Raw genomic sequence first — 57,671 nt, forward strand, 5'->3', positions numbered from 1 at the left:
CCCCCGCCTCCTGAATGGCGTCCCCCCCTCCAAACAGAAATTTTTTCACCCCACCGCCACTTTTTTGTGGTATAATGGGCGTATGAATGTAAAGGAGGTTTTTTCATGAAAGTTTCAGAGAGAATTGAAAAGCTCCGTCAGTTGATGGAGGAGAAAGGCATGGATGCATACATCGTGCCAACGGCTGATTACCACCAGAGTGAATATGTTGGGGAACACTTTAAGGTAAGGGCGTTTATGACTGGTTTTACAGGGTCTGCAGGAACAGCCGTGTTCACAAAGGATGAAGCGGGAATGTGGACAGATGGAAGATATTTCATTCAGGCTTCACAGCAGATGGAAGGGACAGGTGTTATGCTTCGCAAGATGGGCGAACCGGGAGTGCCTTCTGTCGAGGAATATCTGAAAAAAACATTAGGTGAAAACTGTGTGATTGGTTTTGACGGACGCACTGTTGGAGTGGATGAAGGACAGGTTTATGCTGATATTGCGGCAGAAAAGAAGGGCAGTGTGATCTATGATTATGATCTCGTGGATGAGATCTGGGAAGACAGACCGCCGCTTTCTGAGAAACCGGCATTCCTTCTGGATGTAAAGTATGCAGGCGAGACTGTTGCTTCCAAGCTGGAACGCGTACGGGCTGCGATGAAGGAGGCAGGGGCTAATACACATATCATTACAAGTCTGGATGATACGGGCTGGCTTTTGAATGTAAGGGGAGATGATGTTGAATACTTCCCGCTGCTTCTTTCTTATACGGTTGTAAAAATGGATTCGGTTGAGCTTTATGTGGACGAGCGTAAGCTGAATGATGAAATCAAGGCGGAATTTGAGAAAAATCATGTTTGTATACATGCATACAATGATGTTTATGAGGCAGTCAAAAAGCTCGGAGCAGATGATGTGGTTATGATTGACCCGAGAAGAATGAATTATGCCCTGTATAATAACATTCCTGATAGTGTCCAGACTGTAAAACAGGAGAACCCTACCATTCTTATGAAAGCAGTCAAGAATGACGTTGAGGTTGAGAATATCAAAAAGGCACATATCAAAGACGGAGTGGCACATACGAAGTTTATGTACTGGCTGAAGAAAAATGTGGGCAAGATTGAGATGACGGAGTTAAGCGCATCTGATAAACTGGAAGAATTCCGTGCAGAGCAGGATAATTTCCTCTGGCCAAGTTTCGAACCAATCTGTGCCTATAAGGAACATGGGGCGATTGTACATTATACATCTACCCCGGAGACAAATGTTGAACTGAAGGAAGGTGCGCTGTTCCTGACAGACACCGGCGGACATTATTACGAAGGTTCAACAGACATTACGCGTACGGTTGCATTAGGTGAAGTGAGCCAGATTGAAAAAGACCACTTTACAGCCGTAGCGGTCAGCATGCTGAATCTGGCGGATGTGAAGTTCCTGTACGGGTGCTCAGGAATGAATCTGGACTATGTGGCAAGAGAACCATTCTGGAGACAGAACTTAAACTTCAACCACGGTACGGGACACGGAGTAGGCTACCTCGGAAATATCCATGAGCCGCCGACAGGTTTCCGCTGGCAGTTCCGTCCGAATGAGATCCATCCTTTCGAAGCGAACATGATCATTACTGACGAGCCGGGAATCTACATTGAAGGTTCTCACGGAATCCGTACAGAAAATGAACTTCTCGTATGCAACGGTGAAAAGAACGAATACGGACAGTTCATGTACTTCGAACCAATCACATTCGTACCGATCGATCTGGATGCGATTAATCCGGACCTGATGTCAGTAAAAGAGAAACAACTCTTAAATGATTATCATAAGAAGGTATACGAATTGATTGCACCACACCTGACAGAGGAAGAGCAGGAGTGGCTGAAAGAATATACAAGAGAAATCTAAGGGACGGGTCAGACAGATCCGGACCTGATATTAAAGGACACGAGGGCTGTGCCGCATTTTCCGTAAGGAAATGCAGCACAGCCCTGTTCTTGTTCAGCATTACTATTGACGGCCACAGGCCATGTATAAGCGGTCTGGCCTCTTTTTGCGTAATAGCGCCTTGCAAACAAATTGAGGGTATTGTATAATCAGAATGATGTTGGGGTCAAAGGGTATTTTGAACCGGGAAGAGGAATGAATGTGAGTGGAAATAAAGTAAACACGAATGAGAGCGGCACGAACGAACTGCTGCTTCGAATTGAAGAGAAATATAAAAAACTTAGCAAGGGGCAGAAGCGTCTCGCCAATTATGTCTGTGAAAATTATGATAAAGCGGTTTTCCTGACGGCCGCAAAGCTGGGGGAAATTGTCGGTGTCAGTGAGTCCACAGTGGTGCGTTTTGCAACTCAGCTGGGTTACAAGGGATATCCGGGATTCCAGAAGGCTTTGGAGGAACTGGTCCGTAATAAGCTGAATTCAATCCAGAGAATGGAAGTGACATATGGGCGAATCAGCCAGTCTGAGATACTGGCAACTGTCCTGCAGTCCGATATAGATAAGATCAAGCTGACACTCGCAGGGATTGACCAGAAGGTCTTTGAACTTGCCATTGACACCATTCTGAATGCAAAGAGGATCTATGTGATCGGGATCAGAAGCTGTGCGCCGCTGGCGGCATTTTTAAGCTTTTACCTGAATCTGATTTGTGAGAGTGTAACAGCAGTGAATACAAACAGCTCCAGTGAAATATTTGAGCAGTTGATCCGGATTAATGCGGATGATGTGATCATCGGCATCAGTTTTCCGCGCTATTCCATGCGTACCCTGAAAGCACTTGAGTTTGCCAGCAACCGGAAGGCCAAGGTGATTACACTGACAGACAGCGTGCATTCTCCTATGACACTGTATTCTTCCTGCAACCTGATTGCCAGAAGTGATATGGCGTCTATCGTGGATTCCCTTGTGGCACCCCTCAGTGTTGTGAATGCGCTCGTGGTGGCCCTCTGTATGAAGAAGCAGAAGGAAGTCGTCACCACGCTTGAGACACTGGAAGAGATATGGGATGAGTACCAGGTGTACAGTGGTGATGAGCTGAACCATGTCAACGATAAACTTCCTGTTGTGCCGGAAAAGTTGGAAGGGAAGACAGATGAGTAAAATACAGATTATAGGCGGCGGCGCCGCAGGAATGATGGCAGGGATATTTGCTGCAAGGAACGGGCATGAGGTCCATATATATGAAAAAAACGAAAAGCTTGGAAAGAAACTCTTTATTACGGGGAAGGGGCGCTGCAACATAACGAATGCCGGTGACATGGACACTCTTTTTGCGTCTGTGATGACAAATCCGAAGTTCCTTTACAGTGGTTTTTACAGCTTTACAAATGAACAGGCAATCAATTTTTTTGAAGAATTAGGCGTGAAAACAAAAGTTGAACGGGGGAACAGGGTATTTCCCCAGTCTGACCATTCCTCGGATGTGATCGGGGCTATGCAAAGAGAACTTAAAAGGCTGCACACACAGATCCACCTGCACTGTAATGTGAAGGAAATACGGGTAAAAGACGGCCGTTATCACAGTCTGCTTCTTTCTGACGGAAAGGAATTGGAAGGAGATGCCTGTATCGTTGCGACAGGGGGAGTCTCATATCCGGCTACGGGGTCTACCGGGGACGGCTATCGTTTTGCCAGAGAGTCAGGACACCGTGTCACAGAGCTTTTGCCTTCTCTTGTGCCGGTCGAGGCTAAAGAGGATGATGTGAAGGCTTTACAAGGTCTTTCCCTTCGCAATGTGAATGCCCGCATCTATGACGGGAAAAAGAAGATATATGAAGAATTCGGCGAAATGCTGTTTACACATTATGGCGTGAGCGGCCCGGTTATCATCAGTGCCAGCAGTGTGATAGGGAAGGTCTTAAAAAAGCGCAGCCTCAGACTTCTGATCGACTTAAAGCCGGCATTGACTTTTGAACAGCTTGATGCAAGAGTGCTGCGGGACTTTGAAGAGAACAGGAATAAGCAGTTTAAGAATGCAGTAGATAAACTCTTTCCAGCGAAATTAAAGCCGGTGATGATAGAACGCAGCGGGATTGATCCGGAGAAGAAGGTAAATGAGGTCAGCAGAGAGGAAAGGCAGCATTTTGCTGCCCTGATCAAGAACTTTGAGATCACCCTTGTGAAACTGAGAGATTTTAAAGAAGCGATTATTACCAAGGGCGGTGTGGATGTGAAGGAGATTGATCCGGGCACGATGGAATCAAGACTCGTTCCGGGACTGTATTTTATTGGCGAAGTGCTGGATCTGGATGCCCTGACAGGCGGGTTTAATCTGCAGATTGCATGGTCTACAGCATACCTTGCCGGTATTTCTGTCTAAAGCAGAAAGTACAGGATATAAGGAGGATATATAATGGGATATAATGTAGCAATAGACGGACCGGCAGGGGCCGGTAAAAGTACGATTGCAAAACTGGTTGCAAAAGAAAAAGGATATATATATGTAGATACAGGGGCGATGTACCGCGCTCTTGCGGTTCATTTTCTGGAATGCGGCATTCGTCCGGAGGATACGTTAGGGATCGTTGGAGCCTGTAAAGATGCAGATGTCAGTATTAAATATCAGGACAATGTCCAGCAGGTTTATTTAAATGGGAAGAATGTAACGTCCAGACTGAGAGAGGAAAGTGTCGGAAATATGGCATCCGTTAGTTCAGCGGTGCCTGAAGTGCGTGAAAAGCTTCTGGAACTGCAGCGGGGGCTGGCAAGATCGGAAGATGTGATTATGGACGGACGGGATATCGGGACGAATATACTTCCTGATGCGGATGTGAAGATTTATCTGACGGCCAGTGTTGCAACACGGGCAAAGAGACGTTATGATGAACTCAGGGAAAAAGGGATCGAATGTGATTATAACGAAATCGCCCGAGATATCGAGGAGCGCGACAGAAGGGATATGAGCCGTGAGACTGCCCCTCTTAAACAGGCAGAGGATGCAGTCCTTGTCGACAGTTCTGAGATGACGATTGAAGAAGTTGTAAAAGAGATTATCAAACACTGCAGGTAAATAGGTCGCAGATACGAAATAGTAACAGGCATAAAGCAAGAAAGGGAAAAGGATGGAAATCATTCGTGCAAAGACGGCGGGCTTCTGTTTTGGCGTCAGACGGGCCGTAGAAACCGTGTATAAACAGTTAGAAAAGAATGGCGGGGAAAACACCGGCATCTATACCTTTGGCCCGATTATCCACAACGAAGAGGTTGTGAAGGATATGGAGAAAAAAGGGGTCAGGGTGCTCCGGACAGAAGAACTAAAACAGCTGGAAAAAGGAACCGTAATCATCCGTTCACACGGGGTGGCGGAACAGGTTTACAGGGAGATGGAGGCAAACGGTCTGGAAATTATTGATGCAACCTGTCCTTTTGTAAAAAAAATCCATAATATTGTAAAAAAAGAGAGCGGCGAAGGAAAACACATCGTGATTATCGGGAACCCGGACCACCCTGAAGTGGAGGGAATCCGCGGCTGGGCAGGGGCTGATGTGACCGTCGTGCAGACACCTGAAGAGGCTGAAAAATTTTCCGCCGGAGAGGGAAAGAAGGTCTGTATTGTCTCCCAGACGACATTTAATTACAATAAATTTAAAGAATTAGTTGAAATTCTTTCAAAAAAGAGTTATGATGTAAGTGTTTTAAATACAATCTGCAATGCAACGAAAGAGCGTCAGACCGAAGCTCGCAGTATTGCGGAAGAGGTGGATGCTATGATAGTGATTGGTGACAAACATAGTTCCAACACCCAGAAGTTATTTGAAATATGTCAGAACGCATGTAAAGATACGTACTATATACAGACACTTGACGATTTGGATTTGAATCAATTAGGGTCAGTGGAAACAGTAGGTATTACAGCAGGGGCATCCACGCCCAACAATATAATTGAGGAGGTTCAAAATAATGTCAGAATTATCTTTTGAACAAATGTTAGACGAATCATTTAAAACAATTCACAACGGAGAGGTAGTAGATGGGACAGTCATTGACGTGAAGCCGGACGAGATTATCCTGAATATCGGATGTAAAGCGGATGGTATCATATCTAAGAGTGAGTATTCCAACGATCAGTCATTAGATCTGACAACTGTTGTAAAAGTTGGTGATCCGATGACAGTGAAGGTATTAAAGGTGAACGACGGCGAAGGCCAGATGTTGCTGACTTATAAGAGACTTGCTGCTGAAAAGGGAAATGAGAGATTAAGAGAGGCTTATGAGAACAAAGAAGTTCTGAAGGCTACAGTAACTCAGATCCTTGGTGGTGGATTATGTGCGACAGTTGAAGAAGCACGTGTATTCATTCCGGCAAGCCTTGTTTCTGATTCTTATGAGAAGGACCTGAGCAAATATGAAGGCCAGGAGATTGAATTTGTAATCAGCGAATTCAACCCGAGAAGAAACCGCGTGATCGGTGACAGAAGACAGCTTCTCGTTGCAGAGAGAGCAGAGAGACAGAAAGAGCTGTTTGCTAAGCTGCAGATTGGCGATACAATTGAAGGAACTGTTAAGAATGTAACAGACTTTGGAGCATTTATTGATCTCGGCGGTGTTGACGGACTGTTACATATCTCTGAGATGTCATGGGGAAGAGTTGAGAATCCTAAGAAAGTCTTCCAGGTTGGAGATGTGTTAAAAGTTCTTGTAAAAGACATCAATGATACAAAGGTTGCACTCAGCCTGAAGTTCCCGGAGACGAATCCGTGGGCTAATGCTACAGAGGATTTTGCAGTAGGCACAGTTATTACAGGAAAAGTTGCACGTATGACAGATTTCGGAGCATTTGTTGAGCTTGCGCCGGGAGTTGACGCACTGCTTCACGTTTCCCAGATTTCAAGGGCACATGTTGAGAAACCGTCTGATGTACTTTCTATCGGACAGGAAATTACGGCTAAGATTGTGGACCTGAATGAGGCAGATAAGAAGATCAGCCTGAGCATGAAGGCTCTGGAAGAGCCTGAGGCACAGGAGTATACAGAAGAGTAATATATGTTTTAACATCTATATGGGACTTTGAGATAGAGGCTGACAAGCCTCTATCTTTGTTTTGTGGTAAATGTTAAAAAAACGACAAGATGTATGGATTTATGTGCAATAAAATATGTGAATTTACTGGATTTTGCATACAATTTTTAGTACAATACTATTATTGCGATAAGAGAAAGGAAGGTAGTAAAGAATGGGACTTTTAACTTTTAAAGGCGGAATACATCCAAATGACGGTAAAAGTCTGGCAAAGGATCAGGCGATTGCAGAAGTACTGCCGAAAGGCGATTTGGTATATCCGCTTTCACAGCATATCGGTGCCCCTGCAAGTCCGGTTGTACAAAAGGGCGACCATGTGTTAAAAGGCCAGAAGATTGCTGAAGCTGGCGGATTTGTTTCCGCACCGGTTTATGCGTCTGTTTCAGGTACTGTCAAAGGCCTGGAAAAGCATTTCAATCCGACAGGGAGCAAAGTGGATTGTATCGTAATTGAAAACGATGGGGAATATGCAGAGATAGAGTATCCTGAAGTGAAGCCGCTTAATGAGCTTACGAAGGAAGAAGTCATCAAAATGATCGGTGATGCCGGAATTGTCGGAATGGGTGGTGCCGGATTCCCTACAAGAGTGAAGCTTTCTCCGAAAGAACCTGACAAGATTGAATATATCATAGCGAACTGTGCAGAATGCGAACCGTACATAACAGCAGACTACCGGAGGATGTTAGAGAATACAGAAGAGCTGGTAAGTGGTATGAGGGTTATATTATCCTTGTTTGAAAATGCAAAAGGTATATTCGGTGTAGAAGACAATAAAAAGGACTGTATTGAGAAATTAAAAGAGGCAGTTAAGGATGAACCGCGTATGGAGGTCAATGTGCTGCAGACGAAATATCCGCAGGGGGCTGAGCGCCAGCTGATCTACGCGGTAACGAAGCGTGCTATAAATTCTGCGATGCTTCCGGCTGATGCGGGCTGTATCGTGGATAACGTGGAGACTCTTGTGAGCATCCATCGTGCCGTGGTAGAAGGAAAACCTCTTATGGAGCGTGTCGTGACAGTCAGCGGTAATGCGGTTGCAAAGCCAGGCAACTTCAAGGCACTTTTAGGAACGAACCAGCAGGAGCTTGTTGAGGCTGCCGGCGGGTTTAAGACAGAGCCGAAGAAAGTGATTTCAGGCGGCCCGATGATGGGATTTGCAATGATGACCCTGGATACCCCGGTCACAAAGACATCTTCCTCCATCCTTGGATTTACAGAGGATGAAGTGGAGAAGGCAAAACCAGGTCCCTGCATCAACTGCGGACGGTGTGTGGAAATATGCCCGAGTAGAATTATTCCGTCCAGACTTGCGGATTATGCGGAGAGACACGATGAAGAGACCTTTACTGCACAGAACGGACTGGAGTGTGTGGAATGCGGTTCCTGCAGCTATGTCTGCCCGGCAAAAAGACCGCTGAAGCAGTCAATTGGTTCTATGCGCAAGATTGCTCTCGCGAACAGAAAGAAAAAATAACGAAAGAGGTGAATCAAAAGTGAACGAGAATTATAACATATCATCTTCACCGCATATACGAGACAAGGCAACCACAAGCAATATCATGCTGTATGTTGTGATTGCGCTTCTGCCAGCAACAATCTTTGGAATCTATAATTTCAGACACGAAAATGCATGGCTTCTGGTTGCAGTTACGACGGGAACTGCGGTGTTGACTGAGTACTTATATGAGAGGCTGATGCATAAGCCGATCACAATCAAAGATTTCAGTGCGGTTGTCACAGGACTTTTGCTGGCATTGAATCTGCCGCCGACACTCCCGTTATGGATGGGGGCGCTTGGTTCCGTATTTGCTATCATAGTGGTAAAACAGCTTTTTGGCGGCCTGGGGCAGAACTTTATGAACCCGGCACTGGGAGCGAGATGTTTCCTGCTTATTTCTTTTACGGGGCGTATGACCTACTTTGTATATGATGGTGTCACAGGCGCAACACCGCTTGCACAGCTCAAAGCGGGTGAGGCAGTGAACACAATGGATATGCTGATGGGGAATATCCGTGGTACGATTGGTGAGACTTCCGTGCTTGCAATCATGATTGGTGCCATGTTCCTTCTTCTGATGGGGATTATTGATTTAAGGATACCCGGTACATATCTTGTAACATTTGTCATTTTCATTACGATTTTCGGCGGACACGGGCTTGACCCGCAGTACATCACCGCACATCTCTGCGGAGGCGGCCTGATGCTGGGGGCATGGTTCATGGCTACGGATTATGTTACTTCGCCTATTACAAAACGAGGGCAGATTGTATATGGTGTCTGTTTAGGTCTTTTGACCGGTCTTTTCAGACTGTTCGGCGGATCGGCAGAGGGTGTGTCCTATGCGATCATCATCAGTAACCTTTTAGTACCGCTGATCGAAAAGGTTACTCTTCCAAAACCATTCGGTAAAGGAGGAGAAAAATAATGAATAAAATAGTAAAGAACACATTGATACTCACGATAATTACTCTGGTCGCAGGAACACTTCTGGGCCTCGTCTATGAAGTGACAAAAGCTCCTATCGCCAAGGCGCAGGAGAATGCAAAGCAGGAAGCGTATAAGACGGTCCTTGCAGATGCGGCTGTATTTGAAGAGTATGCGGATTTTAATGAAAATGAGGCGGCCAAAGTGTTAAAAGAAGGCGGCTATACAGGGGATGACATCACAGAAGTAGCCGTAGCAAAAGACGAGAACGGCGAAGATGTGGGATATGTTGTGACTGTAACTTCTCATGAGGGTTACGGCGGGGATATCAAGATTTCTGTCGGAATCTTAAGCGACGGTACTGTGAAGGGAATCGAGATGCTTTCGATCAGTGAAACAGCCGGACTTGGTATGAAATCCACGGAACCTGCGTTTAAGGACCAGTTCAAGGATAAGCAGGTCGAGAAGTTTTCCTATACAAAGACCGGTGAGAAGGGCGATGACAAGATTGATGCGCTCAGTGGCGCCACAATCACGACAAACGCCGTAACGAATGCGGTAGACTCTGCCCTGGTATATTTTCAGAATGTGTTAGGAGGTAGTGTCAATGAATAAGTATACGGAAAGACTGTATAACGGTCTGATCAAAGAAAACCCTACCTTCGTGCTGATGCTTGGTATGTGTCCTACACTGGCGGTTACAACGTCGGCGATCAATGGAATCGGTATGGGACTCTCAACAACAGTTGTACTTGTATTATCCAATATGCTAATATCCATGCTGAGGAAGATTATCCCGGATTCCGTCAGAATGCCTGCATTTATCGTTGTCGTGGCATCCTTTGTAACGATGGTGCAGTTCCTGCTGGAAGGATTCGTCCCGAGTCTCTATGATTCACTGGGAATCTATATCCCTTTGATCGTTGTTAACTGTATTATCCTTGGAAGGGCCGAAAGCTATGCATCTAAGAACCCTGTTTTGCCATCCATATTTGACGGAATTGGTATGGGACTTGGATTTACGGTAGGTCTCACGGCAATTGGCCTTGTAAGAGAAATTATTGGTTCAGGAAAGGCATTTAACTTCCAGATCCTGCCAACATCCTATGAACCGGTCACAATCTTTATTCTGGCGCCCGGCGCGTTCTTCGTGCTTGCAGCCTTGACTGCCCTGCAGAACAAGTTCAAGAAGAAAGCGGCAGAAAAGGGTGATCCAATCGCTGAAAAGATCGGCTGCGGATCAGGATGTGCAACATGCGGGAAGAAAGAGACCTGCGGAGGTTCAATGTTTATAGATGTGACCCCGGAATCAAAGAAAACAGCAAAAAATGAGAAGGAATAGGAGGAGAGTGTAGATGAAAGAACTACTTTTAATTGCAGTTGGCGCTGCATTCGTGAATAACGTTGTACTCAGCCAGTTCCTTGGAATCTGTCCGTTCCTCGGTGTTTCTAAAAATGTAAAGACCGCAGGCGGTATGGGCGGTGCTGTTATTTTCGTTATTACAATTGCATCATTTGTAACAAGTTTAATTTATAAATTCATCCTTGTGCCGGCAAATTTTGAATATTTACAGACGATCGTCTTCATTCTTGTTATTGCGGCGCTTGTACAGTTTGTAGAGATGTTCCTGAAAAAGGCGATGCCGCCTTTGTATAATGCGCTTGGTGTTTACCTGCCGCTGATCACAACAAACTGTGCAGTGCTCGGTGTCGCGCTGACAAATGTCCAGAAATCATACAGTATTCTGGAAGGCGTGATTAACGGGATTGCAACAGCATTTGGTTTCCTTGTGGCGATCGTGCTGATGGCAGGTATCCGTGAGAAGATAGAGCACAATGATATCACGGAATCGTTTCAGGGAACTCCGATTGTCCTTGTAACTGCGGGACTGATGGCAATTGCATTTTTCGGATTTTCAGGATTAATTTAGGAGGGAAGAAACATGAGTATATCAGGAATTTTAATAGCTGCGGCAATCGTCGGCGGAACCGGATTATTCATCGGTGTCTTCCTTGGGATATCAGGAAAGAAGTTTGCGGTAGAAGTTGACGAAAGGGAAGAGGCTATTATGGGCGTGCTCCCGGGCAACAACTGCGGCGGCTGCGGCTATGCAGGATGTTCAGGTCTGGCGGCTGCAATCGTAGAAGGAAAGGCTGAAGTTAGCGGATGCCCGGTCGGCGGTGCACCTGTTGCGGCCCGTATCGGTGAGATTATGGGAATGGCGGCAGGAGATCAGGTTCGTCAGGTTGCATTCGTGAAATGTGCCGGTACCTGTGAAAAGGCGCAGAATAAATATGAGTATTTTGGAATCGAAGACTGCACTATGGTAAATATGATGCAGGATGGCGGACCAAAAGGCTGTGACTATGGATGTCTCGGTTATGGCACCTGTGTGAAGGCGTGCCCGTTCGATGCAATCCATATTATCGAAGGAATCGCAGTTGTAGACAAGGAAAAATGTAAGGCATGTTCTAAGTGTGTTGCAGCATGTCCGAAACATCTGATTGAGCTGATCCCGTATGATCAGAAGACATTTGTACAGTGTAATTCCAACGATAAAGGAAAAGCACTGATGGATGTCTGTCTGGTTGGCTGCATCGGCTGCCGTCTCTGTGTGAAGAACTGTGAGTTCGGTGCCGTGACAGTGACAGATAACCTGGCACACATTGATCCGGAGAAATGTACGAACTGCGGCGTTTGTGCCGATAAGTGCCCGAGAAAGATTATTACACCAAGAAAGATACCGATTTCATAAGAATTATAGCGGTAATGTCATTATAAAACGCTGCATGGGAAGCTTAAGGCTTCCTGTATGCAGCGTTTTTGTTCCATAGAGAATGATTTATTAATTTACATAGTGCAGGCTGTAGTCATCTGTTACAAAGATGGCCCGTATGCCGTCCAGACTTTCAACCAGCTGGCTTCCCTGCTCAAGCCCCAGTGCAAAGCAGGCTGTACTCAGCCCGTCGCCATCCACAGACTGGTCGGAGATGATCGTTACCTGAAGCAGGTGGTTATCGAATGGATAGCCTGTTTCCGGGTCAAGAAGGTGGTGGTAGATCTTACCGCCTTTCTTAAAATAACGTTCGTAGATCCCGGAGGAGACGACAGACTGGTCATGGATGTCGACAGTTGTGATGGCCTCATTCGTTTCAGCAAAGGGTTTCTGGATGCCAATGTGAAAATCGCTGCCATCCGTCTTACTTCCTATTGTAAGCAGGTTCCCGCCCAGATCGATCTGCCCGTGTTCGATGCCTTCACTTTCCAGCCAGGCTTTCAGCTTGTCTGCGATGAATCCTTTTGCGATACCTCCAAGGTCGATCGCTGCCTTCGGATCTTTCAGGGTGACAGTATTGCCTTCGACCAGAACATTTCTGTAGTCTATATGGCTTACGGCTTCTTCAATGGCGGCTTCGTCCGGAATGCTGCCGGGATTGTTTTTGATATCCCAGAGTTCACTTAAGGGTGCAATTGTGATATCAAACCTTCCTCCTGAAAGCTGGCTATAGTACAGTCCTTTTTCAATCAGTTCGATAGTCTCGTCATCCACCTCGACAGGCTGTCCGTGTGCTGCATTGATCCTTGAAATATCGCTTGTATCAATCGTGCGGCTGAATAACTGTTCATAATCTGAGCACATTTCCTTGCAGTGATCGAGTATATCCTGACTGCCGCCCCATATTTTTATGGATATAATGGTGTCGAAATAAACACCGACTGTTTCGAGAGGTTCACTGGCGGGCGGAGTCGTGCAGCCGGTGAGTGAAAAAAGCATGGCTGCCGATACCAGGAACGGCAGCATATGTTTCGTAAATCTTTTCATAAGGTTCCTCTTTTCGTATAATACAATATCTGAATCATTATACCCATTTCAAAGGAAAATTACAATCGAACATGTGATTGTATTGTTCCTGTTCACACTACGGTGTGAACAGGAACATTGCATTCTAAAAGTCGGTGTGCTATGATAATTGCTGGAGGCTGTGATGAAGAAAAATGATTTAATATTAGTTGGAATGATTTTATGTCTGGCTGCCGCGTTCATCGGTTACCAATTCCTGAAGGGGAAGAGTGTTAACGCAGATGTTGTGGTCACCGTTGATGGAGAGCCATATGGCAGATATGCACTGTCAGCGGACCAGATAATAAAGATAGACGGTACGAATACCCTCGAGATCAGGGACGGGAAGGCCGCTATGAAGGCCGCGGACTGTCCGGACAAGCTGTGTGTGCATCAGAAGGCAATCTCCAGAGACGGTGAGAGCATCATTTGTCTGCCGAATAAAGTGGTGGTAACCATTGAAGGCGGAGAAAAGAGTGAACTTGACGGGGTTGCGAAGTAGGAGGATGACCGGTGAAAAATAGAGCAGCATATTTTGGAGTATTCACGGCCCTTGCCCTTATTTTCAGCTATGTGGAAATGCTGATTCCGATTCAGTTCGGTGTGCCGGGGATTAAACTGGGTCTGGCGAATCTCCTGATCGTGATCATGTTATATAAATGCGGGCCGAAGGAGGCACTGCTTCTGTCCGTTGTCAGAATCGTCCTGTCCGGATTTATATTTGGAAATATGTTCAGTATTATATACAGTCTGGCCGGTGGGATTTTGAGCCTGGCGGTGATGGCGTTTCTGAAGGGGCGCGGCAGTTTCAGCGTGATGGGCGTCAGTATTGCCGGCGGCGTATGCCACAATATCGGGCAGCTGGCCGTCGCAATGGCCGTTGTGGAGACATACCGGGTAGGTTACTATCTCCCGGTTCTTCTGATCGCCGGAATGCTGACCGGAATGCTGATCGGCATTGTGTCCAATGAGGTGTTGAAACGGATCAGGAATATCAATCTGTATTAAGGAGAAGGAGAGTTATGATTTCATATATTCGCGGCGAACTTGCCGCTGTAGAAAAAGAGAAAGTAATTGTAGATGTGGGGGGCGTCGGATACGGCATCTATATGCCCGGACAGGCACTTGCCGTGCTTCCACAGCCCGGCAGTGAGGTGAAGATCCATACATATCTGAATGTACGGGAGGATGCCATGCAGCTGTTTGGATTCCTGACAAGGGATGACCTGGAGATTTTTAAGCTTGTAATCGGCGTCAGCGGAATCGGTCCGAAGGGGGGATTAAGTATCTTATCGAAGCTCAGCCCGGATGATCTGAGGTATGCTGTTTTGTCCGGTGACGTCAAGGCCATCTCTGCTGCACCCGGGATCGGGAAGAAGACGGCGGAGAAGCTGATCATTGAATTAAAGGACAAGCTGGATATAGAGGATGTTTTAAACCATGCCATCGAAAGCGACAGGGCGCCGGATACGGATGTCTCAGGAGGGATTCAGTCTGAGGCAGTGCAGGCACTGGTGGCACTTGGTTATGGAAGCACCGAGAGTCTGCGTGCTGTCAGACAGGTGGAGCTGGAGAATGCTTCAGTAGAAGATGTACTGAAAGAAGCTTTAAAGAAAATGCTTTAAAGATATAGAGGGAGAGTATGGGAAAAAGAATTATCACTACGGAAAATCTGGAAGAAGACATTAAGATCGAAAGCAGTCTCAGGCCCCAGTTTCTGGAGGACTATATCGGACAGGAGAAGGCGAAGGAGACACTGAACATATATATTAAGGCCGCGAAGGAGAGGCACGAAGCATTGGACCATGTTCTTTTTTACGGCCCTCCGGGGCTTGGAAAGACAACACTTGCAGGTATTATTGCAAATGAGATGGGTGTGAATATTAAGATTACATCTGGTCCCGCAATTGAAAAACCGGGGGAAATGGCGGCTATCCTGAATAATCTTCAGGAAAGCGATGTTTTGTTCGTGGATGAGATCCACCGCCTGAACCGCCAGGTGGAAGAGGTTCTGTACCCGGCTATGGAGGATTATGCCATAGACATTATGATAGGAAAGGGCGCTACCGCCCGTTCGATCCGGCTGGACCTGCCAAAGTTTACACTGGTTGGGGCCACGACAAGGGCCGGGATGCTGACTGCGCCATTAAGGGACCGGTTTGGCGTTGTCAATCATCTGGAGTTCTATACGGAACAAGAATTAAAGACCATTATCCTGCGGTCGGCACACGTGCTCGGAGTAGAGATTGACGAGAAGGGGGCCCTGGAACTTGCAAAACGCTCCAGAGGCACGCCGAGGCTGGCAAACCGCCTGCTGAAAAGAGTCAGGGACTTCGCACAGGTCAAATATGACGGTGTGATCACGGAGGCAGTAGCCAATTACGCCCTTGATCTGCTGGATGTCGATAAATATGGTCTGGACCACATAGACAGGAACATCCTGCTGACTATGATCGAGAAGTTCCAGGGCGGGCCTGTCGGCCTGGAGACACTGGCGGCTACCATTTCAGAGGATGCAGGCACGCTTGAGGACGTCTACGAGCCTTATCTGCTGAAAAGCGGATTTATACAGCGGACCCCCCGTGGAAGAGTGGCGACGGAGATGGCATATGCCCATCTCGGCATTCCGTTTCCTTAAATAAGGAGTCCGTGCCTTTGTGGAGGAAAAGGAAATAACTTGAAAAAATGGTTGGTTTTTGTATTCATATAGTTTATAATAACAGATAAGAAACGCGAGGAGGATGCTATGAGTTCAGCTAAACATTATACGGAAGTTTTAATTGGAGGAAAGGTCTATACATTGAGCGGCTTTGAGGGTGAGGAATACCTTCAAAAAGTTTCTTCCTATCTGAACCATAAAATTACAGAATGTGCCAACAGTGAAGGATTCAGACGGCAGAGCTCTGATACCCGGAACGTACTCCTTGCCCTGAACATCGCAGATGACTACTTTAAAGCGAAGAAACAGGGTGATTCCCTTGAAAGTGATATCGAACTGAAAGACAAAGAGATGTACGACCTGAAGCACGAATTGATATCTGTTCAGATTAAGCTTGAGAATGCTGAAAAAGAACTGGCGAAGATGAAGGAAGAGAATAATGACCTGCAGATGCAGATCGTAAAATTAGAGACCGAGATGAAGAACCGCAGGAAATAGGGATAGGCTGTCTTAAGACAGCTTATTTCATCTTATGGACAACTTTGCTATGTATAGACTAAACTGGGAGGAGCAGGATTGACAAGGGGTAATCAGGATAGACGAAGAATAGAGATACTGGCGCCGGCCGGCTCTTATGAGAGCTTTCTGGCAGCCGTAAGAGCAGGGGCGGATGCGGTTTACGCAGGCGGCCCTCGTTTTGGTGCGCGGGCTTTTGCAGATAACTTTACGGAAGATATGCTTTTAAAAGCCATCGATTATGCACATTTACATGGCAGAAAGCTGTATCTGACTGTTAATACACTGCTTAAGGATGCGGAGACGGATCACTTATATGAGTATATTGCACCATTGTACCGGCAGGGGCTGGATGCAGTGATTGTTCAGGATGCAGGGGTTCTGGAATTCATGAGGACCCAGTTTCCAAAGATGGCGGTACATGCCAGCACCCAGATGACGATTACAAATGCAGAGGGCGCTCTGTTTCTGGAAGAGCAGGGGGTGGAGCGGGTTGTACCGGCAAGAGAGCTCTCTCTGGAAGAGGTCAGGGAGATTGCTGACAGGACAGGACTGGAGATCGAGTGCTTTGTACATGGGGCACTCTGCTACTGTTATTCAGGACAGTGCCTGCTAAGCAGCCTGATCGGTGGAAGAAGCGGCAACAGGGGACAGTGTGCACAGCCGTGCAGACTTCCTTTTACGACGGATAAAAAGAAAGAGCATTTACTGAGCCTGAAAGATATTTGTACACTGGAACTGATTCCAGAGCTTGTTGAGGCAGGGATCGATTCCTTTAAAATAGAGGGCAGGATGAAAAAGCCGGAATATGTGGCCTTAGTAACCTCTATGTACCGGAAATATACAGATTTATATCTGGAGGAAGGGAAAGAAGCATTTCGGGTTACGGACCAGGATAAAGAAATGCTGATGGATATTTACAACCGCGGAGGGTTCAGCACCGGATATTACAGGCAGCATAACGGGAGAGACATGTTATCCCTGAAGCGGCCGAACCATGCCGGGGTTCCTGCCGTAAGGGTGACGGGGCAGAAAGGCCGGGAAGTTTTCGGTGAGGCCCTGACGGATATCCACAAAGGTGATATACTGGAACTCGACAGTTCCAGAGACCATACGGATACAAAGAATAACTATACCTTTGGGAAGGATGCGGGCAGGGGAAGCGGTGTCTCACTTCTTGTTCCGAAGGGAAGGAAATATGCGAAGGGGATTGTATTATACCGCCTTCGTAACCAGAGCCTGCTGGATGATATTGGGGAACGTTATGGCAGAGGTGCCGTTTGGGAGCCAATCACCGGAAGAATGGAGCTCAGACAGGGTGAGAAGGCCGTGCTGACAGTCAGCCGCGGCGAGGTATCCGTAACGGTCAGGGCAGAAGAGCTTACAGAGGAGGCCAAGAACCAGCCTCTGGATGAGACCCGCCTCAGAAAGCAGCTTCAAAAGACCGGGAATACAGAATTTAATTTTGAAAATCTGGAAATTGTAACAGAGGGGGCAGTTTTTCTTCCCATGCAGAGGATTAACGAACTTAGGCGCCGGGCACTGGAACTGCTGGAAAAGAAAATCTGTGACGGATTCCGGCGGAAAGAAGAGGGCACCCTTTACGGAGAGCGGATGACGGATCAAGTGATTCCAGGCAGTCTTTATCAGGAGGAATGGTTTCCCCGGCTGTCTGCACTGGTGGAATCAAAGGAGCAGCTGAGGGCTGCGGCAGATTCTGATGACCTGTACAGGATTTATATAGACAGCGTCATTGAAGGTGACATTTTCCGGGATCATGAACTTGCCGGTCTGAGAGATAAATGCAAAGAGACGGGAAAGGAGTTCTTTCTTGCCATGCCGCATATTTTCCGAAAGGAGGCGGCTGCGTTTTTTGACGCGGGCTGGGAGGACTTTCTGAAGTTTGGATTTGACGGGGTTTTGGTAAGGAATTATGAAAGTTTTCATCATTTAAAGGAACATGGATTTGACAAGAAGGTCATATTGGACCATAATCTATATGTGTTCAATCAGAAGGCAAAGCAGTTCTGGAACAGGCAGGGGCAGATTTCATTTACGGCACCTGCCGAGCTAAACGAAGGGGAATTAAAGGAATTAGGCATCAGTGAGGCCGAACTGGTCGCATATGGAAGGCTTCCCGCGATGGTTACGGCCCAGTGTATCTTAAAAACGACTGACGGATGCAGCAGGGTGCCCGGTATTACGAGGATCAGTGACAGGTACCAGAAAGAATTTCCAGTCAGGAATTGCTGCCGTTTTTGTTATAATATCATATATTATACCTCTCCACTTTTTACGGCGGATTTAAAAGAATCTTTAAGGGAGCTTTCCCCGGCCGGGCTGAGGATGCAGTTTTCGCTGGAAGATGCAGAAGAGACGGCACGTATCATCCGGTTATGCGGGGATATTTACCACAAGGACATGCCGGCTGATTTGAAAGACACAGATTTTACCAGAGGACATTTTAAACGGGGGGTAACCTAGTTCTTAACGACTTATAAAGCAGGTGAAAAATGGTTAATGTAATAGTAGAATTATCAAAGTATATTATGATCATACTGATGGCTGTATACACATTTTCATGCTTTTCGGTATTTGCCCAGGTATATGAAGAAGATAAGAAGTGGATACTGATCAGGCAGAATGTCCTGATGTTCCTGATTCAGTTCACGGCATATCTGGTCATGTATCTGCAGACAGAGGAGAAGAAGCTTGTCTTCTTTTATCTGGCCCAGGTGGTACTGCTGATTGCGATCCTTGTACTGTACAGAGTTTTATATCCGAAAGTATCCAGACTGATTGTAAATAATATGTGTATGCTGCTGAGCATCGGATTTATCATGATTACAAGGCTGACTTACTCAAAAGCAGTGAAGCAGTTTATATTTGCGGTGCTGGGAACCGTGATCGGTCTGTTTGTACCGGTGCTGATAAGAAAACTGAAGTTCTTAAAGGACTGGGGGTATATCTATGCCGGCATCGGGATACTCGCACTGGGGGCTGTTGCCGTACTGGGGCAGATATCTGACGGGGCGAAGCTTGGATTTACAATAGCGGGATTCGGGGTACAGCCTTCTGAATTTATCAAGATTTTGTTTGTGTTTTTTGTGGCGGCGAGCCTGAACAGGTCGACAAGTTTCAAAAATGTTGTGATCACGACGGCCATAGCGGCCGCACATGTTCTGATCCTTGTTATTTCCACGGACCTTGGTGCCGCTTTGATTATGTTTGTTGTTTATCTGGTTATGCTTTACGTGGCGACCAGAAATCCGTTCTATGCAATTGCGGGCATCGGGGGAGGGAGTGTGGCCGCCGTGCTGGGCTATCATATGTTCAGCCATATTAAAGTCAGGGTTTCAGCCTGGCAGGACCCGTTTGCCTCTTACAGTGAGGGCGGCTACCAGGTCGCACAGTCTTTGTTTGCAATCGGGACAGGGAGCTGGTTCGGGATGGGGCTGTATCAGGGACTGCCTGACAGCATACCGGTAGCAGCCGAAGATTTTATTTTTTCCGCCATTTCAGAAGAAATGGGACTGATATTCGCGCTGTGCCTGATACTCGTGTGCGTGAGCTGTTACGTAATGTTTTTAAACATTGCAATGGCGATCCGCAACCAGTTCTATAAATTAATAGCTCTTGGTCTTGGAACCTGCTATATTTTCCAGGTATTCCTGACAATCGGCGGTGTTACAAAGTTCATTCCGTCTACCGGGGTGACGTTGCCGCTGGTCAGCTATGGAGGAAGCTCCATGCTGAGTACAATGATTATGTTTGGGATTATACAGGGCCTGTATATTTTAAGAGAAGACGAGGAAGAGATTATTGAGAAGAGAAGAGAAAGAGATATTCGAAGAAGTGAGCCAGGGGGGAGGGCGCCGGGGAAGAAACAGCCGCCAAAACAACAGCCAGGACAGCCGCGGAAGAAAAAACCAGCGTTCGAAGAAGTTCCGCAACAAAGAGTTCGCTAGAGTTACCTATCTCTTTGTCGCGTTGTTTCTGGCGTTGATGGCGTATATTGTATATTTTAACATTGTGCGGGCAAAGACAATCGTAAACAGTCCGTATAATGAGCGTCAGGATGCATTTGCCGACCGGGTCATACGAGGGAACATTGCAGACAGGAACGGCAATGTCCTTGCAACGACAGAGGTTGCGGAGGATGGAAGCGAGGTGCGCAGCTACCCTTATGGGGCTGCTTTCGCACATGTAGTCGGATTCAGCAATTCTGCTGCTGGCAAAAGCGGCCTGGAATCAATTGAGAATTTTGAACTGCTTACCTCGAACTCATTTTTTGTAGAAAAGTTAATGAATGAGTTTAAAGATGAAAAGAATATGGGGGATACGGTTGTTACGACTCTTGACGCGGATCTGCAGCAGGCTGCCTATAATGCACTTGGCAGTAATAAAGGTGCAATTGTCGTGATGGAGCCGGGCACAGGAAAGATACTGGCTATGGTCTCGGGGCCGGCCTATGATCCGAACAGCGTGGAGAGTAACTGGGATGTCCTGAATTCAGACGATACAAACAGCCCGTTGTTAAACAGGGCGACACAGGGGCAGTATGCCCCCGGTTCAACATTCAAAGTAGTCACGGCGCTGGAATATATGCGGGAACATAGTGATTATGCGAATTACAGCTATGAATGCAATGGTGAGATCACGGCGGATAATGTGACGATCCACTGCTTTGACAGTACCGTTCACGGGCTGGAGGACCTGCGTAGTTCTATGGCGAACTCCTGTAATTCCTCATTTGCCAATATCGGGTTATCTTTAAACAAGACATCGTACCGGAAAACCGCGGAGGACCTGCTCTTTAATAAGAAGCTTCCGTCTGTAATGGACTACTCCAGAAGCTCTTTTAGGATTAATGAAAAGTCTACAAGCGCCGATATGATGATGACGGCAATGGGACAGGGGGAGACATTGGTCAGTCCTTACCACATGGCCTTGATTACGTCCGCAATTGCCAACGGCGGAACATTGATGGAACCATATCTTGTCGAAAAAGTAACGAATTACAATGGAACAGAGATCAGCAAGAATGTCCCGAAGAGTTATAGAAAGCTGATGACCTCTGATGAGGCATCCCAGCTGAAAGATTATATGCGGGCGGTCGTGGACGAAGGAACGGCAACGCTTTTGAGTGGTCAGTCCTATACGGCGGCAGGAAAAACAGGAACAGCCGAGTACAGTCTTGACGACGGGGAGAAGACACATTCCTGGTTCATGGGATTTACCAATGTTGACAACCCGGAGCTTGTGATCAGTGTCATTATCGAAGGCTATGACGGAGATGCAGGAGCAAAGGCAGTGCCTATCGCTAAGCAGGTGCTGGATGCTTACTATTATTAAAATATAGGGCCAAAAGTGGTGAAGAAAATGCAGATGACATTTTACTGTGACTTATATGTCAGTGAAGATTTGGGGAAGAAAAAAGAGAAGGTAATGCAGAAACTTCGGGAAAACAAGGCACAGCCTTCGGTTTATGTAATAACCCTTGCACAGGGGAGACAGAACCATCTGGAATTTTATTCTTCCCTGCTTTTAAAACAGCATATTTATGAAGATACCCCTCTGTTTGTTGTGGGAATTGCAGACGGATATGACGATGCTATGTACTTGGTGGAACAAATCGTCAGAGAAATTTATGACCGGACGGATGATACCGATGTACGGGGATACATCGAGAAGCGTCAGATAGAATATGAGGAAGGCAGAGTGTAAGAGCAGATGTTACATATAATCCTGTTGATTTTAAAAATTATAGGATGGATATTGCTTGCGATACTGGGACTTATTGTATTGCTTCTTTGTGTCGTCTTTTTTGTGCCCCTTTGTTACCGCGCAGACGGAAGCTGTAAGGGAACTTTTGACTCCCTGTACGGGAAAATCCGTTTTTCCTGGCTTTGGCATCTGGTCAGCGGTATTGCCGTGTATGAGGAAGGTAAGTTAAGCTGGACGGTCAGGATTGCATGGAAGAAGATGTCGTCGGAAGAACCGGTGCAGGAAGCCGTTTTGGATGAACTTGAGGTGCCTGGGGAAAACATGCGTCAGGGAGAACCGGCGCAGGAAGAGATAAAGCAGGAGCCGGGCAAAGAAAAAGAGCCAGACAAAGAGAAAGAGTCGGGAGAATTTGAATCTGATGTGAAGCGTCTGGAGAAGCTCATGCAGGAGGAAGAGGGATCAATTCAGGATGAGAAGACCATTCAGGAAGAAACAAACACTCCACAGCCGGAAGTAAAGCAGATACCTTTCCCTGAACCTGAAGAAAAAGAAGAGGAGAAGGGGCCCGGTTTATTCAGCAGGATTGGGAACCTGTTTCGGGGTTTCACCGAAAAGGTAAAGAAATTATATGAAAAGTTAAAATATACATTTCTTAAAATCTGTGATACTATGAAAACAACGTCGGATAAGAAAGACAAGCTGATCCTGTTTATTACGGATGAAGTCCATAAATCAGCATTGGGCGCCGTACTCGTGGAGGTGAGGAGGCTTCTGCGCTTCCTGAAACCAAAGAAACTTAAGGCGGATGTCCATTTTGGTTTCGAGGACCCGTATTATACAGGACAGGTACTGGCGGTACTAAGCGTGATTTATCCATTTCTTGGGGATCATGCAGACATTGAGCCGGACTTTGAACAGAAAGTATTGGAAGGCAGTATTATGATTTCAGGAAAGGTGCGTGTTCTTTACATGATCATTATGCTCTGGAATCTGGTATGGAATAAAAACGTACGGACCACAATAAAACATATCCGGAAATTTGAATTATAGGAGGAATCAGGCATGGCAGAAGAAAACAACTTCAAAGCAACAGTGGAAGCATTATTTCAGGGGATGGACAGTGTTGTGACATCCAAGACCGTAGTAGGGGACGCAATCAATGTGGGGGATACGATTATCCTGCCGCTTGTGGATGTTTCGTTTGGAATCGGGGCGGGCTCATTCAACGCTGATAAAAAGAACAAAGGCATGGGCGGTATGGGCGGAAAAGTGACCCCGAGTGCGGTATTGGTTATCAGAAACGGGTCGACGAAGCTTGTTAATATTAAAAATCAGGATACCATCACAAAGATACTGGATATGGTTCCCGATATGGTAGACAAGTTTACGACAAGAAAAGAAGATAAGGTGACAGAGGAAGACGTCATGGATATCCTGAATTCTGAAGAATCAGATGAAAATGATGCACGCATTTAAAGAATCCGCATAGAATAAACCAAAGAACCTGCCGGAGGCTGGCAGCTATGAAAAAAGTAATAGGATTCGCATTACTCTGGTTTGCAATAGGAATGTTCCTTATGCTGATTCTGCCGAATGGGATAGGACTGATCATCACCTTTATATGCCTGGCGGTGGGATATAAGCTGTTTTGCAGCTGTTAACAGAACAAAAAAAGTAATGAAGCTGTATTTTACAGACAATAATTGTCGTAAAGTACAGCTTTTTCTATTGCCGGCAATAGTAATTGGCCGGGACATAAATTTTAACTATATGTTGCCATAAAATATAAAGATTATCCTATGGCAGTATCTCCATGCTATAATTCTAAGCACGAAACAAATGAAAATTGGATTGCAGGGAGATTGAAAGATGAAAATAAAGGAATTATTTAAACAAAAAACGGTTCTGTCTTTTGAGGTGTTTCCACCGAAAAGGACGGGGTCCATCCATACAATATACCGTACTCTGGATGAACTGAAAGAACTCCGCCCAGATTTTATCAGTGTTACCTATGGGGCTGGCGGAAGCGAAAACTGCAGGACGACACTGGACATTGCTTCAGCCATCAGGAATGATTATGGGATTGAGAGTGCGGCACACCTGCCGTGCATGGGGCTGACAAAAGAAGATATCCTGACGCAGCTTGGCCAGTTTAAAGAGGCAGGGATTGAGAACATTCTGGCACTCAGGGGAGATTATGTGTCGGGACTGGAGTCGAGGGGCGACTTTCAGCATGCGGATGAGCTGATTTCCTTTATCAGGGAGAATGGTGACTTTCATATCAGTGCGGCCTGCTACCCCGAAGGGCATAATGAGTCCGCAGATATTGTTGCGGACATCCGCAATCTGAAAAGAAAAGTAGATGCAGGGGCGTCCCATTTGATTTCACAGTTGTTTTTCCACAATGATTACTTTTATAAATTCAGAGAGCGGTGCACTCTGGCCGGGATCGATGTTCCCATAGAAGCCGGAATCATGCCTGTGGCCAATAAGAAACAGATCGAACGGATGGTGTCACTCTGCGGGGTGCACCTGCCGTCCAAATTCGTCACCATGATGGAACGTTATGAAGACAATCCTGAAGCAATGAGGGATGCCGGAATTGCATATGCCATCAATCAGATCGTGGACCTGATATCGCAGGGAGTTGACGGAATCCATCTTTACACGATGAATAACCCCTATATTGCATCGCGGATATATGAGGCCGTACACAGGTTAATTGCAGCATGAATATCCGTATTCTGTTATCAGTGTTTTTAATTCTTCTATGTACCGGGAGGCGGATGCGCTGAACGGTACCTTTTCATGAGAAATCAGCCCCACCTTCATCCGCTCATCAGTCTCCAGCTTTACGGAAACAATATTATCTCCGTTGAGGTCACTGTTAAGTACACCGGTACAGATTGTATATCCGTTCAGACCGATAAGGAGATTAAACAGAGTTGCCCTGTCGCTGACATGGATTGTCTTTTTATGGGGCGCGGTACTGAGGATCTCCTCGGAAAAATAGAAGGAATTAAAGGTTCCCTGCTCAAACGCAAGAAACGGGTAATCGTCCAGATCTTCCAGTGCGACCTGCTTCCTGCCTGCCAGAGGATGTCCGGAATGAATGAAAACATGGGGAATGGCATCAAACAGTGGTGTAAAGCGCAGGGCATTCTCCTTCAGAAGTTTTTTCAGCACTTTTTCGTTAAAGGAGCTCAAATAAAGAATTCCTATTTCACTTCTCATGTTTGCCACATCTTCTATACTCTCATAGGTCCTTGTCTCCCTCAGAGTAAACTCGTATTCATCTGCCTCGAGAGACGAGATCAGGTTTACAAAGGCGTTGACAGCGAATGCATAATGCTGGGTGGAGACGGAGCAGAGCTGCCTCGAAGGCTTTTTATTTGTATACCGCTGTTCAAGCAACTGGGTCTGTTCAATGATCTGGCGGGCATAGGAAAGAAATTCCGTTCCGTCCGCGGATAAGGAAATGCCTTTTGGTGTCCGGTAGAATATTTCAATCCCCAGTTCTGCCTCGAGTTCCTTTACAGCGGTGGACAGGGTGGGCTGTGAGATAAAGAGCCGCCTTGCCGCCTCCGTGATGGAACCACATTCTACAATTTTAATTACATATCTTAACTGCTGTAGTGTCATAATAAAATCCTGCCGTTTACATTTAGTTTTTATTAGGATATAATGAAATTCTGCCTTACAAGGTACAAAAAAAGTACCCACATAAGTGAGTACCCCCGTGTCAGTTCAATGTTTATTAAGCGCGTTCTACACGTCCTGATTTTAAGCAGGATGTACAAACGTACATTTTTTTAGATCCGCCTTCTGTTTTCACTCTAACGGACTTCACATTTGATTTCCACATTTTTGGTGATTTTCTATGAGAGTGACTTACGTTGTTTCCAAAATGAGCACCCTTTTCACAAATAGCACATTTAGCCATCATTGCACCTCCTAACAATCTGAAATAGTCCATACAGACTCACAACACTGTTATTTTAGCAGATAGGGGTGGTTTATGCAAGCACTTTTTCAAATTTTTCCTTTTCCTTTTCTTTTACGGTTCACATAATCTGGAATTCATGATAAAATCAATATAAATAAACCGAACCGGGAGATGATATGGTACATACTATCCCGGGAACGAAGAAAGCGGGGAAGACTATGGGCAGACGGGTGATTACAATTGGGAGACAGTACGGGAGCAACGGGCATAGAATTGCTAAAAAATTATCTGAACGTCTTGGGATTCATTATTATGACAAGGAATTAATCAAGATTGCAGGTGAGATGCAGAACATTACTTATGAAGAATTACTCAAAGTAGATGAAAAGAGGGCTAATCCGTGGCGGTATCCGGTGGAGGATGAAGTCCAGATGGCGAAGCAGTTCCGCTTCGAACCTATGAATGATGTGCTTTTTTATACACAGGTAGAGATTATTAAGGATCTGGCTGCAAAAGAAGACTGCATTATTGTCGGACGCTGCGCGAATGACATCCTGAAAGGGTATGAGGGATGCAGGAGCGTGTTCATTCATGCCCCGTTTGAGAAACGGGTAGAAGTCATCATGGAGAGGGCGTCTGTTGATGAGAGGGAAGCATCACTTCTGATTAAAAAGATTGATAAACAGCGCAGATATTATTATAACTATTTTACAGACCAGAAATGGGAAGATATGACACAGTATGACATCTGCCTGAACAGTGGAAGTGTCTGTGAGGAGCAGATTCTCGATGTTTTGGCAGCACTTTATGAATCGATATTGTAAAATTCGGATAAAGAGAGTATAATACCTGTGTTGATTATCGCGAAAATCCATATAAGAATTGGAGGTAATATATGATGAAGGGTAGTATGAGTACAGATCTGGGGATTATTACGATCAATCCTGACGTAATTTCCAAGTATGCAGGATCTGTTGCGGTAGAGTGTTTTGGCATCGTCGGTATGGCTGCGGTCAATATGAAAGACGGATTAGTAAGGCTTTTAAAGAAAGAAAGCCTGACCCACGGAATCCATGTGGAGATTTCTGAGGATAATGTCCTGGCATTAGATTTTCACGTGATTGTTGCTTATGGAGTGAATATTCTTTCAGTTTCTGACAATCTGATGAACAATGTGAAGTATAAGGTAGAGGAATTTACCGGCATGACTGTAGATAAAATAAACATCTTCGTCGAAGGTGTCAGAGTGATTGATTAAGGAGGATACTTGTCGTGGCAACAAAAACGATAAATACAGAGCTGCTTACGAAGATGTTTTTAGCGGGGGCAGCAAATCTGGAGGCAAAAAAGGAATTTATTAACGAGTTGAATGTATTCCCGGTTCCTGACGGGGATACGGGGACGAACATGACGCTGACGATCATGTCTGCGGCCAAAGAAGTCAGCAGTCTGGAAAACCCGGATATGCTGTCTGTATCCAAGGCAATCTCTTCCGGCTCCCTTCGTGGCGCCAGAGGGAACTCAGGAGTCATCCTGTCCCAGCTGCTGCGTGGATTTACGAAGGAGATCCGTGAGTTCAAAGAGATTGATGTGCCGGTACTGGCACAGGCATGTGAGCGTGCCCGTGCGACAGCTTATAAGGCGGTCATGAAGCCGAAGGAGGGAACAATCCTGACTGTGGCAAAGGGGATCGCTCAGAAGGCGGCAGAGATGGCCGAGACAACAGATGATCTGGAAGTATTCATTCCGGAAGTGATTAAGCATGCGGAGTATGTTCTTTCCAAGACACCAGAGATGCTTCCGGTCCTGAAGGAGGCTGGTGTTGTGGATTCAGGCGGACAGGGACTTTTAGAAGTGATAAATGGTGCGTATGATGCTTTCCAGGGGAAAGAGATCGACTACAGTGCGATTGAGGCAAGCGCCGGGACAAAGATGGTGAAACCGACGGCTCAGGCCGAGGCGGACATCAAGTTCGGTTACTGTACGGAATTCATTATTATGGTGGAGAAGGAATTTACGGATGATGACGAGATAGATTTCAAGGCATATCTGGAATCGATCGGCGATTCCATCGTCTGCGTGGCAGATGATGATATCGTGAAGATCCATGTGCATACGAACGATCCGGGGCTGGCAATCCAGAAGGCACTGACCTATGGACAGCTCTCCAGGATGAAGATTGATAACATGCGTGAGGAGCATCAGGAGAAGCTGATCAAAGATGCTGAGAAGCTCGCCGCACAGCAGAAAGAAGAGAAGAAGGTTACGGTTCCGAGGAAGTCTGTCGGCTTCATCGCGGTTTCAATCGGTGAGGGAATGAATGAGATATTCAAAGAACTGGGTGTTGACTATATTATCGAAGGCGGCCAGACGATGAACCCGAGTACGGAAGACATGCTGACGGCAATCGATGAAGTAAATGCTGACCACATTTTTATTCTGCCGAATAACAAGAATATCATTCTGGCTGCCAATCAGGCACAGATGCTGACAAAGGATAAAGATATTCTGGTAATTCCGACGAAGACAGTCCCTCAGGGAATTACAGCCGTGATCAATTACATGCCGGAGGCGGATATTGATACGAACGCGGAGACGATGAATGAGGAGATCAAGAACGTTAAGACAGGACAGGTTACTTATGCGGTCAGAGATACGAAGATAGATGACAAGGAGATCCATGAGGGAGATATCATGGGAATCGGCGATGCCGGAATCCTTTCTGTCGGACAGTCTGTAGAGGAGACGGCGAAGGATATGCTTTCCCAGCTTGTCGATGACGATACAGAACTGATCAGCTTATATTATGGACAGGATGTCCTCGAGGAGGATGCGGCACACTTTGCAGAGCAGATCGAGGAATTGTATCCGGACGTGGATGTGGATGCACATTCAGGCGGCCAGCCGATTTACTACTATGTATTATCTGTAGAATAACGAAAGACATAAATACAGGAACGGGCCAGCACCCAGAAGAGGGCAGCTGACCCGTTTCGAAAGTTATAGACCAAAACGTGTCAGGAAATTCAGGCAGGAGAATAATAATTCTATGAACGAAGATTCTAAAATCAGTGCGTTAAAAGGAATAGGTGAAAAGACGGAGGCATTATTTGTGAAAGCCGGAATCCGTACGATCGGCGAGCTGCTGCGATACTATCCAAGAGGATATGATGTTTATGATGACCCGGTATCTATCGGGGAGGCAGTGGAGGGCAGGACGGTCGCCATAACCGGTGCCATATACGGAAAGGTACAGGTGGGCGGCAGCCGGAATATGCAGGTTACCACGATATACCTGAAGGATATTACAGGGACGCTGAAGGTGATCTGGTTCCGCATGCCGTTTTTGAGAAATACGCTTGCACGCGGAGGCATCATTACACTGCGGGGCAGAATTGTAAGAAGGCGCGACGGACTTGTGATGGAACATCCCGAGATCTTTTATCCGAGTGCGAAGTACGAGGAGAAACAGGGTACATTGCAGCCGGTCTATCCTCTTACGGCAGGGCTTACGAATAATGCAGTCAAAAAAGCGATGCTGCAGGCGGTCGGATATCTGGATCTGAAGCAGGAATTCCTGCCTGAGGATATCCGGATGAAATATGGTCTGGCTGAGTATAATTATTCTGTGAGGGGGATTCATTTCCCGGAAGATAAAGAAGAATTTTTCCATGCCAGAGAACGTCTGGTATTTGAAGAATTTCTTGTGTTCGTCTTATCTCTTAAGAATCTCAAAAGCAGGGAGGATAAGGCGAAGAACGGATTTCTGTTCCGGGATCAGGAAAAGATCGACGCCTTTTTAGGTGCACTCCCGTATGAGCTGACGAATGCACAGAAAAAGGTATGGCTTGAGATGAAGCGGGATATGTCAGGAGAGCATATCATGTCGCGGCTTGTGCAGGGAGACGTAGGTTCCGGCAAGACGATAGTGGCGCTTTTAGGTTTGATGTATGCCGGGCTGAATGGATATCAGGGGGCGATGATGGCCCCGACGGAGGTGCTGGCAAAGCAGCATTATGAGAATATCACTTCGATGTTCGGGCAGTATGATATCCCGCTGAAGACAGAACTGCTGACCGGTTCGATGACGGCAAAGGAGAAGCGGGAGGCTTATGAACGGATTGCCTCCGGGGAGGCCGATATTATCATCGGGACCCATGCCCTGATTCAGGAGAAGGCGCAGTACCGTAATCTGGCGCTTGTCGTAACAGATGAGCAGCACCGTTTTGGTGTGAAGCAGAGAGAGACGCTGGCCGGAAAAGGTGTTATGCCACATATTCTTGTCATGAGCGCCACGCCGATTCCACGGACGCTGGCAATCATCCTTTATGGCGATCTGGACATTTCGGTTATCGATGAACTGCCTAAGAACAGGCTTCCGATTAAGAACTGTGTGGTAGACACAGGATACCGCGGCACGGCTTATAAATTCATGCAGAAGCAGGTGGCAGAGGGCAGGCAGTGCTATGTGATCTGCCCGATGGTTGAGGAAAGCGAGAGCATGGAGGCGGAAAATGTAATCGACTACACCCAGATGCTGAAAGAATCTCTCGGAAACGGCATCCACATTGCTTATCTGCATGGCAAGATGAAGCAGGCGGAGAAAGATATCATTATGGAAGCGTTTGGAAGGAATGAGATCCAGATTCTTGTCTCCACTACGGTCATAGAGGTCGGGATCGATGTCCCGAATTCGACGGTCATGCTGATAGAGAATGCGGAACGGTTCGGCCTCGCCCAGCTCCACCAGCTCAGGGGCCGGGTGGGAAGGGGGAAACACCAGTCCTACTGTATTTTTATGAGTGCATCTAAATCAAAAGAGACAAAAGAACGTCTTGAAATTTTGAATAAATCAAATGATGGATTTTTTATTGCATCCGAGGACTTAAGACTGCGAGGTCCCGGCGACCTGTTCGGAATCCGCCAGAGCGGGCTTCTGGATTTCAGGCTTGGTGACGTGTTCCAGGATTCTAAAATTCTGAAGATGGCGAATGAAGCCGCGGCAGAACTTTTAGAGGAAGATCCGGAACTGAAAAAAGAGGGGCATGAAAAGCTGAGAGACCATATTAACCGCTATATGTCTGAGATTATGCTGGAGAATACGCTCTGACGCTCCCGTGAAAATGCTTTAAAAGCCTGTAAAATCCGCCGTTTTTAGCAATTTACAAAAATCACTAAAGAAGGAAGGAACTTCCAAGAGTAAAACAGCGAATCCTCCATATACTATGGTTGTAACACACAAGAGTGTTACTAAAAAATCTGAAAAAGTAACGAAGAAAAGTTACGAGAAGGAGGAAATTATCATGGCAAGTCGTTCATCAAACAGAGCAGCCGTACCAGAGGCAAAGAGTGCACTGGACAAATTCAAATATGAGGTAGCAAGCGAGCTGGGAGTACCGCTTTCTGACGGTTACAACGGAGATTTAACATCTAAGCAGAACGGATCTGTTGGCGGTTATATGGTTAAGAAAATGATCGAACAGCAGGAAAGACAGATGGCTGGTAAATAAGCAAATTTCGTAAGAAAAAGCACTTAGGATTGACCTAAGTGCTTTTTTCTGCTAAAATTCAGCATAGTTAGAAGAATGAGGGTGTTTAAGATGAGAGTCATTGCAGGAACTGCCAAAAGGTTACAACTTAAGACATTGGACGGGCTTGATACAAGGCCGACGACAGACCGGATCAAAGAGACATTATTTAATATGATAGCCCCGGGTATTTACGACAGTATATTTCTTGATTTATTCAGTGGAAGCGGCGGGATAGGGATTGAGGCATTGAGCCGCGGCGCCCGTGAAGCAGTCTTTGTAGAAAATAATCCGAAGGCTATGGCTGTTATAAAAGAGAATCTGAAGTTTACGAAGCTGGACCACAAGGCACTGACGGTGACGAGGGACGTTATGACGGCGCTGTATCAGCTGGAGGGTGAAAAAAGCTTTGATTTTATATTTATGGACCCTCCGTATGACAGAGAGCTTGAAAAGAAGGTGCTCAATTATCTGGCAGACTCACAGCTTGTTTACGAAGATACCGTGATTATTGTGGAAGCATCGAAAGAAACTGATTTTTCATACCTGGAAGAACTGGGTTTTTCCCTGATCAGGGAGAAAACCTACAAAACCAATAAGCATGTCTTCATTGAAAAGGCTGGAAAGGAAGAAATATGTTAAAAGCAATTTATCCGGGAAGCTTTGACCCGGTTACATACGGACACCTCGATGTGATCAGAAGATCCTGTAAAATCGTGGATGAGTTAATTGTCGGAGTGCTGAATAATAATGCGAAAATGCCGTTGTTTTCTGCGGAAGAACGTGTTAAAATGTTAGAGGAAGTAACAAAAGACTTGACAAATGTGAAAATTGTCCTGTTTAATGGATTATTAATTGATTTCGCAAGACAACAGGGGGCAGCTGTCGTAATCCGGGGACTGAGAGCGATTACTGACTTTGAATACGAGTTACAGATGTCCCAGACCAATCATAAACTGGAACCAGGTGTCGAGACTATGTTCTTGACCACAAGCATTGAATATTCTTACTTAAGTTCTACTACAGTGAAAGAGATCGCAGCTTTTGGGGGAGATATATCACAATTTGTGCCGGAAGCTGTAGCAGTGGAGCTGGAGAAAAAGATGAAAGCAAAAAGGAGAGTGTAACTATGAGCAGCCGCATTGAGCAGATTATTGAAGAGATCGAGGAGTACATTGACAGGGACTGTAAGTTCCAGCCATTGTCTACGACAAAGATTATCGTGAATAAGGAACATCTGGATGAGTTATTGCGGGAACTCAGGATGAAGACACCAGATGAGATTAAGAGATATCAGAAGATCATAGCAAACAGAGACGCCATTCTTGCCGATGCACAGGCAAAAGCGGACGCCATGATCGAGGAAGCACAGGTACAGACGACAGAGCTGGTCAGCGAGCATGAGATCATGCAGCAGGCGTATGCCCAGGCAAACGAGATCGTTACCCAGGCAACGGCTCAGGCGCAGGAGATTATAGACAACGCGACAGAGGATGCCAATGCAATCCGGCTCGGAGCCATCCAGTATACAGATGACCTGCTGGCGAATGCAGAGAGCATTATCGGCCATACACTGGACAGCTACACGACAAAGTATGACGGACTCATCAATTCCCTTCAGGAGTGTTACGATGTTGTGCGCACTAACCGTGCAGAACTCGAGGTTCCTGAGGACGATGGCAGCCAGTATGACATTCCTCAGGACGGCTTAGGTGAAATGTAAATACAGAAAAGCAATCAGGCTGGTAACCACTGCGGTTGCCAGCTTTTCTAATGTATACGGAAGGATGGAAAGGCTGGTTTTCTGAATCATACACTGTGTCTGCGCCACCGCACAGATTCCTCCGAATGAAGTCAGGGCAAGGATCGCACAGTACTGCATGTCAAAAGGCAGGGCGGATTTTCCAAGCAGGGCGATTCCGTTCGTCACTTCCAGAGTGGGCAGGAGATATGTAATAAACGGAAACTCAAAGGGTGCTGACCGGACAAGCTCCAGAATAACCGAGAAGAGGATAATATACCCTCCAACCTTGGTGATCGTCTCAAAACTATCCATAATACATGTATCCACGATTTTAAAATTCCAATTTGCTTTTGTGTGCCCGGCTTCTTTTAAGCCGGAAAATTGTTTTCTGCCTTTGAGGTAGAACCGTCTGAATAAGAAGCTCATCAGCATTGGTGTCCCGAGCAGAATAAGCAGGGATGGAGCGATGAGCTCTTCTTTCCCCAGCGTTTTCCAGACGATAAAATTCAGGATAAACACCGGACTTGTATTGTTGCAGAAGGAGAGTAGGTAGCGGCCTTCATCCTCGGACACATACCTGCTGCCAATCAGGTCGGCCGTCACCTTTGCCCCCATAGGGTAACCGCAAAGGAATCCCGTGATGATGGCAAAGCTCCCGTTGTCTGATACTTTAAAAATTTTCTTAAGGACCGCCCCGACGGCGCCGGATATGTAATGGATACTGTCTGTACAGACCAGCAGATTTGTAATGATGATGAAAGGAAATAAGGTTGGCAGTATGATTTGAAACCATAAAAGAAGACCTTCACTGGCACCGTTAAATACCGCTTTCGGAGAGATCAGCATGATTGCAAACAGTATGACAATTCCGATTCCGGCCAGATTACGTTTCATAAGAAGGTCTCCTCGTGAATTTTGACAATAAATATTAATAAAGATATATGAAATTGGTTGATTTTTTATGCCTCCTGTGACAAAATGATGATAGCAACTTAAACAGGAAGGGGAATGAAACAATGGCAGTATTAGAAGAATTAGAACCACAGGAAGTCTTTCACTATTTTGAAGAATTGAGTCAGATTCCAAGGGGGACATTCAACACAAAAGCAGTAAGCGATTATTGCGTGAAGTTTGCAAATGACAGAGGACTCGAGGTCATTCAGGATGAACTGAACAATGTTATTATCAAAAAGCCGGGGACAGAAGGGTATGAAGAGAGTGAGCCGGTTATTGTTCAGGGACATCTGGATATGGTGTGTGAGAAGACGGAAGTTTCAGATCACGATTTTGAAAAAGATCCGTTAGACCTCTATGTGGAGGACGGATTTGTAAAAGCAAGAGATACGACGTTGGGGGCTGACGATGGAATCGCAGTGGCGATCGCACTTGCTTTGCTCGACAGTGATACGATCCCGCATCCGCCGCTTGAGGCAGTATTCACAGTGGATGAAGAAGTGGGAATGGGAGGGGCAGGCGGAATCGACCTGACACCTTTGAAGGGAAAGATGCTCATAAACCTTGACTCAGAAGATGAGGGGACGATTATTGCAGGCTGTGCAGGCGGATTGAGCTTCTGCATGAATCTGCCGGTCGGAAGAAAGCAGGTAACAGGAGACTGCCTCGAGGTTACTATCAGAGGGTTAAAGGGAGGACATTCCGGAATGGAGATCCACCACCAGAGAGGCAATGCGAACAAACTTGCCGGACGTCTCCTGAACCGCCTGAACCAGAACATGGATATTTCACTGGCAGAAGTCCAGGGAGGTGCCAAAGACAATGTTATTCCGTCAGCCTGCACATTCACGATTGTCGTACACGACAGTGTAAAGGCAGAGATGATAATCGAGAACATGGAGAATGTCTGGAAACAGGAATTTGGCGAGGACGAACCTGAGCTGGAGGTTATCGTAACAAAGACAGAGAACATAGAGAAATCTGTGATGTCTGACATGGACATGAAGAAAGTAATCTTCTTTATCAATAACTGCCAGAACGGTGTGTATGGCTTCAGCCGCTCCTTAAAGGGACTGGTTGAGACATCAGACAATCTCGGTGTTGTTACGACAGAAGAGAACAAAGTAAGCTTTGTCTTCCTGATCAGAAGTTCTGTTTCTTCGAAAATGGAGGAAATGAAAGAAGCCTTCATCAGCTGGGCTGAATTCCTTGGCGGGACCTATGAACTCTCCGGGGCATATCCGGCATGGATGTATAAGGAAAATTCAAAGATCCGTCCGATCGTAGCAGAGGTATTCGAGAAGGTATATGGCAAGACGCCGAACATCTCAACGATCCATGCAGGATTAGAGTGCGGACTCCTCTCCGGCAAGAAGCCGGAATTGGACTGCGTATCTTTCGGACCGAGGATGTATGACATACACTCTGTAAATGAGCGTCTGGATATTGCGTCCACATGGAGAATGTGGAACATTATCAAAGAAGTTCTGAAAGAATGCAAGTAGGACAGTCAGTGCTTCATATATTAGAATGACTAACATATCAAAGGGGTTGTTCTTAAAAGAGTGAAGCGAAGAAAGTTACATAATTATGTGCTCCTGAATCTGCTTCTGGCTCTGTTTCTTACGATTGGTATACACGAAGTTCTCACAATAGGGGGCTTTGCAAGGCTGAATGAAGATACGGTTACGTCAGACGGGTTCAGGAGGCAGACTCTGAATGAAGAGTTTCTGAATTACATACAGAATACAAAAGACCCGGGAAAAGACCTGGGTCTTTATTTGTTGGAAACTGATTTTGGGAAGAAACCACTGAAAACGGTGCCGGATAAACAGGTGTTGTATGAAATGGAGAAGAAGTGGGCAGGGAGGGAAGGATGGGATGCTTACCTTGCCCAGTGCAGGGGAATCTGGAACGATGTCAGGTATTTCCCGATACCGGAGCCGGCAGGCAGCAAGGATTACGGGACATCTTTTGTTGATTCATGGATGTTTGAGCGCAGCTATGGAGGAAAGAGGGGGCATGAGGGAACTGATATTATGGCAGAGGAGAATACACGCGGACTCTATCCGGTCGTCAGTATGACGGATGGTGTAGTGCGCCACAAAGGCTGGCTGGAACAGGGGGGATGGAGGCTCGGGATCGTTGCACCAGGTGGTACATATTTCTACTATGCACATATGGATTCCTATGCGGATATTGAGGAGGGGGACACGGTCCGCGCCGGAGACCTGCTTGGTTATATGGGGGACACCGGCTACAGCAAAACAGAGGGGACAACAGGCAACTTCCCGGTGCACCTCCATGTAGGAATCTACATTTTTCACGGAGAGGAAGAGATCAGTGTTAATCCGTACTGGGTTCTTAAGTATCTGGAAAATCGTAAAATCAAATGTGTGTATTAGTAAGCGGGGTCTTTCACGAGTCCGGGATTTATGATATAATCAATCCCATGTGGAGGAAACGATATGAATTTACCGATAGCATTTGAAGAGAAAATGAGAAGTCTGCTGCATGAAGAGTATGCGGATTATGAGAAGTGTTTTGACGAGGCGCGGCATTACGGGCTACGTGTGAATACAAATAAAATTACTGTGGAAGAGTTTTTAAAGATTGCGCCGTGGAAGCTGGAGCCGATCCCGTGGATACACAATGGGTTCTACTATGACGGGGATAGTGTTCAGCCTGCAAAGCACCCGTACTATTTTGCGGGACTGTATTATCTGCAGGAGCCGAGTGCCATGACTCCGGCCGACAGGCTCCCGGTGGATCCGGGGGATAAGGTGCTGGATGTCTGTGCGGCCCCGGGGGGGAAGGCTACTGAGCTCGGAGCGAAGCTTCAGGGAAAGGGCGTCCTGATCGCGAATGACATCAGCAGTTCCAGAGCAAAGGGATTATTGAAGAATCTGGAACTGTTCGGAATCGGGAATATGATGGTGCTCAGTGAGGAGCCCGGGAAGCTGACGGAGTATTTCCGGGGGTATTTTGATAAGATTTTAATCGATGCCCCGTGTTCCGGAGAGGGGATGTTCCGCAAGGACAAGAAAATGGTGAAGGCATGGGAGGAACACGGACCTGAATTCTTCTCAAAGATCCAGAGGAGTATTATTACACAGGCCGCTTCTATGCTGAAGACAGGCGGCATGCTCTTATATTCCACCTGTACCTTTGACCCTTCCGAAAACGAGCAGACGATCGAATATCTGCTGTCAGAATATCCGGAATTTGAAATCTGCAGTATCCGGCCTTACGAAGGATTTGCCGAAGGAATGCCGGAAACGGGGGAGAGCGGGAATCAGGAACTTAAGAAGACGGTCCGCATCTTCCCCCACAGGATGCAGGGGGAAGGGCATTACCTTGCTCTGCTAAAGAAAGGGCATTGTGAAGAGAACCATGCAGCAGATGCAGACAGGGCCGGGAAAACGGCAGGGAGGAAGAAAAAGCTGCCTGAGGAACTGGATGCATTTTTTCAGGATGTGGACTGGGAACTGGATGCGTCCCGCCTTGATATACATGGAGAGCGTGTCTACTATATGCCGGAAGGCCTGCCTGACCTGAAGGGGGTCCGTTTTTTACGTTCCGGCCTTTTATTGGGAGAACTAAAGAAAAACCGCTTTGAACCGAGCCAGGCACTTGCCATGTGCCTGAAACGTAAAGATTATGCAAGGGTATTAGACCTGCCTTTGGCGGATGAGCGTGTCATCAAGTATCTGAAAGGGGATACGCTGGATCTGGAAGATATGGTGTCTGCAAAGGAGAAAGGCTGGTATCTGGTCTGCGTGGACGGATATCCGCTCGGATTCGGCAAACTTTTAGGCCAGACACTGAAGAATAAGTACCTCCCGGGCTGGAGATGGATGGGAAGTGGGCAGTAAAAATATGAAGTTAAGACTGGATAAATATCTTGCCGACATGGGGACAGGAACCCGCAGTGAGGTGAAAAAGGCAGTCGCAAAGGGGCAGGTAACCGTGAACCGGGAAGTGGTTAAAAAGCCGGAGACGAAGATCGACACGGAGAAAGACACCGTCTGTTGCCAGGGGATGATTGTCGGCTATACGGAGTATGAATATTATATGCTGAACAAGCCCTCCGGCGTTGTCTCGGCAACAGAGGACAAAAGGGACAGGACGGTGGTTGATTTAATTGAAAGCAAAAGACGTAAGGACCTGTTCCCGGTGGGAAGGCTGGACAAGGATACAGAAGGGCTGCTCCTGATTACAAATGACGGAGCGCTTGCCCACAGGCTCCTGTCGCCAAAGAAACATGTTGACAAGGTGTACTACGCGGAGGTTTCAGGAAAGGTCACCAAAGAGGATGTGGACGCTTTCGCCGGAGGTCTTGATATCGGGGAAGAGCAAAAGACTCTGCCGGGAAAGCTTGAGATTCTTGAATCAGATGAGATATCACGGATTGAACTGACCATACAGGAAGGAAAATTCCATCAGGTGAAGAGGATGTTTCAGGCGGTGGACAAGGAAGTTGTTTACCTGAAACGTATCCGTATGGGACCTCTTTTGCTGGATGAAACCCTTGCGGCGGGAGAATACAGAGAATTGACAAAGGAAGAGATAGCACAATTATGTTAGAGAATAAAAAAGCGGTAATATTTGATCTGGACGGTTCACTGGTTGATTCCATGTGGATCTGGCCGGAGGTGGATGACATATATATGGAAAAATACAACCTGACACAGCCGGAGGATTTCCATAAGGCGATCGAGGGGATGAGCTACACAGAAACGGCACAGTATTTTCTGGATACATTCCCGTCATTGGAGTGCACCCTCGATGATGTCCGCGAGGAATGGAAGAACATGACGATGGAGCTGTATGCATCGAAGGTTCCTTTCAAGCCGGGGGCACGTGAATTTCTGGAACAGATGCAGGAACAGGGGATCCTTATGGGGATCGCTACGAGCAATGCAAGAGAGCTTGTAGATGCGGTCCTGAAAGCACTCCATGCGGAGGAGTTTTTTACCTCTGTAAGAACGGCATGCGAAGTGGCCGCCGGAAAGCCTGCACCGGATGTTTACCTGAAGGTTGCCGAAGACCTTAATGTGGACCCGAAGGACTGTCTGGTATTCGAGGATGTTCCGAAAGGGATTGAGGCGGCCTTAAATGCGGGGATGACTGTATGTGCCGTGGATGATGAATTTTCAAGACCGGATGAGGCCGAGAAAAAGCGTCTGGCCGATTATTTTATCCATGATTATTATGATATTAAAAATAACACCTATGAGGTATAGAAGATGAACCAGGGGTTTTTACCACTATGTAAACAGGATATGAAGGACAGGGGATGGGACCGGGTTGATTTTGTCTATGTCTCCGGAGATGCCTATGTCGACCACCCGTCTTTTGGACATGCCATTATTACCAGAATTCTGGAGTCCCACGGGTACCGGGTGGGGATTATCGCACAGCCGGACTGGAGGGTGAAAGAAAGCGTGACGGTATACGGGGAGCCGCGTCTCGGTTTCCTTGTCTCGGCGGGAAATATGGATTCTATGGTGAACCATTTTTCGGTCTCTAAGAAGAGGCGCCGTCAGGATGCCTATACACCCGGCGGGGAGATGGGGAAACGCCCGGATTATGCTGCAGTCGTCTATGGCAATCTGATCCGGCAGACGTATAAGCATACGCCGGTTATTCTGGGAGGTATTGAAGCGAGTCTTCGCAGGCTTGCACATTATGACTACTGGTCTGACAAGGTCAAACGCTCCGTCCTTTTGGATTCCGGCGCAGATATCATATCTTACGGGATGGGGGAACGTTCCATTATTGAGATAGCGGAGGCTCTGGATGCAGGTATTGATGTATCGGACCTGACCTATCTTGACGGGACCGTCGTAAAGACAAAAAGTCTTGATTCCGTATATGACGCGGTGGTCCTGCCGTCCTATGGTGAACTGGTGAAGTCGCCCCGGGCATATGCTGAAAGCTTTTATACGCAGTACCAGAATACAGATCCCTTTACAGGAAAACGCCTTGTGGAGCCGTATTCAGACCACTTGTATGTGGTCCAGAACCCGCCGCCTGGACCGCTTAGCCAGACGGAGATGGACGATGTCTATGCACTTCCCTATATGCGGACGTACCATCCTTCCTATGAAAAGGCAGGGGGAGTCCCGGCCATTGCCGAGATTAAATTCAGCCTGATCAGCAACAGGGGGTGCTTCGGCGGATGTAACTTCTGTGCACTCACCTTCCATCAGGGCAGAATTATCCAGACACGCAGCCATGAATCTCTTCTGGAGGAGGCAGAGCTTTTAACAAATGAGCCGGATTTTAAGGGATATATTCATGATGTAGGCGGGCCGACGGCTAATTTCCGCCATCCGTCCTGCAGAAAGCAGCTGGAGCACGGTGTATGCAAGGAGAAACAGTGCCTGTTTCCGCAGCCGTGCCGGAACCTGGATGCAGACCACAGAGACTATGTGGAACTGCTGAGAAAGCTGAGAGATGTGCCGAAGGTAAAAAAAGTATTCATCCGTTCCGGCATCCGGTTTGATTATCTGCTTGCAGACAAGGATAAAACATTCTTAAGGGAACTGTGCGAATACCATGTAAGCGGGCAGCTCAAAGTTGCCCCGGAGCATGTCGCGGATGAAGTCTTAAGTAAAATGGGCAAGCCAAAGCATCAGGTATATGAGGAATTTACAAGAAAATTTCAGGATATGAACAAGAAACTCCATAAACAGCAGTTTCTTGTGCCTTATCTGATGTCTTCCCATCCAGGGTCCGACATGAAAGCGGCTGTGAAGCTTGCAGAATACTGCCGGGATCTGGGATATATGCCGGAGCAGGTACAGGATTTCTATCCGACTCCGTCCACCATCTCCACATGTATGTACTATACCGGGCTTGACCCGCGTACAATGGAAAAGGTGTATGTACCGAAGAACCCGCATGAGAAGGCACTACAGAGGGCATTGATCCAGTACAGGAATCCGGATAATTATGACCTTGTGATGGAGGCGCTGAAAAAGGCGGGGCGGATGGATCTGGTCGGGTTTGGGAAACAGTGCCTGATCAGGCCCAGAAAGTTTTCAAGTGAGAAGCACCCTGTGGGGAAACAGACACAGGGAAAAACAAAAGCCGGCAGACCTTTACAAAAGAAGCCTGCCCGCAGCGTCAGCAGGAAAAAAGCCGGAAGGTGATTAGAGAGAAGAAGGTGTTTGATGTGAGAATTGCGATTGTAACGGGGGCTTCCTCGGGTATGGGGCGGGAATTTGTCCGACAGCTTCCGTATTTTTACCATAATCTGGATGAGATCTGGATCATTGCCCGCAGGGAGGAGAAACTCGCCGCCCTTGCACAAGGAAGTGCCGTTCCATGCAGGATCTTTGCAGGCGATTTATGCAAGGGTGAGATTTACCAGAAGTTAGAACATGCGTTAAAGGAAGAAACACCGGATATACGGATGCTTGTGAATGCGGCCGGATTCGGGAAGGTAGGTGAGGTGAAGAAGATTGCCCACAGGGAACCGTCAGCCCAGACGGCGATGATTGATCTGAACTGCCGGGCGCTCACAAGGATGACTCTCATCTGCCTGCCTTACCTGCGCCTTGGGAGCAGGGTTGTGAATCTGGCTTCCGCGGCGGCATTCTGTCCGCAGCCGTCTTTTGCCGTTTATGCGGCTACGAAATCTTATGTTCTGAGTTTTTCAAGGGCCCTTGGTGCAGAACTGAAGCGCACGGGCATTTATGTGACAGCAGTCTGCCCGGGACCCGTGGCAACAGAGTTTTTCGATGTCTCGGGAAAACTTCCCAACAAATGGAAGGATGCCGTGATGGCGAAACCGGACAGGGTAGTGAAAAAGGCACTTCTCGACGTGAGGAAGAAAAAAGAAATATCCGTTTATGGAATTGCAATGAAGGGCGCAGAGCTTGGCGCGAAGCTTATGCCTCACCGTGTTATCATGGATTTACTTTCAAACTAGATATAGAGAATTGAGGAGACATACGAATGAAAAAGATAATAAAGGGAAATCCCGGCTATCTGGATTATAAGAAGAAGGTGGAGATCATCCGCACGATTATTTATTTTGCCCTTGTGGCAGCGGTCTTTTTTCTCGGTTACAGTCAGGCCCACACAAAGAAAAATCTTCTGACAATTGTCGCGATACTCGGCTGCCTGCCTGCATCCAAAGCACTGGTGGGGGTGATCACCCGTTTTCCGTATCCTTCCATTGCAAGTATCCGCGCAGAAGAAATTAAAGACAAGACAGGGTATATTACGGCGATATATGATATGATTATTACAAGCCGTGAGAAAGTCATGCCGATGGACTGCATCGTGATATCCGGCAATACGATTTTCGGCTATACGAATAGTGAAAAAGTGGATGTAAAATATGCGGCCTCCCATATCAGGGGGATTTTGAACCAGAACCAGTTTCCGGATGTATCTGTTAAGATCCTGAATAATTACACTGCTTTTCTGGCGAGGGCTGAGGGACTGAATTCCATCGCGGCCGTGGAAAAGAGTGACACAAAGGAACTGGAAGAACAGATGGCACATGTCATCTTAAATATTTCAATGTAGGAAGGTTTACGAATGCAGCAGATTATCATTAAAGACAACGAGGCCGGTCAGCGGCTGGATAAGATGCTTGCGAAGTATCTGAATGAGGCGCCGAAGAGTTTTCTCTATAAAATGCTCCGCAAGAAAAATATCACGCTGAATGGGAAAAAAGCGGCGGGAAATGAAAAGCTGGTGAGCGGTGACGAGGTGAAGCTGTTTCTTTCCGATGAAACGATTGCCAGATTCTCCAGCAGTCTGGTGCAGTATACGAAGGAAAAACTGGATATTCTCTATGAAGATGAGAACATCCTGCTGATCAATAAGCCGGCAGGAATGCTTTCCCAGAAAGCGGTGGATTCGGATGAGTCGGTGGTGGAACACCTGATCACATACCTGCTTACTTCCGGGCAGCTTTCAGAGCAGGATTTGAAGACGTTTAAGCCTTCTGTCTGCAACCGTCTCGACCGGAATACAAGCGGGATGATCGCTGCAGGGAAAAGCCTGAAAGGCCTGCAGGAGTTAAGCCGCCTCTTTAAGGACAGGACGCTCGGGAAATATTACCTCTGCCTCGCTGCGGGAAATATAACGGAACCGTCACGGATACAGGGGTATTTAGCAAAGGACGAAAAGACGAATCAGGTAACTGTCCGTACCGTGAAGACAGATGGTGCGGACCCGATTGAGACGGAGTACCGCCCCCTGAAGGCAGACGGGGATGTAACGCTTCTGGAGGTCCACCTGATTACCGGGAAGACGCACCAGATCCGGGCGCATCTGGCTTCAGTAGGACATCCGGTTATCGGGGATTATAAGTACGGGAACCGGAATGTTAACGACAGCTACAGGAAAGCTTACGGACTGGAGCACCAGCTCCTCCATGCGTACAGGCTCATCTTCCCGGAACTGAAAGGGGCACTTTCGAACCTGTCCCAAAAAGAATTTATCGCGCCTCTTACAAAGGAGTTTTGCGAAATAGCAGCAGATAAGGGAGTTTTATAAGATGGCTACATGGAATTCCAGAGGGTTAAGGGGATCGACACTGGAAGATCTGATCAACCGTACGAATGAACGATATGAAGAGATGGGGCTGGCGCTGATCCAGAAGATCCCGACCCCCATTACACCTGTCAGGATAGACAAGGAGCGCCGCCATATTACGCTGGCCTACTTTGACAAGATCAGTACGGTGGATTATATCGGGGCAGTGCAGGGGATTCCGGTCTGTTTTGATGCAAAGGAATGCAGTGCGGATACATTTCCACTGCAGAACGTGCATGAGCACCAGATGGTATTTATGGAGAAGTTTGAGAAACAGGGAGGGCTTTCCTTTCTGATTATTTATTACAGCAGCAACAACGAATTATATTATATGAGATACAAAGAAATCAGGAAATTCTGGGACAGGGCTTCAGAAGGCGGGCGTAAGAGCTTCCGCTATGAAGAACTGGACCCTGCCTATTTTATGAAACTGAAAAATAATTGTTTTGTGCCATATCTGGATTATATACAGAAGGATTTAGACTCCAGGGATTGACAATGCACAAGAAACTGCGTATAATTTACAAAGTAATTTAGCGTATTAGCACGATAAAGTGAAAGGGCATTAAACTATGGAACAGAAATTACATACTCCTGAAGGAGTCAGGGATATTTACAATACAGAATGCAAGAAGAAGCTGTCCGTACAGGGAAAGCTTCTGGACGTCCTGCACCTCTACGGATATCAGGACATACAGACACCGACATTTGAATATTTTGACGTGTTCAGAAAGGAGATCGGAACCATCTCCTCCCGTGAGCTATATAAGTTCTTTGACAGGGATGGGAATACACTGGCTCTGCGCCCGGATATTACCCCTTCCATCGCGAGGGCTGCGGCGACGCTGTTTGAGGACGAGGAGTTCCCGATCCGCCTCTGCTATATGGGGAATACATTTATCAATCATTCCAGCTACCAAGGGAGGCTGAAGGAGAATACCCAGATGGGGGCAGAGCTGATTGGCGTGGATTCTATAGAAGCTGACGCCGAACTGCTTGCCATGCTTGCAGACGGCCTTAGGAAAGTGGGCCTGAAAGAATTCCAGATTAATATCGGCCACGTGGATTTTATCCAGAGCCTTCTGGAGGCGACCGGCCTTGAGGAGGAAGAACGGACAGAGATCCATCATCTGATCACGAACAGGAATTATTTTGGTGTAGAGGAGATTCTGGACAACCGGGATGTTGAAGATACGATCAAACAGGCGTTTCAGATACTTCCCGAACTAATCGGGGATGTGGAAATTTTAAACCAGGCAATGGAGATTGCACCGAATATCAGTGCGAAGCTGGCTGTTTCCCGCCTGCAGCAGATCTATAAGATACTCACGCTGTACGGGGTACAGGACCATATTACTTTTGACCTGAGCATGAGTGGAAGTTATGGTTACTATACCGGAATTATTTTCCGTGCCTATACATATGGAACCGGAGATGCCATCGTACGCGGCGGACGTTATGACCATCTTCTTGAGAAATTTGGAAAGAATACGCCGTCCATCGGGTTTGCGGTTATTGTGGATGAACTAATGAGTGCTTTAAGCCGGCAGAAAATACAGATAGAGGCTGCACATACGAACCTGATCGTCTATACGCAGGCGACGCAGAAATGGGCGATTTCCCTTGCCAGGAACTTCCGTTCAAAAGGAAAGTGCGTAGAGATGCTCAAGAGGAATCCGGATGATGAGCGGGAGGAATATCTGGAGTATGGCAGACGGACACAGGCGGTCAGCATGCTGTATCTGAAGGATGACCTGACGATCGAGATGGTGAACCTGAAAAACGGGGAAGAGAAGCTGATTAATGCTGGAAAAAGGAAATAGAGGAAGTCTGATATGAGATATTTAACATTTGCCCTCACGAAAGGGCGTCTTGCGAGTAAAACACTGGAAATGCTTGAAAAACTGGGAATCACATGCGATGAGATGAAGGATAAGAACTCCCGGAAACTGATTTTTGTAAATGAAGAACTGAAATTAAAATTCTTTCTGGCAAAGGGGCCGGATGTTCCGACTTACGTGGAATACGGCGCTGCGGACATCGGCGTGGCCGGGAAGGATACAATTGTGGAAGAAGGGCGAAAGGTCCATGAAGTGCTGGATTTAGGCTTTGGGAAATGCCGGATGTGCGTGTGCGGACAGGAGGATGCGGCAGAGCTTTTAAAGCACCATGAACTGATCCGTGTGGCAACGAAGTATCCGAATATTGCGAAGGATTATTTTTACAATAAAAAGCATCAGACAGTAGAGATCATCAAAATGAACGGTTCCATCGAGCTGGCGCCGATCGTGGGCCTTTCCGAGGTGATTGTCGACATCGTGGAGACCGGTTCCACATTGAAAGAAAACGGGCTTGTCGTACTGGAGGAAGTATGCCCGCTTTCCGCCCGGATGATCGTCAACCCGGTAAGTATGCGGATGGAGAATGACAGGATCAAGGAACTGATTATGAATCTTCGGAATTTACTACAGGAGGAAGCGTAATGCGTATAGAGAAATTAGATGAAAGCACGAGACAGAATCTTTTGGATGACCTTTTAAAACGCAGCCCCAACAATTATGGCCAGTATGAGGCAAGTGTGCATGCGATTCTGGATGAAGTGAAGGAAAAAGGGGACGAGGCAGTCTTTACTTATACGAAGAAATTCGATGGTGCGGATGTAAATGCGGGGAATATCCTTGTGACGGAAGAAGAAGTGAAAGAGGCCTATGATGCGGTCGATGATTCTCTGATTGAAATCATCAGGAAGTCTTTGAAGAATATTGAATCTTATCATGCAAAGCAGATGCAGTACAGCTGGTTTGACAGCAAACCGGACGGCACGCTGCTCGGACAGAAGGTAACGGCGCTTGCACGTGTCGGTGTATATGTACCCGGCGGCAAGGCAGTGTACCCGTCCTCTGTCCTGATGAACATTATGCCTGCCAAGGTTGCGGGAGTGGATGAGATCGTTATGGCTACGCCTCCGGGGAAAGACGGAAAGGTGAACCCGACTACGCTGGTTGCCGCAAAAGAGGCCGGTGCGACAGCGGTTTACAAGGTGGGCGGGGCACAGGCGATCGCCGCGCTGGCTTATGGAACTGAAAGTATTCCGAAGGTAGATAAGATCGTGGGGCCGGGAAATATTTATGTAGCACTTGCGAAAAAGGCAGTATACGGCCACGTGAGCATCGATTCCATCGCCGGACCAAGTGAGATCCTCGTACTTGCGGATGAGACTGCCAATCCGAGATATGTTGCTGCGGACCTGCTTTCCCAGGCTGAACATGATGAACTGGCATCAGCGATTCTCGTGACAACAAGTGAGGAACTGGCCCGGAAAGTGTCCGCGCAGGTAGATGCATTTGTGAAAGAGCTCTCCAGGGGCGAGATTATTCAGAAGTCACTGGATAATTATGGACATATACTCGTGGCTGATACGCTTGAGGATGCCATCGCCGCGGCGAACGAGATTGCCTCGGAGCATCTGGAGATCGTGACAAAAGATCCTTATCAGGTCATGATGAAGATACGCAATGCAGGAGCCATTTTTATCGGGGAATATTCAAGCGAACCGTTGGGAGACTATTTTGCGGGGCCGAACCATGTCCTGCCGACAAACGGGACCGCCAAGTTCTTCTCACCGCTGTCCGTGGATGATTTCCTGAAGAAATCCAGTATCATAGCGTATTCAAAAGAAGCGCTTGAGGCAGTACATCTGGATATTGAAAAGTTTGCGGAGGCGGAGCAGCTGACCGCCCATGCAAACTCAATCAAAGTCCGTTTTGAGAAGGAAGAACAATAAATTGTTTTTAGGGAGGGATGTATGATGGACAGGACAGGAAGCTGTATGCGTAAAACGAAGGAGACGGAGATTACTTTAACGATCAATCTGGATGGAAGGGGAAAGAACCAGATTGATACGGGAATCGCTTTTTTTGACCATATGCTGGATGGATTTGCAAGGCATGGTTTATTCGATCTCGAAGTAAAGGTAAAGGGAGACCTGGAGGTAGACTGCCATCATACGGTTGAAGACACAGGCATTGTACTCGGACAGGCAATCGCCAATGCATTGGGTGACAAGGCCGGAATCAAACGCTACGGGAGCTTCATGCTTCCGATGGACGAGACACTGGCTTTGTGTGCAATTGACCTGTCAGGGCGCCCCTATCTGAATTACAGTGCGCCGTTTACCGTGGAAAAAGTCGGCGGTCTGGATACGGAGATGGTCAGAGAATTTTTCTATGCGGTATCTTACAGCGGGGCCATGAACCTGCACCTGAAGATACTGGATGAGGGCAATAACCACCATATGGCTGAGGCTTTATTTAAAGCATTCGGAAAGGCGCTGGACATGGCGACAATGGAAGAACCGAGAATGAAAGAGGTGTGGTCCACAAAGGGCAGCCTTTAATCGGATAAAGGAGAGATGACAAATGAGTTACAAGAGATTGACTCCCTGCATTTTTATTGATGGCGGGAAGGCTGTAAAATGGTTTGATGACAGAGAAGTGATCGCGGAAGACGTAGTTTCTCTTGCAAAGCATTATGGAGAAATGGGTGCGGATGAGCTGATTATCTTTGATTTATCCAGCTCTGATGAAGAACACGAGGAATCCATCGACCTGATGAAGCGGATCAACCGTGTCATCAGCATCCCGATGGTTGCGGGTGGAAATATCCGCAGACAGGAGGATGTGAAGAAGATTCTGTATGCAGGCGCGAAGCGTGCAATGCTGAACTTTTCCAAACACCTGTCCATAGACCTGATTGAGGAGGTATCCAAGCGTTTCGGCAAAGAGCGGATTGCCGTGTCCCTGAATGATTTTGATGCGCTGTTCAAACAGCAGCACCTGATTGAGGAGTACAGCACGGAGATTATCTTTATGCACAGGCTAGACCTGAATTCAGTCATGAATGTGACGCAGATTCCATGTGTAGTAGTAACCGATACAATGGAACAGGAGGAAATACTGAAGATTCTGAAATGCAGTGGTGTAAAAGGGGTATCCGGTATGTTCATCAGCCAGCGGGATATGGACTTTAATTCGTTTAAGAATATCTGTACATCAGAGGGGATTAAGATGACCTCATTCGAGAGCATGATGGATTTTTCAGAGTTTAAATTGAATTCAGACGGACTGCTCCCGGTCATCGTTCAGGATTACAAGACAAATGAAGTACTGATGATGGCCTATATGAACGAGGAGGCTTTCGAGCATACCGTGAAATCCGGACGGATGACATATTACAGCAGGAGCCGGAAGGAACAGTGGGTGAAGGGCGAGACCTCCGGACATTACCAGTACGTAAAGACACTGACGATCGACTGCGACAAGGATACACTGCTTGCGAAGGTAGAACAGGTTGGTGCCGCCTGTCACACAGGAAACCGTACATGCTTCTTCCAGCCCGTAGTGGGGAGCGATTACGATGCAAAGAATCCGCTCCAGGTATTTGAGTCCGTATATGAAACGATTCTGGACCGGAAACGGAATCCGAAGGAAGGATCCTATACAAACTATCTGTTCGATAAGGGAATCGATAAAATACTGAAGAAGGTCGGAGAGGAGGCGACGGAGATCGTCATTGCCGCCAAGAATCCGAACCCGGAAGAAATTAAATATGAGATGTCCGATTTCCTCTACCACGCAATGGTTCTCATGGTGGAGCGGGGAATCACATGGGATGATATTACAAATGAACTTGCAGACAGATAAGAGGCGGGAAGTTCTAGTAAGGGCACTAAAGGCATATGATATGTTAGACGTATCATATGCCTTTTTTAAACCAAGGAGGTCGTGAACCATGAATGAATCAGAGGCGCGGCGCCGTGAACTGCTCCGCCAGACAAGAAAGCTTTATAACGAGGACGGCTTTGTACCGGCAGTACATCCACGTTACGGGAATATCTACAATAACCTGTATGACGACGGTATGCAGGAAAGGCCGAAAAACAGTTTTTTCTTCCGTTTGTCACTCGGCATTCTCTGCTTCGTCTGTTATGTCTGGATGGATTACGGAAAAGTAAATGTGGCAAATGTCAGCAGCGACAAGATCGTAAACCAGATTGAAAAGCAGATGGATATGAAAGATATTGAGGCAGTATGGAAGAATCTTTAGCTGAAGTATGCTTACGGCCAGATGTGGTGATTGCCAAAAGCGGCGGGACATCAGCGTCCTGCCGTTTTTTTGTTGTTATCGGGTATTTCTAAATTCATTGCGCATTCATTTCCTGTATGTTAGAATTAATAGAAATGTGTATGGGCCGATCGAAAAAATACATTATGGACATACCAGGAGATTAACATGAACAAAGTCAGAAAAAAGCAATTATGCTCCTTAGCCGCAGCCAGTATCTTTCTTCTTACCGGCTGTTCCGAAAAAGGGAGTGTTGTTAATTATGAGGAAACGAAGGAGGATGTTACGTCTATCACCTTCTTTGGCAACAAATACGAACCGGAGAATGTGACCGTAATCGAAGAGATCATATCCGGATTTATGAGAGAAAACCCCGACATCCGGGTTTCATACGAAAGTTTAAAGGGAAATGATTATTATACCGCACTGGAAAAGAGGATGGAGGCCGGCAAGGGAGACGATGTGTTCATGGTGAACCATGACGCGGTTCTCGAACTGAAGGCAAAGGGACAGCTCGCGGATCTTTCGGATTTAAGTACCATAGAGGAATATGCTGATCAGATGGTTGACCAGATGATGGATAATGGAGAGATCTATTGGATGCCTACAACGGTGTCTTCTTTCGGGCTGTATTGCAATCTGGATCTTTTAAGAGAGTATGATCTGGAAGTGCCGGAGAATCTGGGAGAATGGAAGGAAATCTGTGAAATATTTGTAAAGCAGGAAATTACCCCGGTTATTGCCAATAATGATATTTCACTGAAGACTCTGGCAATCGGGGAGGGCTTCTTTTATACATATCAGGAGGGCAGACAGAAAGAAGTCATGGAGCGCCTGAACAGTGGGGAAGACAGGCTCAGTGATTATCTGACATCTGGCTTTTCGGTTGCGGAGGAATTCATCAGTAAAGGATACATCGATGCCGGGAAGGCTGTTGATACAAAGAAGACCTCGGACGATCTGGAAGAATTTGTAAAAGGGGAATGTCCGTTTATGCTGACTGGAGCGTGGGCGGCCGGCCGCGTACATAATATGGAACCAGATTTTGATTTTGAAGTTGTGCCATATCCGGTTCTGGAGGATGGCTCACTGCTTGTAATCAATCCGGATGTACGTCTGAGTGTGAATGCGCAGAGCGAACATACTGAAGCGGCGATGCGGTTTCTGGAGTATTTTACGCAGGAGGAGAACATCCGGAAATTGGCAGACCAGCAGTCATCATTCAGCCCACTGAAAGGTGGAACCCCTTCTTCTGTGGAAGAAATCCAGCCTCTGGTCCCATGCTATCAGGAGGGGCGGGATGTGATCGGTACAGACAGCCTGCTTTACCTGCCAGTCTGGGAATTAACGGCAGAAGCTTCCATGAGCCTGCTGTCAGGGGAAAAACTCGAAGTTGTCATGGATCAGATGGATAAAGAGGCAGAGTTGGAAAGGGGAGCCTTGTAATGGGAAAGAAAAGCTCCGGGGGATCTAAAAAGAAAATAGCAGTAACAGCTGTGTGTGTTGCCGCACTGCTCTGTACTTTTACGTTCCTGTTTGTGAGAGGTGTTAAGGAACAGTTATGGGAACAATCTGTCAATACAATTGCCGAGAGTACAAGACAGGGGTGCGGTACCCTGAAAGTGCAGCTTACAGAAGATTACCAGACAATGAGCACGGTTGCACAGAACATAGAGGAAACCAGCCCGGGAGAGGGCGATGAAGATATAGAAGAGGCCATGAGCGGCTATTCACAAATAGAGAGCGGGATCAGCCTTTATCTGTCTGACGGCAGATGTATGCCGGATGGTTCTGTGATCGATGAGAATGCATGGAATTTCTTAGAGAATACAAAGCAGGGAAAAGGGATTATTAATCCACATATCAGCAGTGTTACAGGAATGAATGTGTTTGACCTGTTTGTAAAAGTCAGTCTGGCTGACGGGACAGAAGGATGGATCGTGAAGGAGTACGAGATCGAGAGTATTGTTGACAGTTTCAGCCTGTCATTTTATAACAATGCCGGATTTTCCTATGTGATCAATCGGCAGGGGGATGTACTGATCCGTTCACCGCATCCTGACAGCAATAAAACCGTTCAGAATCTGTTTGATATGCTGCCGGATGTAGAGAATGACCCGAAAAGCCTGAGCCGGTTCAGGGACTCTCTGGAGAATCTGAAAAGCGGATATGCAGTGTTTGTTTATCAGGGCGAGGAGACGGTATTCTGTTATACCCCGCTGAAACTGGAGACAGACTGGTATCTAATTTCCATTATTCCGAAAGAGGTAGTGGATGAACAGACAAATCAGATATTAAGGCGCTCCATGATGCTGATAGCAAGCATTATCGTGGGAATCTGCCTGCTGATACTTCTATATATCCGTTATGTAAACAGGACAAATAAAAAGCTCCGGAATCAGGCTGACTATATCGGGCATCTTTATAATGCGATTCCGGATGCTGTAGCGCTTTTGACAGTTGATCCGCCTTACCAGATCATACAGATGAACAGGGAAGGCCTGAAAATTCTGAATTATCCGGAAGATACACCGATGTGGGAAATGTGTCTGGAAGATATTATTTATCCCGATGATTACAGGGAAATGGCGGGAGTTCTTGAAGATACGATTGCCCATTCGCGGAAAAATGTTTTTGAGCACCGCATCCAAAAATCGGACGGCTGTTTTTTATGGGCGGCCGGTATTATAGAAAAAACGCTGGATGAGGACGGCACTCCAGTTCTGATTGCTGCGTTTCATGATATTACAGATAAGAAGCTGGCCGAGGAGGAAGAGGAGAAGGCGAAGCTCCAGGAACGCCTGACTCTGGTCAGGGCGATATCTAATGCCTATCCGGTAATCATCAGCATCAATCTGACGAAGGATACTGTTACTTTCATTTATACAGAGAGTAAGGATATGCCCGGTCTCGGGGAACAGAAGTCCTACACAGAGTTCTTTGATATATTTGCATCCAGTGTACATCCGGACAGTCGTGAGGAGTTCAGGGCCCGTTTCTCGCTCGAAAACCTTGCCACAGTTCTGGGAGAGAACAAGACAGAAGTATTTCTGGAGACAAAACAGAACTTTGGAGACGGAGTCTATCACTGGACCTCTACACAGATCATTCATGTGGATAACCCATACTCAAAGGATAAGCTGGCAATTCTGATTTCACGCTGTATTGATGAGCAGAGATATGAGGAGGAACAAAGAAGACAGGCACTTCAGAGTGCGCTCGATAATGCAATGGCGGCAAACAGCGCAAAGAGTCAGTTCTTATCGAATATGAGCCATGATATCCGGACACCAATGAATGCCATTGTCGGAATGACTGCGATTGCGGCGGCCCATCTTGACGACAGGGACAGAGTGGCCGCATGCCTGAAAAAAATCAACCTTTCCAGCAGCCATCTGCTTAGTCTGATCAATGATGTACTGGATATGTCAAAAATAGAGAGCGGCAAGATGTCACTGAGCGAGGAACCATTTAATCTTGCGGAACTGATTGCAAATTCGATTGAGTTAATCCGTCCCCAGACGAATGAAAAGCAGCAGGAACTGGATGTACATATGGCTATTAAGGATGAGGATGTATCCGGGGATGCACTCCGCATTCAGCAGGCATGCCTCAATATCCTGAGTAATGCCGTAAAGTATACGCCTGAGGGCGGCTGTATCCATGTGGAGGTAAGGCAGGAGCAGTGCATACGTAAAGGTTACCAGAGGTACATATTTGTCTGTGCCGATAATGGAATCGGGATGAATGAGGAATTTCTGGATAAACTGTTTCAGCCGTTCGAACGTGCAAAAGATTCGACAAGCAGCCGGATAGCCGGAACCGGACTGGGTATGGCAATCACGAAGAATGTAATTGACCTGATGGACGGCGATATCCAGGTTGAGAGTGTACCGGGCAGGGGGTCTGTATTTACAGTAACAATACCTCTCAAGGTACAGGATATTGAAGCAGATGAAGTACCTGAGGAATGGATCGGAATAAGGACACTGATTGTGGACGATGATGTGCAGACATGTGAAAATGCGGCAGAACTTCTGAAGGAGATGGGCCTGCGCGCCCAGTTCGTGACAGATGGTGAAAAGGCAGTGCAGTGTGCAGTTTGTGAGGCGGAAACTTCAGATCCATTTAATATGGTCATTGTCGACTGGAAAATGCCGGGTATGGATGGTGTTGAGGTCACTAGACAGATACGGATGAAACTAGGCGATGGGATTCCGGTTATTGTGCTGACTGCATATGACTGGTCGGAAATTGAGCAGGAGGCGAGGGCGGCAGGTGTAACGGCCTTTATCTCAAAGCCATTTTACCGTTCAAAGATCTGCGGCCTGTTGGGAGAACTGAGCGGCAGTGGTGAATCCATAGAGGAGCAGTTTGTGGACCGGAAGCCTGACTATTCGGGCAGTAGAATTCTTCTGGCCGAGGATAATGAATTAAATCGTGAGATTGCCTATGAACTGCTCAGTGATACAGGTGTGCAGATTGAGGAAGCTGTAAACGGAGAGGAAGCGGTGAATAAGGTTGCTGCATCAGAAGAGGGATACTATGATTTAATACTCATGGATGTCCAGATGCCGAAGATGGACGGGTATGAGGCTACAAAGGCAATCCGGAGGCTGAAGAGGCCGGACGCCGGGAATATACCGATTGTCGCCATGACGGCGAATGCATTCGAAGAGGATGTCCGGGCCGCACTGCATGCAGGTATGGATGCCCATCTTGCAAAGCCGGTTGATATAAAAGAACTGGAACGGATACTTTATCTTTACCTATATCAGAAAAGAACGAATACTTAAAGATCAGAGACGGAGATGGGAATCTCCGTCTTTGTCTCTGCAAAGCAGTTTTTTATAACTTTGGTCCATTCCAATCGCTCCCAGAGGGGCTGTAATGAGAATTGCCAATACGGCAACAGACAGAATGATTTTGCCGCAGGGCAGTCCCAATGACAGTGGAACCGAGCCGATTGCTGCCTGTACAGTAGCCTTAGGCATGTATGCAATCATGCAGAAGAGACGTTCTTTCAAATTAAGCCGGGTCCCTAAAAGACAAATATAAACGCCTGCCGCACGAAACAGAAGAGCAGTAAATATCATTACGACTGCTGTCAGTCCGGCTTCCATTGTATAACGAATGTCAACTGCCGCGCCTACCAGCACAAATAAGATAACCTCTGCTGCAAGCCATAATTTCCCGAATTTTTCGGACAGTCTTTTTGATACGAACGCAGTACTCTTCATTTTGAGTACACAGGCCATACTTACTACTGCAAGTAAGCCGGAAACCGATATGATATCTTTCAGCCATGTCTCAATCGCCGTCAGCATAAACGAAGTCCCAAGTACAATAATCACCTTCATACTGTTTCTGACACAATGTTCATGTGCATATGCAGTTTCAAAAAACAGGCTGAGGATAAATCCCGCGGCGGCACCCAGTACGATTCCAAGAAGTATGGAGATAGGAATATTCACAAAATCTTTGAGATTTGCATTCCCTCCCTGTGCCATGCTGGTAAATGTTGAAAATAGTACAATTACAAAGATATCATCGCAGGAAGCACCAGCCAGAATAAGCTGTGGGATACTCTTGGATGTACCGTATTTCATATCCATCAATTGTACCATCCTTGGCACAACGACAGCCGGGGACACTGCTCCCAGTACGGCGCCCATAACAGCGGCGTCTATTTTTGTGATACCGAGTATATGTGGGGCAAACAGAAAGAAAGCCAATATTTCAAAACTGGCGGGGATACATGACATCATAACCGCAGGCCGCCCCACCTTTTTAAGATCTGACAGATCGAGGGAAAGTCCGGCCTTAAGCAGGATAATGATAAGGGCCATCTGCCGCAGTTCAGAAGAAACAGCCAGAATGGATGGATCAAGCAAATCTAAAGCATATGGCCCTAAGACGATACCTGTCACCAGCATACCAATAATGCGCGGTAACTGAAGTTTCTGGCAGATGGCCGCCATAGCCAGACCTACAAGAAAAATAAAAGCAAGTGATGTTAGCATAATAAACCTCCTGAAATTCGAATTCACCTTGGCGTGATTACTGCGGGCAGTGAAGACTTTATCTGTTTTTGGGTAAAAAAAATGATGCTTTCTGCGATATTGGAATCACAGAAGTCATCAGCTTAATAAGCGGTTTAGGTTTCCCAAGGGAGAACTTCATTCCCATAATTTAGTATACAGTGTTACTTTGGATTTGTAAACCTGTTTTTGCCTAAAAGTAGATTTAGATGAAGATCAAACTTATCATAATACTCTTGACATCGCTGTTCTATTCGAGTAGAATAAAACTATATTCTATTACAGTAGAACGGAGGCGCGTTAAATGGACTTAAAACTTTTTGATTCAGAACGGCGTGTGATGGAATGCCTGTGGAGCAGCGGCAGCCTCAGCGCAAAGGAAATTGCAGGGCAGTTATCTGAACAGGTGGGATGGAGCAAGACGACAACGTACACGGTGATACGTAAATGTATTGATAAAGGAATTATAGAGCGTACCGATCCAGGATTTCACTGCCGGCCCCTTGTTACCCGGGAAGAAATCTGTACACAGGAGACTGAGGAATTGATCCAGAGGAATTTCGGCGGGTCTGCAGACCTCCTAGTAGCCTCTTTACTTGGAGCCAGAAAGCTCTCCAAGGGAGAGATTGAGCGCATGAAAGCGCTGATTGAAGAATTGAGGTGACAATCTATGATGTCCTTAATCGAGATGACTCTCGAAGGATCGGTAATCATTATGGCAATTACACTGGTCCGTTCCCTGATGATTCACCATCTGCCCAAAAAGGCATTTCTCCTGTTATGGGCCGTAGCATTAACCCGTTTACTGCTGCCGGTGCGCATATCTTCACCGGCAAGTATCTACACGGTAACACAGGGGCTTTCCGATGCCGGACGCAGCGGGATCCTGCTGCCGGGAGTGGCTGCGCAGGCGTCAGCTTCTTCATCCGGAAGAGTGGCAGTGCCTGTTTCTTTCTGGGCCATTGTATGGCTTGCCGGGGGTCTGCTGCTGGCACTTGGGATCCTGATCTGCCATATCAGGAACCGGCGGATATACCGTACATCACTTCCGGCGGAAAGCCAGTGGGTCAGGCAGTGGATCGAATGTCACCGCCTGAGGCGCCCTGTTTTTGTACGGTACTCGGATCAAATAGAGGCCCCGCTGACCTATGGCATACTTTGGCCGGTTATTTTGCTGCCGGCAGAGATAGACTGGTCTGATGAGGCGCTGTTGGGATATATTCTGGCACATGAAATGTCTCATATCCGCAGATTTGATGCCCTGATTAAGTGGTTTTTAGCCGCTGCATTATGTCTGCATTGGTTCAACCCGCTTGTCTGGGCCATGTATATACTGGCAAACCGTGATCTGGAGATTTCCTGTGATGAATCCGTGCTTCATCTGTATGGACAGCAGTCCCGGGCCGACTATGCACTGACACTTGTAGGAATGGAGGAACGCCGGACAGAATTTGCACCTCTGGCAAACTGCTTCAGCAGAAATGCCCTAAAAGAACGGATCACCGCCATTATGAAATCTCCGGAAAAATCAGTGAAGAACCTTGTGGCTTCCGCTGTCCTGATCGGGGTTATCACGATCGTATTTGCAACCTCT

Annotated in this window: 58 protein-coding genes and 1 riboswitch (1 of these 59 running past the window's edge); of the genes, 53 read left to right on the forward strand and 5 right to left on the reverse strand. The window is 46.8% G+C overall.

Annotated features, from left to right (window positions below; translation table 11 throughout):
- Positions 1-105: 105 nt before the first annotated feature.
- The 12 genes from DWX43_RS02960 (at position 106) to DWX43_RS03015 (ending at position 12,189) form a co-directional block, all read left to right on the forward strand.
- A complete protein-coding gene (locus DWX43_RS02960) occupies positions 106-1,893 on the forward strand; it encodes an aminopeptidase P family N-terminal domain-containing protein (protein WP_118618686.1) in 1,788 nt (595 codons plus the stop codon).
- A 240-nt stretch (positions 1,894-2,133) separates the two neighbouring features.
- Complete coding sequence (locus DWX43_RS02965; RefSeq protein WP_243099237.1) at positions 2,134-3,090, forward strand: MurR/RpiR family transcriptional regulator; 957 nt, start codon at positions 2,134-2,136, stop codon at positions 3,088-3,090.
- Entirely contained in the window at positions 3,083-4,309 is a 1,227-nt protein-coding gene (locus DWX43_RS02970; protein WP_118618688.1) for an NAD(P)/FAD-dependent oxidoreductase, read from the forward strand. Before DWX43_RS02965 ends, DWX43_RS02970 begins: the two co-directional genes overlap by 8 nt.
- 33 nt (positions 4,310-4,342) lie before the next feature.
- The gene (gene cmk, locus DWX43_RS02975) at positions 4,343-4,999 is read left to right on the forward strand and encodes a (d)CMP kinase (RefSeq protein WP_118618690.1); all 657 of its coding nucleotides are present in this window, start codon (positions 4,343-4,345) and stop codon (positions 4,997-4,999) included.
- Positions 5,000-5,051: 52 nt separating this feature from the next.
- Entirely contained in the window at positions 5,052-5,909 is an 858-nt protein-coding gene (ispH, locus tag DWX43_RS02980) for a 4-hydroxy-3-methylbut-2-enyl diphosphate reductase (protein WP_118618692.1), read from the forward strand.
- Positions 5,890-6,969 (forward strand): 30S ribosomal protein S1, encoded by a 1,080-nt coding sequence (gene rpsA / locus DWX43_RS02985; RefSeq protein ID WP_109730269.1) that lies wholly within the window; start codon positions 5,890-5,892, stop codon positions 6,967-6,969. Before ispH ends, rpsA begins: the two co-directional genes overlap by 20 nt.
- A gap of 193 nt (positions 6,970-7,162) precedes the next feature.
- Positions 7,163-8,482 (forward strand): electron transport complex subunit RsxC, encoded by a 1,320-nt coding sequence (gene rsxC, locus DWX43_RS02990; protein ID WP_118618694.1) that lies wholly within the window; start codon positions 7,163-7,165, stop codon positions 8,480-8,482.
- A gap of 19 nt (positions 8,483-8,501) precedes the next feature.
- Positions 8,502-9,434 (forward strand): RnfABCDGE type electron transport complex subunit D, encoded by a 933-nt coding sequence (locus tag DWX43_RS02995; RefSeq protein ID WP_109730271.1) that lies wholly within the window; start codon positions 8,502-8,504, stop codon positions 9,432-9,434.
- On the forward strand, positions 9,434-10,048 hold the full coding sequence (locus DWX43_RS03000) for an RnfABCDGE type electron transport complex subunit G (RefSeq protein WP_118618696.1): 615 nt from the start codon (positions 9,434-9,436) through the stop codon (positions 10,046-10,048). Before DWX43_RS02995 ends, DWX43_RS03000 begins: the two co-directional genes overlap by 1 nt.
- Positions 10,041-10,775 carry an electron transport complex subunit E gene (locus DWX43_RS03005; RefSeq protein WP_109730273.1) on the forward strand — a complete coding sequence of 245 codons (735 nt, stop codon included), beginning with the start codon at positions 10,041-10,043 and terminating at the stop codon, positions 10,773-10,775. The genes DWX43_RS03000 and DWX43_RS03005 overlap by 8 nt, the downstream gene beginning before the upstream one ends.
- A gap of 13 nt (positions 10,776-10,788) precedes the next feature.
- Positions 10,789-11,364: an electron transport complex protein RnfA gene (locus DWX43_RS03010; RefSeq protein ID WP_118618698.1), complete on the forward strand. Its 576-nt coding sequence runs from the start codon at positions 10,789-10,791 to the stop codon at positions 11,362-11,364.
- 12 nt (positions 11,365-11,376) lie between these two features.
- A complete protein-coding gene (locus DWX43_RS03015; protein ID WP_109730275.1) occupies positions 11,377-12,189 on the forward strand; it encodes an RnfABCDGE type electron transport complex subunit B in 813 nt (270 codons plus the stop codon).
- Between the two features lie 90 nt (positions 12,190-12,279).
- On the opposite strand, the gene DWX43_RS03020 is transcribed toward DWX43_RS03015, so the two are convergent.
- A complete protein-coding gene (locus DWX43_RS03020; protein ID WP_118618700.1) occupies positions 12,280-13,257 on the reverse strand; it encodes an FAD:protein FMN transferase in 978 nt (325 codons plus the stop codon).
- Between the two features lie 163 nt (positions 13,258-13,420).
- Here DWX43_RS03020 and DWX43_RS03025 point away from each other — a divergent pair, with 163 nt between their 5' ends.
- The 13 genes from DWX43_RS03025 to metF all read left to right on the forward strand — a co-directional run bounded on the left by DWX43_RS03025 (position 13,421) and on the right by metF (position 24,910).
- Complete coding sequence (locus tag DWX43_RS03025) at positions 13,421-13,777, forward strand: NusG domain II-containing protein (protein ID WP_182440605.1); 357 nt, start codon at positions 13,421-13,423, stop codon at positions 13,775-13,777.
- A gap of 11 nt (positions 13,778-13,788) precedes the next feature.
- Positions 13,789-14,283, forward strand: a complete 495-nt coding sequence (locus tag DWX43_RS03030) for a Gx transporter family protein (RefSeq protein ID WP_109730278.1) — start codon at positions 13,789-13,791, stop codon at positions 14,281-14,283.
- 14 nt (positions 14,284-14,297) lie between these two features.
- The gene (ruvA, locus tag DWX43_RS03035) at positions 14,298-14,900 is read left to right on the forward strand and encodes a Holliday junction branch migration protein RuvA (protein WP_109730279.1); all 603 of its coding nucleotides are present in this window, start codon (positions 14,298-14,300) and stop codon (positions 14,898-14,900) included.
- 17 nt (positions 14,901-14,917) lie between these two features.
- Positions 14,918-15,913 (forward strand): Holliday junction branch migration DNA helicase RuvB, encoded by a 996-nt coding sequence (ruvB, locus tag DWX43_RS03040; protein WP_109730280.1) that lies wholly within the window; start codon positions 14,918-14,920, stop codon positions 15,911-15,913.
- A 108-nt stretch (positions 15,914-16,021) separates the two neighbouring features.
- Complete coding sequence (gene zapA / locus DWX43_RS03045) at positions 16,022-16,432, forward strand: cell division protein ZapA (protein WP_109730281.1); 411 nt, start codon at positions 16,022-16,024, stop codon at positions 16,430-16,432.
- 78 nt (positions 16,433-16,510) lie between these two features.
- On the forward strand, positions 16,511-18,934 hold the full coding sequence (locus tag DWX43_RS03050; RefSeq protein ID WP_118618702.1) for a U32 family peptidase: 2,424 nt from the start codon (positions 16,511-16,513) through the stop codon (positions 18,932-18,934).
- Between the two features lie 29 nt (positions 18,935-18,963).
- The gene (locus DWX43_RS03055) at positions 18,964-20,418 is read left to right on the forward strand and encodes an FtsW/RodA/SpoVE family cell cycle protein (protein ID WP_118618704.1); all 1,455 of its coding nucleotides are present in this window, start codon (positions 18,964-18,966) and stop codon (positions 20,416-20,418) included.
- Between the two features lie 364 nt (positions 20,419-20,782).
- Entirely contained in the window at positions 20,783-21,805 is a 1,023-nt protein-coding gene (locus DWX43_RS03060; protein WP_330582221.1) for a penicillin-binding transpeptidase domain-containing protein, read from the forward strand.
- Between the two features lie 27 nt (positions 21,806-21,832).
- Positions 21,833-22,177: a hypothetical protein gene (locus DWX43_RS03065; RefSeq protein WP_118618706.1), complete on the forward strand. Its 345-nt coding sequence runs from the start codon at positions 21,833-21,835 to the stop codon at positions 22,175-22,177.
- 6 nt (positions 22,178-22,183) lie between these two features.
- Positions 22,184-23,227, forward strand: coding sequence for a DUF2953 domain-containing protein (locus DWX43_RS03070; protein WP_118618708.1), 1,044 nt, complete (start codon positions 22,184-22,186; stop codon positions 23,225-23,227).
- A 12-nt stretch (positions 23,228-23,239) separates the two neighbouring features.
- Positions 23,240-23,653, forward strand: a complete 414-nt coding sequence (locus DWX43_RS03075; RefSeq protein WP_109730286.1) for a GerW family sporulation protein — start codon at positions 23,240-23,242, stop codon at positions 23,651-23,653.
- 47 nt (positions 23,654-23,700) lie between these two features.
- On the forward strand, positions 23,701-23,838 hold the full coding sequence (locus tag DWX43_RS26875; protein WP_181368603.1) for a hypothetical protein: 138 nt from the start codon (positions 23,701-23,703) through the stop codon (positions 23,836-23,838).
- A gap of 208 nt (positions 23,839-24,046) precedes the next feature.
- The gene (gene metF / locus DWX43_RS03080) at positions 24,047-24,910 is read left to right on the forward strand and encodes a methylenetetrahydrofolate reductase [NAD(P)H] (RefSeq protein WP_118618710.1); all 864 of its coding nucleotides are present in this window, start codon (positions 24,047-24,049) and stop codon (positions 24,908-24,910) included.
- On the opposite strand, the gene DWX43_RS03085 is transcribed toward metF, so the two are convergent.
- Positions 24,896-25,819 carry a LysR family transcriptional regulator gene (locus DWX43_RS03085; protein ID WP_118618712.1) on the reverse strand — a complete coding sequence of 308 codons (924 nt, stop codon included), beginning with the start codon at positions 25,817-25,819 and terminating at the stop codon, positions 24,896-24,898. The genes metF and DWX43_RS03085 overlap by 15 nt on opposite strands.
- 115 nt (positions 25,820-25,934) lie before the next feature.
- Positions 25,935-26,120, reverse strand: a complete 186-nt coding sequence (gene rpmB / locus DWX43_RS03090; protein WP_025657513.1) for a 50S ribosomal protein L28 — start codon at positions 26,118-26,120, stop codon at positions 25,935-25,937.
- Positions 26,121-26,299: 179 nt separating this feature from the next.
- On the opposite strand from rpmB, the gene DWX43_RS03095 reads away from it, so the two are divergent.
- The 8 genes from DWX43_RS03095 to DWX43_RS03130 all read left to right on the forward strand — a co-directional run bounded on the left by DWX43_RS03095 (position 26,300) and on the right by DWX43_RS03130 (position 33,374).
- Positions 26,300-26,947, forward strand: coding sequence for a cytidylate kinase-like family protein (locus DWX43_RS03095; protein ID WP_242995964.1), 648 nt, complete (start codon positions 26,300-26,302; stop codon positions 26,945-26,947).
- Between the two features lie 74 nt (positions 26,948-27,021).
- Positions 27,022-27,381, forward strand: coding sequence for an Asp23/Gls24 family envelope stress response protein (locus DWX43_RS03100; RefSeq protein WP_181368622.1), 360 nt, complete (start codon positions 27,022-27,024; stop codon positions 27,379-27,381).
- Between the two features lie 14 nt (positions 27,382-27,395).
- Positions 27,396-29,060 carry a DAK2 domain-containing protein gene (locus DWX43_RS03105; RefSeq protein WP_109730290.1) on the forward strand — a complete coding sequence of 555 codons (1,665 nt, stop codon included), beginning with the start codon at positions 27,396-27,398 and terminating at the stop codon, positions 29,058-29,060.
- A gap of 46 nt (positions 29,061-29,106) precedes the next feature.
- Complete coding sequence (gene recG / locus DWX43_RS03110; protein WP_279220778.1) at positions 29,107-31,233, forward strand: ATP-dependent DNA helicase RecG; 2,127 nt, start codon at positions 29,107-29,109, stop codon at positions 31,231-31,233.
- Between the two features lie 193 nt (positions 31,234-31,426).
- Positions 31,427-31,633, forward strand: a complete 207-nt coding sequence (locus DWX43_RS03115; RefSeq protein WP_009004297.1) for an alpha/beta-type small acid-soluble spore protein — start codon at positions 31,427-31,429, stop codon at positions 31,631-31,633.
- Positions 31,634-31,723: 90 nt separating this feature from the next.
- Positions 31,724-32,293 (forward strand): 16S rRNA (guanine(966)-N(2))-methyltransferase RsmD, encoded by a 570-nt coding sequence (gene rsmD, locus DWX43_RS03120; RefSeq protein WP_118618716.1) that lies wholly within the window; start codon positions 31,724-31,726, stop codon positions 32,291-32,293.
- Entirely contained in the window at positions 32,287-32,778 is a 492-nt protein-coding gene (coaD, locus tag DWX43_RS03125) for a pantetheine-phosphate adenylyltransferase (RefSeq protein ID WP_109730293.1), read from the forward strand. Before rsmD ends, coaD begins: the two co-directional genes overlap by 7 nt.
- A 2-nt stretch (positions 32,779-32,780) precedes the next feature.
- On the forward strand, positions 32,781-33,374 hold the full coding sequence (locus DWX43_RS03130; RefSeq protein ID WP_109730294.1) for an ATPase: 594 nt from the start codon (positions 32,781-32,783) through the stop codon (positions 33,372-33,374).
- On the opposite strand, the gene DWX43_RS03135 is transcribed toward DWX43_RS03130, so the two are convergent.
- Entirely contained in the window at positions 33,360-34,289 is a 930-nt protein-coding gene (locus tag DWX43_RS03135) for a transporter (RefSeq protein ID WP_118618718.1), read from the reverse strand. The two genes, DWX43_RS03130 and DWX43_RS03135, sit on opposite strands and share 15 nt — an antisense overlap.
- A gap of 122 nt (positions 34,290-34,411) precedes the next feature.
- On the opposite strand from DWX43_RS03135, the gene DWX43_RS03140 reads away from it, so the two are divergent.
- From DWX43_RS03140 to DWX43_RS03225, 18 genes are all read left to right on the forward strand, one after another.
- Complete coding sequence (locus DWX43_RS03140) at positions 34,412-35,854, forward strand: aminoacyl-histidine dipeptidase (RefSeq protein WP_109730296.1); 1,443 nt, start codon at positions 34,412-34,414, stop codon at positions 35,852-35,854.
- 60 nt (positions 35,855-35,914) lie between these two features.
- A complete protein-coding gene (locus DWX43_RS03145) occupies positions 35,915-36,754 on the forward strand; it encodes a M23 family metallopeptidase (protein WP_242995966.1) in 840 nt (279 codons plus the stop codon).
- A 63-nt stretch (positions 36,755-36,817) separates the two neighbouring features.
- Entirely contained in the window at positions 36,818-38,224 is a 1,407-nt protein-coding gene (locus tag DWX43_RS03150) for an RsmF rRNA methyltransferase first C-terminal domain-containing protein (RefSeq protein WP_118618720.1), read from the forward strand.
- Positions 38,214-38,936: a pseudouridine synthase gene (locus DWX43_RS03155; RefSeq protein ID WP_330405268.1), complete on the forward strand. Its 723-nt coding sequence runs from the start codon at positions 38,214-38,216 to the stop codon at positions 38,934-38,936. Before DWX43_RS03150 ends, DWX43_RS03155 begins: the two co-directional genes overlap by 11 nt.
- Positions 38,930-39,595 (forward strand): HAD family phosphatase, encoded by a 666-nt coding sequence (locus DWX43_RS03160; RefSeq protein ID WP_109730298.1) that lies wholly within the window; start codon positions 38,930-38,932, stop codon positions 39,593-39,595. Before DWX43_RS03155 ends, DWX43_RS03160 begins: the two co-directional genes overlap by 7 nt.
- Positions 39,596-39,598: 3 nt before the next feature.
- Positions 39,599-41,509 (forward strand): YgiQ family radical SAM protein, encoded by a 1,911-nt coding sequence (locus DWX43_RS03165; protein WP_109730299.1) that lies wholly within the window; start codon positions 39,599-39,601, stop codon positions 41,507-41,509.
- Positions 41,506-42,291 carry an SDR family NAD(P)-dependent oxidoreductase gene (locus DWX43_RS03170; RefSeq protein ID WP_330405269.1) on the forward strand — a complete coding sequence of 262 codons (786 nt, stop codon included), beginning with the start codon at positions 41,506-41,508 and terminating at the stop codon, positions 42,289-42,291. Before DWX43_RS03165 ends, DWX43_RS03170 begins: the two co-directional genes overlap by 4 nt.
- 26 nt (positions 42,292-42,317) lie before the next feature.
- Positions 42,318-42,896 (forward strand): hypothetical protein, encoded by a 579-nt coding sequence (locus tag DWX43_RS03175; protein ID WP_109730300.1) that lies wholly within the window; start codon positions 42,318-42,320, stop codon positions 42,894-42,896.
- A gap of 12 nt (positions 42,897-42,908) precedes the next feature.
- Complete coding sequence (locus DWX43_RS03180; protein ID WP_109730301.1) at positions 42,909-43,874, forward strand: RluA family pseudouridine synthase; 966 nt, start codon at positions 42,909-42,911, stop codon at positions 43,872-43,874.
- A gap of 1 nt (position 43,875) precedes the next feature.
- On the forward strand, positions 43,876-44,409 hold the full coding sequence (locus DWX43_RS03185; RefSeq protein ID WP_109730302.1) for a Holliday junction resolvase RecU: 534 nt from the start codon (positions 43,876-43,878) through the stop codon (positions 44,407-44,409).
- Between the two features lie 76 nt (positions 44,410-44,485).
- Entirely contained in the window at positions 44,486-45,736 is a 1,251-nt protein-coding gene (gene hisZ / locus DWX43_RS03190) for an ATP phosphoribosyltransferase regulatory subunit (RefSeq protein WP_109730303.1), read from the forward strand.
- 12 nt (positions 45,737-45,748) lie between these two features.
- A complete protein-coding gene (gene hisG, locus DWX43_RS03195; RefSeq protein ID WP_118618722.1) occupies positions 45,749-46,396 on the forward strand; it encodes an ATP phosphoribosyltransferase in 648 nt (215 codons plus the stop codon).
- Positions 46,396-47,697, forward strand: a complete 1,302-nt coding sequence (gene hisD / locus DWX43_RS03200; protein WP_118618724.1) for a histidinol dehydrogenase — start codon at positions 46,396-46,398, stop codon at positions 47,695-47,697. The genes hisG and hisD overlap by 1 nt, the downstream gene beginning before the upstream one ends.
- A 21-nt stretch (positions 47,698-47,718) precedes the next feature.
- A complete protein-coding gene (gene hisB / locus DWX43_RS03205; RefSeq protein WP_109730306.1) occupies positions 47,719-48,309 on the forward strand; it encodes an imidazoleglycerol-phosphate dehydratase HisB in 591 nt (196 codons plus the stop codon).
- A gap of 22 nt (positions 48,310-48,331) precedes the next feature.
- On the forward strand, positions 48,332-49,615 hold the full coding sequence (hisIE, locus tag DWX43_RS03210) for a bifunctional phosphoribosyl-AMP cyclohydrolase/phosphoribosyl-ATP diphosphatase HisIE (RefSeq protein WP_109730307.1): 1,284 nt from the start codon (positions 48,332-48,334) through the stop codon (positions 49,613-49,615).
- Between the two features lie 88 nt (positions 49,616-49,703).
- Entirely contained in the window at positions 49,704-50,018 is a 315-nt protein-coding gene (locus tag DWX43_RS03215; RefSeq protein WP_109730308.1) for a hypothetical protein, read from the forward strand.
- 186 nt (positions 50,019-50,204) lie between these two features.
- Positions 50,205-51,482 (forward strand): ABC transporter substrate-binding protein, encoded by a 1,278-nt coding sequence (locus DWX43_RS03220; protein ID WP_118618726.1) that lies wholly within the window; start codon positions 50,205-50,207, stop codon positions 51,480-51,482.
- On the forward strand, positions 51,482-54,832 hold the full coding sequence (locus DWX43_RS03225) for a response regulator (protein WP_118618728.1): 3,351 nt from the start codon (positions 51,482-51,484) through the stop codon (positions 54,830-54,832). Before DWX43_RS03220 ends, DWX43_RS03225 begins: the two co-directional genes overlap by 1 nt.
- A 3-nt stretch (positions 54,833-54,835) precedes the next feature.
- Here DWX43_RS03225 and DWX43_RS03230 read toward each other — a convergent pair whose 3' ends face one another.
- A complete protein-coding gene (locus DWX43_RS03230; protein ID WP_118618730.1) occupies positions 54,836-56,059 on the reverse strand; it encodes a cation:proton antiporter in 1,224 nt (407 codons plus the stop codon).
- A 101-nt stretch (positions 56,060-56,160) separates the two neighbouring features.
- Positions 56,161-56,232: riboswitch (Fluoride riboswitch) on the reverse strand.
- Positions 56,233-56,381: 149 nt separating this feature from the next.
- On the opposite strand from DWX43_RS03230, the gene DWX43_RS03235 reads away from it, so the two are divergent.
- Positions 56,382-56,741, forward strand: a complete 360-nt coding sequence (locus tag DWX43_RS03235; protein WP_109730312.1) for a BlaI/MecI/CopY family transcriptional regulator — start codon at positions 56,382-56,384, stop codon at positions 56,739-56,741.
- 6 nt (positions 56,742-56,747) lie between these two features.
- A protein-coding gene (locus tag DWX43_RS03240; protein WP_118618732.1) for a M56 family metallopeptidase crosses the window boundary here: on the forward strand, positions 56,748-57,671 show its 5' portion. 672 nt of this gene lie beyond the right edge of the window; the window shows 924 of its 1,596 coding nt (coding positions 1-924); it begins with the start codon at positions 56,748-56,750; its stop codon lies beyond the right edge, outside the window.

It is taken from the genome of Clostridium sp. AF19-22AC (assembly GCF_003479085.1).
GTDB classification, from domain to species: Bacteria; Bacillota; Clostridia; order Lachnospirales; family Lachnospiraceae; genus Faecalicatena_A; species Faecalicatena_A orotica.

Coding starts and splice junctions, on each gene's coding strand:
- hisD (WP_118618724.1), top strand. CDS start 46,396: ATGCGTATAGAGAAATTAGATGAAAGCACGAGACAGAATCTTTTGGAT.
- DWX43_RS03015 (WP_109730275.1), top strand. CDS start 11,377: ATGAGTATATCAGGAATTTTAATAGCTGCGGCAATCGTCGGCGGAACC.
- hisG (WP_118618722.1), top strand. CDS start 45,749: ATGAGATATTTAACATTTGCCCTCACGAAAGGGCGTCTTGCGAGTAAA.
- rsxC (WP_118618694.1), top strand. CDS start 7,163: ATGGGACTTTTAACTTTTAAAGGCGGAATACATCCAAATGACGGTAAA.
- DWX43_RS03055 (WP_118618704.1), top strand. CDS start 18,964: ATGGTTAATGTAATAGTAGAATTATCAAAGTATATTATGATCATACTG.
- hisIE (WP_109730307.1), top strand. CDS start 48,332: ATGAGTTACAAGAGATTGACTCCCTGCATTTTTATTGATGGCGGGAAG.
- DWX43_RS03020 (WP_118618700.1), bottom strand. CDS start 13,257: ATGAAAAGATTTACGAAACATATGCTGCCGTTCCTGGTATCGGCAGCC.
- rpmB (WP_025657513.1), bottom strand. CDS start 26,120: ATGGCTAAATGTGCTATTTGTGAAAAGGGTGCTCATTTTGGAAACAAC.
- zapA (WP_109730281.1), top strand. CDS start 16,022: ATGAGTTCAGCTAAACATTATACGGAAGTTTTAATTGGAGGAAAGGTC.
- hisZ (WP_109730303.1), top strand. CDS start 44,486: ATGGAACAGAAATTACATACTCCTGAAGGAGTCAGGGATATTTACAAT.
- DWX43_RS03235 (WP_109730312.1), top strand. CDS start 56,382: ATGGACTTAAAACTTTTTGATTCAGAACGGCGTGTGATGGAATGCCTG.
- DWX43_RS03095 (WP_242995964.1), top strand. CDS start 26,300: ATGGTACATACTATCCCGGGAACGAAGAAAGCGGGGAAGACTATGGGC.
- DWX43_RS03150 (WP_118618720.1), top strand. CDS start 36,818: ATGAATTTACCGATAGCATTTGAAGAGAAAATGAGAAGTCTGCTGCAT.
- ruvB (WP_109730280.1), top strand. CDS start 14,918: ATGGGAAAAAGAATTATCACTACGGAAAATCTGGAAGAAGACATTAAG.
- DWX43_RS03230 (WP_118618730.1), bottom strand. CDS start 56,059: ATGCTAACATCACTTGCTTTTATTTTTCTTGTAGGTCTGGCTATGGCG.
- DWX43_RS03165 (WP_109730299.1), top strand. CDS start 39,599: ATGAACCAGGGGTTTTTACCACTATGTAAACAGGATATGAAGGACAGG.
- DWX43_RS03075 (WP_109730286.1), top strand. CDS start 23,240: ATGGCAGAAGAAAACAACTTCAAAGCAACAGTGGAAGCATTATTTCAG.
- DWX43_RS03005 (WP_109730273.1), top strand. CDS start 10,041: ATGAATAAGTATACGGAAAGACTGTATAACGGTCTGATCAAAGAAAAC.
- DWX43_RS03175 (WP_109730300.1), top strand. CDS start 42,318: ATGAAAAAGATAATAAAGGGAAATCCCGGCTATCTGGATTATAAGAAG.
- DWX43_RS03135 (WP_118618718.1), bottom strand. CDS start 34,289: ATGAAACGTAATCTGGCCGGAATCGGAATTGTCATACTGTTTGCAATC.
- DWX43_RS02970 (WP_118618688.1), top strand. CDS start 3,083: ATGAGTAAAATACAGATTATAGGCGGCGGCGCCGCAGGAATGATGGCA.
- ruvA (WP_109730279.1), top strand. CDS start 14,298: ATGATTTCATATATTCGCGGCGAACTTGCCGCTGTAGAAAAAGAGAAA.
- DWX43_RS03160 (WP_109730298.1), top strand. CDS start 38,930: ATGTTAGAGAATAAAAAAGCGGTAATATTTGATCTGGACGGTTCACTG.
- hisB (WP_109730306.1), top strand. CDS start 47,719: ATGATGGACAGGACAGGAAGCTGTATGCGTAAAACGAAGGAGACGGAG.
- DWX43_RS03185 (WP_109730302.1), top strand. CDS start 43,876: ATGGCTACATGGAATTCCAGAGGGTTAAGGGGATCGACACTGGAAGAT.
- DWX43_RS03010 (WP_118618698.1), top strand. CDS start 10,789: ATGAAAGAACTACTTTTAATTGCAGTTGGCGCTGCATTCGTGAATAAC.
- DWX43_RS03025 (WP_182440605.1), top strand. CDS start 13,421: ATGAAGAAAAATGATTTAATATTAGTTGGAATGATTTTATGTCTGGCT.
- metF (WP_118618710.1), top strand. CDS start 24,047: ATGAAAATAAAGGAATTATTTAAACAAAAAACGGTTCTGTCTTTTGAG.
- DWX43_RS03225 (WP_118618728.1), top strand. CDS start 51,482: ATGGGAAAGAAAAGCTCCGGGGGATCTAAAAAGAAAATAGCAGTAACA.
- ispH (WP_118618692.1), top strand. CDS start 5,052: ATGGAAATCATTCGTGCAAAGACGGCGGGCTTCTGTTTTGGCGTCAGA.
- DWX43_RS03130 (WP_109730294.1), top strand. CDS start 32,781: ATGAGCAGCCGCATTGAGCAGATTATTGAAGAGATCGAGGAGTACATT.
- DWX43_RS03060 (WP_330582221.1), top strand. CDS start 20,783: ATGGGGGATACGGTTGTTACGACTCTTGACGCGGATCTGCAGCAGGCT.
- DWX43_RS03085 (WP_118618712.1), bottom strand. CDS start 25,819: ATGACACTACAGCAGTTAAGATATGTAATTAAAATTGTAGAATGTGGT.
- DWX43_RS03000 (WP_118618696.1), top strand. CDS start 9,434: ATGAATAAAATAGTAAAGAACACATTGATACTCACGATAATTACTCTG.
- DWX43_RS02960 (WP_118618686.1), top strand. CDS start 106: ATGAAAGTTTCAGAGAGAATTGAAAAGCTCCGTCAGTTGATGGAGGAG.
- DWX43_RS03215 (WP_109730308.1), top strand. CDS start 49,704: ATGAATGAATCAGAGGCGCGGCGCCGTGAACTGCTCCGCCAGACAAGA.
- coaD (WP_109730293.1), top strand. CDS start 32,287: ATGTTAAAAGCAATTTATCCGGGAAGCTTTGACCCGGTTACATACGGA.
- rpsA (WP_109730269.1), top strand. CDS start 5,890: ATGTCAGAATTATCTTTTGAACAAATGTTAGACGAATCATTTAAAACA.
- DWX43_RS03115 (WP_009004297.1), top strand. CDS start 31,427: ATGGCAAGTCGTTCATCAAACAGAGCAGCCGTACCAGAGGCAAAGAGT.
- DWX43_RS03100 (WP_181368622.1), top strand. CDS start 27,022: ATGAAGGGTAGTATGAGTACAGATCTGGGGATTATTACGATCAATCCT.
- cmk (WP_118618690.1), top strand. CDS start 4,343: ATGGGATATAATGTAGCAATAGACGGACCGGCAGGGGCCGGTAAAAGT.
- DWX43_RS03180 (WP_109730301.1), top strand. CDS start 42,909: ATGCAGCAGATTATCATTAAAGACAACGAGGCCGGTCAGCGGCTGGAT.
- DWX43_RS03065 (WP_118618706.1), top strand. CDS start 21,833: ATGCAGATGACATTTTACTGTGACTTATATGTCAGTGAAGATTTGGGG.
- DWX43_RS03220 (WP_118618726.1), top strand. CDS start 50,205: ATGAACAAAGTCAGAAAAAAGCAATTATGCTCCTTAGCCGCAGCCAGT.
- DWX43_RS26875 (WP_181368603.1), top strand. CDS start 23,701: ATGAAAAAAGTAATAGGATTCGCATTACTCTGGTTTGCAATAGGAATG.
- DWX43_RS03070 (WP_118618708.1), top strand. CDS start 22,184: ATGTTACATATAATCCTGTTGATTTTAAAAATTATAGGATGGATATTG.
- DWX43_RS03140 (WP_109730296.1), top strand. CDS start 34,412: ATGGCAGTATTAGAAGAATTAGAACCACAGGAAGTCTTTCACTATTTT.
- rsmD (WP_118618716.1), top strand. CDS start 31,724: ATGAGAGTCATTGCAGGAACTGCCAAAAGGTTACAACTTAAGACATTG.